Annotated in this window: 61 protein-coding genes (1 of these 61 only partly in view); 31 read left to right on the top strand and 30 right to left on the bottom strand. The window is 39.9% G+C overall.

From position 1 onward, the window contains the following. The 4 genes from FCU45_RS05700 to FCU45_RS05685 all read left to right on the top strand — a co-directional run. A protein-coding gene (locus FCU45_RS05700; protein ID WP_137013205.1) for an aspartate aminotransferase family protein crosses the window boundary here: on the top strand, window positions 1-107 show its final stretch. It extends 1,078 nt beyond the left edge of the window; only the last 107 of its 1,185 coding nucleotides appear in the window; its start codon lies off the left edge, out of view; the stop codon is at window positions 105-107. Beyond that, window positions 64-1,269, top strand: a complete 1,206-nt coding sequence (locus tag FCU45_RS05695; RefSeq protein ID WP_137013203.1) for a TolC family protein — start codon at window positions 64-66, stop codon at window positions 1,267-1,269. Before FCU45_RS05700 ends, FCU45_RS05695 begins: the two co-directional genes overlap by 44 nt. Further along, window positions 1,259-2,248 carry an SAM-dependent methyltransferase gene (locus FCU45_RS05690; RefSeq protein WP_137013201.1) on the top strand — a complete coding sequence of 330 codons (990 nt, stop codon included), beginning with the start codon at window positions 1,259-1,261 and terminating at the stop codon, window positions 2,246-2,248. The genes FCU45_RS05695 and FCU45_RS05690 overlap by 11 nt, the downstream gene beginning before the upstream one ends. A 224-nt stretch (window positions 2,249-2,472) precedes the next feature. Further along, a complete protein-coding gene (locus FCU45_RS05685; RefSeq protein WP_137013199.1) occupies window positions 2,473-3,933 on the top strand; it encodes an ATP-binding protein in 1,461 nt (486 codons plus the stop codon). 93 nt (window positions 3,934-4,026) lie between these two features. Here FCU45_RS05685 and FCU45_RS05680 read toward each other — a convergent pair whose 3' ends face one another. Both FCU45_RS05680 and gatC read right to left on the bottom strand, forming a co-directional pair. Then, complete coding sequence (locus FCU45_RS05680; RefSeq protein ID WP_137013197.1) at window positions 4,027-5,109, bottom strand: type IV pilus twitching motility protein PilT; 1,083 nt, start codon at window positions 5,107-5,109, stop codon at window positions 4,027-4,029. 54 nt (window positions 5,110-5,163) lie between these two features. Further along, entirely contained in the window at window positions 5,164-5,454 is a 291-nt protein-coding gene (gatC, locus tag FCU45_RS05675) for an Asp-tRNA(Asn)/Glu-tRNA(Gln) amidotransferase subunit GatC (RefSeq protein ID WP_137013195.1), read from the bottom strand. A gap of 146 nt (window positions 5,455-5,600) precedes the next feature. On the opposite strand from gatC, the gene FCU45_RS05670 reads away from it, so the two are divergent. The 10 genes from FCU45_RS05670 (at window position 5,601) to FCU45_RS05625 (ending at window position 15,257) form a co-directional block, all read left to right on the top strand. Then, window positions 5,601-6,188, top strand: coding sequence for a hypothetical protein (locus FCU45_RS05670; RefSeq protein WP_137013193.1), 588 nt, complete (start codon window positions 5,601-5,603; stop codon window positions 6,186-6,188). 4 nt (window positions 6,189-6,192) lie between these two features. Further along, entirely contained in the window at window positions 6,193-7,188 is a 996-nt protein-coding gene (locus tag FCU45_RS05665; protein WP_137013191.1) for a hypothetical protein, read from the top strand. Between the two features lie 3 nt (window positions 7,189-7,191). Continuing rightward, entirely contained in the window at window positions 7,192-8,019 is an 828-nt protein-coding gene (locus FCU45_RS05660; protein WP_137013189.1) for a tyrosine-type recombinase/integrase, read from the top strand. Continuing rightward, window positions 8,016-8,489, top strand: a complete 474-nt coding sequence (locus FCU45_RS05655; protein ID WP_137013187.1) for an HD domain-containing protein — start codon at window positions 8,016-8,018, stop codon at window positions 8,487-8,489. The genes FCU45_RS05660 and FCU45_RS05655 overlap by 4 nt, the downstream gene beginning before the upstream one ends. 74 nt (window positions 8,490-8,563) lie before the next feature. Next, entirely contained in the window at window positions 8,564-9,067 is a 504-nt protein-coding gene (locus FCU45_RS05650; RefSeq protein ID WP_188109206.1) for a hypothetical protein, read from the top strand. Window positions 9,068-9,076: 9 nt separating this feature from the next. Next, window positions 9,077-9,790, top strand: a complete 714-nt coding sequence (locus FCU45_RS05645; protein WP_137013183.1) for a sulfite exporter TauE/SafE family protein — start codon at window positions 9,077-9,079, stop codon at window positions 9,788-9,790. 49 nt (window positions 9,791-9,839) lie between these two features. Beyond that, entirely contained in the window at window positions 9,840-10,655 is an 816-nt protein-coding gene (locus tag FCU45_RS05640) for an HDOD domain-containing protein (protein ID WP_137013181.1), read from the top strand. Then, window positions 10,652-13,372, top strand: a complete 2,721-nt coding sequence (gene polA / locus FCU45_RS05635; protein ID WP_137013179.1) for a DNA polymerase I — start codon at window positions 10,652-10,654, stop codon at window positions 13,370-13,372. The genes FCU45_RS05640 and polA overlap by 4 nt, the downstream gene beginning before the upstream one ends. 6 nt (window positions 13,373-13,378) lie before the next feature. Continuing rightward, window positions 13,379-14,578 (top strand): PAS domain-containing sensor histidine kinase, encoded by a 1,200-nt coding sequence (locus FCU45_RS05630; protein WP_137013177.1) that lies wholly within the window; start codon window positions 13,379-13,381, stop codon window positions 14,576-14,578. Between the two features lies 1 nt (window position 14,579). After that, the gene (locus FCU45_RS05625; protein WP_137013175.1) at window positions 14,580-15,257 is read left to right on the top strand and encodes a response regulator transcription factor; all 678 of its coding nucleotides are present in this window, start codon (window positions 14,580-14,582) and stop codon (window positions 15,255-15,257) included. Here the strand turns inward: FCU45_RS05625 and FCU45_RS05620 are convergent. Continuing rightward, entirely contained in the window at window positions 15,244-16,947 is a 1,704-nt protein-coding gene (locus FCU45_RS05620) for a nitrite/sulfite reductase (protein WP_137013173.1), read from the bottom strand. The genes FCU45_RS05625 and FCU45_RS05620 overlap by 14 nt on opposite strands. A 121-nt stretch (window positions 16,948-17,068) precedes the next feature. On the opposite strand from FCU45_RS05620, the gene FCU45_RS05615 reads away from it, so the two are divergent. Continuing rightward, window positions 17,069-19,900 (top strand): ChaN family lipoprotein, encoded by a 2,832-nt coding sequence (locus tag FCU45_RS05615; protein ID WP_170175833.1) that lies wholly within the window; start codon window positions 17,069-17,071, stop codon window positions 19,898-19,900. 8 nt (window positions 19,901-19,908) lie between these two features. Here FCU45_RS05615 and FCU45_RS05610 read toward each other — a convergent pair whose 3' ends face one another. Genes FCU45_RS05610 through FCU45_RS05600 form a run of 3 tightly spaced genes read right to left on the bottom strand, consistent with a single transcriptional unit; the run spans window position 19,909 to window position 22,839 of the window. Then, window positions 19,909-20,610 (bottom strand): anaerobic ribonucleoside-triphosphate reductase activating protein, encoded by a 702-nt coding sequence (locus FCU45_RS05610; RefSeq protein ID WP_137013169.1) that lies wholly within the window; start codon window positions 20,608-20,610, stop codon window positions 19,909-19,911. After that, window positions 20,573-20,725, bottom strand: a complete 153-nt coding sequence (gene nrdD, locus FCU45_RS11810) for an anaerobic ribonucleoside-triphosphate reductase (protein ID WP_137013167.1) — start codon at window positions 20,723-20,725, stop codon at window positions 20,573-20,575. Before nrdD ends, FCU45_RS05610 begins: the two co-directional genes overlap by 38 nt. 17 nt (window positions 20,726-20,742) lie before the next feature. Continuing rightward, window positions 20,743-22,839 (bottom strand): ribonucleoside triphosphate reductase, encoded by a 2,097-nt coding sequence (locus FCU45_RS05600; RefSeq protein WP_137013165.1) that lies wholly within the window; start codon window positions 22,837-22,839, stop codon window positions 20,743-20,745. Window positions 22,840-23,016: 177 nt separating this feature from the next. On the opposite strand from FCU45_RS05600, the gene FCU45_RS05595 reads away from it, so the two are divergent. After that, window positions 23,017-23,568 (top strand): thiamine phosphate synthase, encoded by a 552-nt coding sequence (locus FCU45_RS05595; RefSeq protein WP_137013163.1) that lies wholly within the window; start codon window positions 23,017-23,019, stop codon window positions 23,566-23,568. Here FCU45_RS05595 and FCU45_RS05590 read toward each other — a convergent pair. Next, on the bottom strand, window positions 23,552-24,802 hold the full coding sequence (locus FCU45_RS05590; RefSeq protein WP_137013161.1) for a BaiN/RdsA family NAD(P)/FAD-dependent oxidoreductase: 1,251 nt from the start codon (window positions 24,800-24,802) through the stop codon (window positions 23,552-23,554). The genes FCU45_RS05595 and FCU45_RS05590 overlap by 17 nt on opposite strands. A gap of 113 nt (window positions 24,803-24,915) precedes the next feature. Between FCU45_RS05590 and FCU45_RS05585 the strand changes: the two genes are divergently transcribed. Next, on the top strand, window positions 24,916-25,674 hold the full coding sequence (locus tag FCU45_RS05585) for a carbonic anhydrase (protein WP_137013159.1): 759 nt from the start codon (window positions 24,916-24,918) through the stop codon (window positions 25,672-25,674). A 29-nt stretch (window positions 25,675-25,703) separates the two neighbouring features. On the opposite strand, the gene FCU45_RS05580 is transcribed toward FCU45_RS05585, so the two are convergent. From FCU45_RS05580 to pgsA, 3 genes are read right to left on the bottom strand one after another with little or no spacing between them, the layout of a single operon-like run. After that, window positions 25,704-26,378: a YggS family pyridoxal phosphate-dependent enzyme gene (locus tag FCU45_RS05580; protein ID WP_137013584.1), complete on the bottom strand. Its 675-nt coding sequence runs from the start codon at window positions 26,376-26,378 to the stop codon at window positions 25,704-25,706. A gap of 14 nt (window positions 26,379-26,392) precedes the next feature. After that, on the bottom strand, window positions 26,393-27,445 hold the full coding sequence (gene rseP, locus FCU45_RS05575; RefSeq protein ID WP_137013157.1) for an RIP metalloprotease RseP: 1,053 nt from the start codon (window positions 27,443-27,445) through the stop codon (window positions 26,393-26,395). After that, window positions 27,445-27,996, bottom strand: a complete 552-nt coding sequence (gene pgsA, locus FCU45_RS05570; RefSeq protein WP_137013155.1) for a CDP-diacylglycerol--glycerol-3-phosphate 3-phosphatidyltransferase — start codon at window positions 27,994-27,996, stop codon at window positions 27,445-27,447. Before pgsA ends, rseP begins: the two co-directional genes overlap by 1 nt. 112 nt (window positions 27,997-28,108) lie before the next feature. Here pgsA and FCU45_RS05565 point away from each other — a divergent pair, with 112 nt between their 5' ends. Continuing rightward, complete coding sequence (locus FCU45_RS05565; protein ID WP_137013153.1) at window positions 28,109-29,302, top strand: lysophospholipid acyltransferase family protein; 1,194 nt, start codon at window positions 28,109-28,111, stop codon at window positions 29,300-29,302. Here FCU45_RS05565 and FCU45_RS05560 read toward each other — a convergent pair. Both FCU45_RS05560 and FCU45_RS05555 read right to left on the bottom strand, forming a co-directional pair. After that, on the bottom strand, window positions 29,283-30,554 hold the full coding sequence (locus FCU45_RS05560; protein ID WP_137013151.1) for an MFS transporter: 1,272 nt from the start codon (window positions 30,552-30,554) through the stop codon (window positions 29,283-29,285). The two genes, FCU45_RS05565 and FCU45_RS05560, sit on opposite strands and share 20 nt — an antisense overlap. Window positions 30,555-30,729: 175 nt before the next feature. Then, window positions 30,730-31,131 carry a DUF350 domain-containing protein gene (locus FCU45_RS05555; RefSeq protein WP_137013149.1) on the bottom strand — a complete coding sequence of 134 codons (402 nt, stop codon included), beginning with the start codon at window positions 31,129-31,131 and terminating at the stop codon, window positions 30,730-30,732. Window positions 31,132-31,322: 191 nt separating this feature from the next. Here FCU45_RS05555 and FCU45_RS05550 point away from each other — a divergent pair, with 191 nt between their 5' ends. The 10 genes from FCU45_RS05550 (at window position 31,323) to FCU45_RS05505 (ending at window position 39,052) form a co-directional block, all read left to right on the top strand. Further along, on the top strand, window positions 31,323-32,111 hold the full coding sequence (locus FCU45_RS05550; protein WP_137013147.1) for a glycerophosphodiester phosphodiesterase: 789 nt from the start codon (window positions 31,323-31,325) through the stop codon (window positions 32,109-32,111). Next, window positions 32,108-32,380, top strand: coding sequence for a DnaJ domain-containing protein (locus FCU45_RS05545; protein ID WP_137013145.1), 273 nt, complete (start codon window positions 32,108-32,110; stop codon window positions 32,378-32,380). The genes FCU45_RS05550 and FCU45_RS05545 overlap by 4 nt, the downstream gene beginning before the upstream one ends. An 11-nt stretch (window positions 32,381-32,391) precedes the next feature. Continuing rightward, window positions 32,392-33,501: an alanine dehydrogenase gene (gene ald / locus FCU45_RS05540; RefSeq protein ID WP_137013143.1), complete on the top strand. Its 1,110-nt coding sequence runs from the start codon at window positions 32,392-32,394 to the stop codon at window positions 33,499-33,501. 12 nt (window positions 33,502-33,513) lie between these two features. Further along, entirely contained in the window at window positions 33,514-34,122 is a 609-nt protein-coding gene (locus FCU45_RS05535) for a protein-L-isoaspartate O-methyltransferase family protein (RefSeq protein WP_137013135.1), read from the top strand. 35 nt (window positions 34,123-34,157) lie between these two features. Then, window positions 34,158-35,183, top strand: coding sequence for an AmmeMemoRadiSam system radical SAM enzyme (gene amrS, locus FCU45_RS05530; protein WP_137013133.1), 1,026 nt, complete (start codon window positions 34,158-34,160; stop codon window positions 35,181-35,183). 81 nt (window positions 35,184-35,264) lie between these two features. Further along, window positions 35,265-36,563 (top strand): NfeD family protein, encoded by a 1,299-nt coding sequence (locus FCU45_RS05525; RefSeq protein WP_137013131.1) that lies wholly within the window; start codon window positions 35,265-35,267, stop codon window positions 36,561-36,563. A 3-nt stretch (window positions 36,564-36,566) separates the two neighbouring features. Next, a complete protein-coding gene (locus FCU45_RS05520; protein ID WP_137013129.1) occupies window positions 36,567-37,328 on the top strand; it encodes a slipin family protein in 762 nt (253 codons plus the stop codon). A gap of 98 nt (window positions 37,329-37,426) precedes the next feature. Further along, the gene (locus FCU45_RS05515; protein ID WP_246032254.1) at window positions 37,427-38,110 is read left to right on the top strand and encodes a Crp/Fnr family transcriptional regulator; all 684 of its coding nucleotides are present in this window, start codon (window positions 37,427-37,429) and stop codon (window positions 38,108-38,110) included. 57 nt (window positions 38,111-38,167) lie between these two features. Further along, window positions 38,168-38,614 (top strand): Hsp20/alpha crystallin family protein, encoded by a 447-nt coding sequence (locus tag FCU45_RS05510; protein ID WP_137013125.1) that lies wholly within the window; start codon window positions 38,168-38,170, stop codon window positions 38,612-38,614. A 12-nt stretch (window positions 38,615-38,626) separates the two neighbouring features. Next, window positions 38,627-39,052: an Hsp20/alpha crystallin family protein gene (locus FCU45_RS05505; protein ID WP_137013123.1), complete on the top strand. Its 426-nt coding sequence runs from the start codon at window positions 38,627-38,629 to the stop codon at window positions 39,050-39,052. 35 nt (window positions 39,053-39,087) lie between these two features. Here the strand turns inward: FCU45_RS05505 and FCU45_RS05500 are convergent, their stop codons facing one another. From FCU45_RS05500 to FCU45_RS05445, 12 genes are all read right to left on the bottom strand, one after another. Next, complete coding sequence (locus FCU45_RS05500) at window positions 39,088-39,621, bottom strand: hypothetical protein (protein ID WP_137013121.1); 534 nt, start codon at window positions 39,619-39,621, stop codon at window positions 39,088-39,090. Window positions 39,622-39,698: 77 nt separating this feature from the next. Continuing rightward, window positions 39,699-40,601 (bottom strand): uroporphyrinogen-III synthase, encoded by a 903-nt coding sequence (locus FCU45_RS05495; protein ID WP_137013119.1) that lies wholly within the window; start codon window positions 40,599-40,601, stop codon window positions 39,699-39,701. A 67-nt stretch (window positions 40,602-40,668) separates the two neighbouring features. After that, window positions 40,669-41,436: an enoyl-ACP reductase gene (locus FCU45_RS05490; RefSeq protein WP_137013117.1), complete on the bottom strand. Its 768-nt coding sequence runs from the start codon at window positions 41,434-41,436 to the stop codon at window positions 40,669-40,671. Between the two features lies 1 nt (window position 41,437). Continuing rightward, entirely contained in the window at window positions 41,438-42,331 is an 894-nt protein-coding gene (gene dapA / locus FCU45_RS05485) for a 4-hydroxy-tetrahydrodipicolinate synthase (RefSeq protein ID WP_137013115.1), read from the bottom strand. Next, window positions 42,332-43,588: a M16 family metallopeptidase gene (locus tag FCU45_RS05480; RefSeq protein WP_137013113.1), complete on the bottom strand. Its 1,257-nt coding sequence runs from the start codon at window positions 43,586-43,588 to the stop codon at window positions 42,332-42,334. Window positions 43,589-43,631: 43 nt separating this feature from the next. Further along, window positions 43,632-44,690 (bottom strand): quinone-dependent dihydroorotate dehydrogenase, encoded by a 1,059-nt coding sequence (locus FCU45_RS05475; protein WP_137013111.1) that lies wholly within the window; start codon window positions 44,688-44,690, stop codon window positions 43,632-43,634. An 89-nt stretch (window positions 44,691-44,779) separates the two neighbouring features. Next, window positions 44,780-45,358 (bottom strand): HAD family hydrolase, encoded by a 579-nt coding sequence (locus tag FCU45_RS05470; RefSeq protein ID WP_137013109.1) that lies wholly within the window; start codon window positions 45,356-45,358, stop codon window positions 44,780-44,782. Then, window positions 45,355-46,830 (bottom strand): glycosyltransferase family 39 protein, encoded by a 1,476-nt coding sequence (locus FCU45_RS05465; protein WP_137013107.1) that lies wholly within the window; start codon window positions 46,828-46,830, stop codon window positions 45,355-45,357. Before FCU45_RS05465 ends, FCU45_RS05470 begins: the two co-directional genes overlap by 4 nt. Then, window positions 46,827-47,558, bottom strand: coding sequence for an SDR family oxidoreductase (locus FCU45_RS05460; protein WP_137013105.1), 732 nt, complete (start codon window positions 47,556-47,558; stop codon window positions 46,827-46,829). The genes FCU45_RS05465 and FCU45_RS05460 overlap by 4 nt, the downstream gene beginning before the upstream one ends. Further along, window positions 47,555-48,847, bottom strand: a complete 1,293-nt coding sequence (locus FCU45_RS05455) for an FAD-binding oxidoreductase (protein ID WP_246032253.1) — start codon at window positions 48,845-48,847, stop codon at window positions 47,555-47,557. The genes FCU45_RS05460 and FCU45_RS05455 overlap by 4 nt, the downstream gene beginning before the upstream one ends. Before the next feature lie 2 nt (window positions 48,848-48,849). Beyond that, window positions 48,850-49,239 (bottom strand): GtrA family protein, encoded by a 390-nt coding sequence (locus tag FCU45_RS05450; protein WP_137013103.1) that lies wholly within the window; start codon window positions 49,237-49,239, stop codon window positions 48,850-48,852. Continuing rightward, on the bottom strand, window positions 49,236-50,102 hold the full coding sequence (locus tag FCU45_RS05445) for a decaprenyl-phosphate phosphoribosyltransferase (protein ID WP_246032252.1): 867 nt from the start codon (window positions 50,100-50,102) through the stop codon (window positions 49,236-49,238). Before FCU45_RS05445 ends, FCU45_RS05450 begins: the two co-directional genes overlap by 4 nt. 79 nt (window positions 50,103-50,181) lie before the next feature. Here FCU45_RS05445 and FCU45_RS05440 point away from each other — a divergent pair, with 79 nt between their 5' ends. Further along, window positions 50,182-50,739, top strand: coding sequence for a DJ-1 family glyoxalase III (locus FCU45_RS05440; RefSeq protein ID WP_137013100.1), 558 nt, complete (start codon window positions 50,182-50,184; stop codon window positions 50,737-50,739). On the opposite strand, the gene FCU45_RS05435 is transcribed toward FCU45_RS05440, so the two are convergent. Continuing rightward, window positions 50,705-51,634, bottom strand: coding sequence for a class I SAM-dependent methyltransferase (locus FCU45_RS05435; RefSeq protein ID WP_137013098.1), 930 nt, complete (start codon window positions 51,632-51,634; stop codon window positions 50,705-50,707). The genes FCU45_RS05440 and FCU45_RS05435 overlap by 35 nt on opposite strands. Window positions 51,635-51,691: 57 nt before the next feature. Between FCU45_RS05435 and FCU45_RS05430 the strand changes: the two genes are divergently transcribed. Next, on the top strand, window positions 51,692-52,894 hold the full coding sequence (locus FCU45_RS05430; protein ID WP_137013096.1) for an NAD(P)/FAD-dependent oxidoreductase: 1,203 nt from the start codon (window positions 51,692-51,694) through the stop codon (window positions 52,892-52,894). 8 nt (window positions 52,895-52,902) lie between these two features. Here the strand turns inward: FCU45_RS05430 and cysS are convergent, their stop codons facing one another. From cysS to FCU45_RS05405, 5 genes are all read right to left on the bottom strand, one after another. Beyond that, on the bottom strand, window positions 52,903-54,303 hold the full coding sequence (gene cysS, locus FCU45_RS05425) for a cysteine--tRNA ligase (protein WP_137013094.1): 1,401 nt from the start codon (window positions 54,301-54,303) through the stop codon (window positions 52,903-52,905). A 13-nt stretch (window positions 54,304-54,316) separates the two neighbouring features. Then, window positions 54,317-54,616 (bottom strand): type II toxin-antitoxin system RelE/ParE family toxin, encoded by a 300-nt coding sequence (locus FCU45_RS05420; RefSeq protein WP_170175832.1) that lies wholly within the window; start codon window positions 54,614-54,616, stop codon window positions 54,317-54,319. Between the two features lie 2 nt (window positions 54,617-54,618). Then, window positions 54,619-54,861: a hypothetical protein gene (locus tag FCU45_RS05415; RefSeq protein ID WP_137013090.1), complete on the bottom strand. Its 243-nt coding sequence runs from the start codon at window positions 54,859-54,861 to the stop codon at window positions 54,619-54,621. A gap of 172 nt (window positions 54,862-55,033) precedes the next feature. Next, on the bottom strand, window positions 55,034-55,606 hold the full coding sequence (locus FCU45_RS05410) for a hypothetical protein (protein ID WP_137013088.1): 573 nt from the start codon (window positions 55,604-55,606) through the stop codon (window positions 55,034-55,036). 40 nt (window positions 55,607-55,646) lie between these two features. Further along, window positions 55,647-56,078, bottom strand: coding sequence for a hypothetical protein (locus FCU45_RS05405; RefSeq protein ID WP_137013086.1), 432 nt, complete (start codon window positions 56,076-56,078; stop codon window positions 55,647-55,649). Between the two features lie 252 nt (window positions 56,079-56,330). Here FCU45_RS05405 and FCU45_RS05400 point away from each other — a divergent pair. Beyond that, window positions 56,331-56,526 (top strand): IS110 family transposase (locus FCU45_RS05400; protein WP_137013084.1); only part of this gene is annotated, 196 nt, incomplete at its 3' end.

Genomic DNA, 56,526 nt, shown 5'->3' with positions numbered 1-56,526 from the left:
TAAAGGCGGGGCGTGATACCCTTAGACTTCTGCCTGCACTTACAATTACGAAAGAGGAAATAGATGAAGGCTTTAAAGCTCTCAATCGCGCTCTTAGCTCTTTGTAGTACGCTGCTTCTATCACAAGAGCAGCTAGATGGCTACATCTCGGAGGATAAAAAGGAGCTATTTGAGTATGACTATGAAAAAAATGAGGCAGAGAGTTCAAAGCTCCGTGATTCGTGGATCGCGCCTCTAAATCTTAACTATAGTTACTCAAAAAGCAACCCCTACGGAGATGAGCAGACAAACGAGAGTGCTTCGATCAAGATGGATCAGCCTATCTTTCAAAGCGGTGGCATCTACTACGGCATAAAGTTGGCAGAGGCCTCTAAGATCTACTCCGACTACTCTGTAGATGTGGCAAAAAGAAAGCTGGTAAAGGATGCTATCTCTCTTTTGATGCAGATAAAACAGATCGATATTAAAATAGAAAAACAGAAGCTCCAGATCGAGAACTCTGAGATAAACCTTGCGCAGAAAAAAGAGGAGTACTTAAACGGACAGCTTGATTCAGGCTTTTTAGACAGTGCAATAATCGATAGAAATATCGTAATACAGGCACTTTACGATTTAGAGACGAGCAAAGAGAGGTTGATATCAAAATTTAGCGCAATAAGCGATATGAAGCATGAAAATGCCTATGTTCCGAGCTTAGAGATGCTGAGTATTGAGCAGTTTTTGCAAAACAATATTGTCCTTGGCATGAGCGAGGGCGAGATAGAAAAAAACAGATATGCCAAAGATGTGACCGTTGCAAAATATCTTCCAAGTGTAAATTTAACTGCAAGTTATAATTGGGATAAAAGTGATGCTGTATATCAACTTGGTTCAAAAAACGAAAAAGATTACTACAATGTAGGCTTTAGAGCAAATCTGCCTATAGATATAAACACCTTTAGAGACGTAGAGTCTTCCAAGATCGATTATCTAAAAGCAAAACTTGCAGTTGATGATAAAAGAAGAGAGCTTAGAGCGATATATGAGCAGGTAATGCAAAATATTGACAACTTTGAGAAGAAAAAGAGCTTAAGCGTTGAGAACAGAGATATTTACGAGAGACTTTTAGAAGATACAAGAGACCTCTACTCTGCAGGGTATAAAACAAAGTATGATGTTGAACTGCTGCAAAACTCGGTTGAGATTCAAAAAAGTGACGTAGCAATATATGAGATAGACAAACAGCTTGAACTTCTGACCCTTTACGAGATGTATAAAGATGAGATTTAGCGACTATATGTCGGAGTGGCTCTATGGAAAAGATGGCTACTACGCGACATATAAAGATATAGGCAAGAGCGGGGATTTTTACACCTCCGTAAGTACGAGCAAGTTCTTCGGCGGAGCTGTTGCAAAACATATTATCTCTCTGGTCGATGAGGGCTTTTTGGCAGAGGATGCGACAATATGCGAGATAGGCGCACATCACGGCTATTTTTTGGCGGATGTCATAGAGTTTATCTACACGCTGCGTCCTAAACTTTTGGAGAGCTTTGAGTTTGTAATTATTGAGAGGTTTGAGACACTTCAGGAGTTTCAGGCAAACTACTTCAAAGAGAGTTTTGGAGACGTTGTTAAACTGACCCACTACAAATCACTAAGCGAGTTGAAGTGCAAAAACGCATTTTTTATAGCTAACGAGATATTTGACGCGTTTCCGTGTGAACTCTACTACAAAGGCAAAAGTGCCAGAGTAGATACTCATGAAGTCATCTTTGACGTGGATGATGAGTGGGTGGAGCAAAAAGCAAAAAAGTACCATAAAGACAGAGGCGAGATAGCCGTAGGTTACGAAGAGTTTGCTATTGAGATGGCAGGCGCGTGCGAGAAGTTTGAGTTTATGAGCTTTGACTACGGAGAGATGCAAGCACGTCCAGACTTTTCGCTAAGAGTCTACGCTAAGCATGACGTTACCCCTTTCTTCGATGAAAATATAAAAAAAGATGAACTCTTTGCAAAGTCAGACATAACTTACGATGTGACGTTCGAGCACGTAAAAGATGCTTATGAAGAAGCGGGAGTAGAGTTTATAGAGCTAAAGGCTCAGATGGTTGCACTTGTAAATATGGGCATCTTGGAGCTTTTGGAGATACTCAAAGAAAACGCCAAAGAAGAGATATACAAGCAAGAGCTTGAAAAAGTAAAGATACTTATAATGCCAAATTTTCTTGGCGAGCGCTTTAAGATGATAAGGTTTAGAAAGCAGTAGTTTTAAAGATTAAATAGATTTATGCTTATTTTAAAAGTTGTATAACAACAATATTTAGAATTACATTGATTATTTAACTAATTAATTTTGGAGTTAGTTTAACAAATAATAGCTAGATATATATGAAAGATTTGATTTAGTTTTAAAATAAGGTCAATAAGCTGATCTTAATTGTTTATTTTGTAAAATAAACTCAACTTATTGATCTTATTCAGGAAAAAACAATGTTTGAAATTTCAAAAAATGAAGTAAAAGAAAGACTCTATTTTGACAATCCTTGGTGGGAAAAAGGGTATAAAGAAAATAAACAAGTTTCAAAATATCCAAAAAGATCATATTTTGAATCATTTTACGATTTGATAATAGACAAAGATGTTAATAGAGCAGTGATACTTATGGGACCAAGACGAGTTGGTAAAACAGTACTTGTTTATCATGCAATTCAAGAACTTTTAAATAAAAATATTAATGGCAACAATATTTTGTATTTATCAATTGAAACACCAATTTATACAGGATTATCTCTTGAGAAAGCATTAAGACTTTTTGTAGAAGAATTTTCTCATAAGAGAGATGATGAAGAAATCTATGTTTTTTATGATGAGATACAATATTTGAAAGATTGGGAAATCCATTTAAAATCATTGGTCGATTCTTACCCTACTTACAAGTTTGTTGCAACAGGTTCAGCTGCTGCTGCGTTGAAGCTAAAAAGTCAAGAATCTGGAGCAGGACGATTTACTGACTTTATTTTGCCACCTTTGACATTCTCAGAATTTATCAGATTTATTAATAAGAAAGAGTTGATTAAGAAACCAACAGACGAAAATAATTTTTATTCAACAGATAATATTAAAGAATTAAATAAAGAATTTATAAACTATTTAAATTATGGCGGTTATCCAGAAGCGGTTTTTTCAGAAAAAATACAGTCAGATAGTTCTAGGTATATTAAAAGTGATATTATTGACAAAGTTTTACTTCGAGACTTACCTAGCTTGTATGGTATATCTGATATACAAGAACTTAATAGACTATTCGCTGTGTTAGCATACAATACAGGAAGAGAGATTAGCTATGACACCTTGGCAAAAAGTTCTGGTATTTCGAAAAATACATTAAGAAAATATTTAGAATACTTAGAAGCTGCTTTCTTGATAAAGCGTGTTTATAGAATAGATCAAAATGCTCAAAGATTAAAAAGAGTTACAACTTTTAAAATTTATTTGACAAATCCTTCCATGAGAGCAGCTTTATTTGGCAATATAGATACTAATTCTGATTTTATGGGAGAATTAACTGAAACAGCAATTTATAGTCAGTGGTTGCATAGTGAAAATATTGATAGACTTTTTTATGCTAGATGGAAAAAAGGAGAAATTGATTTAGTTTATTGTGGTGGAGAGCAATTTACTACACAATGGTTTGTAGAAATAAAATGGACAGATAGAGCTTTCAGTGACAACAGTTTATTAAACAATTGTGTAGAATTTTTTAATAATAATAGTGAATACTTGACCGATGAGGAAATTACCGTAACAACATTATCGGTAGAAAATAAAAAAAATTATCAAAATATTACTTTTCAGTTTGTTCCAAGTAGTTTGTATACATATACAGTAAGTACTAACTTGTTAAAATTAAAATCAAATCCAATAAAGCCTCGTAGCGAAGAAAAGCCTTAAATGGTCATATAGCTAAAAATAATAATCATAATTCTTAGAATTACATTGTTTAGAAAAAGTTAAAGAGAGAAGATGCCATGCATCTTCCGCTCTTTACATACTGTGAATTATTTTTATAAGCTCTTCCGGTCTGTTCGAGGCTGTGATAGCAGTCTCTTTGGTGATGATCTTCTTGCGAAGAAGAGTTAGAAGCTGGTCTGTTTGAGTCGTCATATTCGTCTCATTCTGGTTTAGCTGCATTTGAGAGTAGATCTGGTGAACCTTGTCCTCTCTGATAAGGTTTTGAATAGCAGGATTTGCTATAAGAACCTCTTGCGTAGCAACGATTCCGCCTCCGATCCTTGGCATAAGAGATTGCGAGATAACGGATATAAGAGATGATGCAAGCTGTGCTCTTACCTGTGCCTGCTCACCCGCGTCAAAAACGTCGATAATACGGTTGATAGTCGCAGGTGCAGAGTTTGTATGCAGAGTTCCAAAAACTATGTGACCCGTCTCAGCGGCAGTTAGAGCAGCGGAGATTGTCTCTTTATCCCTCATCTCACCGACGAGGATAACATCTGGATCTTGTCTGAGGGCAAATTTAAGTGCCGTAGCAAATGAGTTCGTGTCCGCACCGACCTCTCTTTGTGAAAAGAGTGATTTTATGTTCGTGTGAACAAACTCCACGGGATCTTCAATAGTGATAATGTGCTTATTTGCCGTAAGGTTTATCTCATGAAGCATAGAAGCCAGAGTAGTAGATTTACCGCTTCCCGTAGGTCCCGTTACGAGGATAAGCCCTTTTTCTCTTTTTACGAGTTCTTTAAAAATAGGGTTGTTGTTAAACTTCTCAAGCGGCGGAATGTCGATAGGGATCATACGAAACGCACAAGCGATACCGCCGATAGTTCTGTAGTAGTTCGCACGAAAACGACCGATATTTTCCAGCTCAAAAGAGAAGTCAAGTTCGTTTTTCTCTTCAAAGATCTTCTTCTGCTTATCCTCAATGAGAGCATAAGCCATCTCTTCGATCTCTTTCGCATTTAAAATAGGAAGGTTAAGCGGCTTTAGAGATTTGTCTATTCTTATCTGCGGTTCACTTCCGGGAACAAGGTGTAGATCCGAAGAGTCAAAGTGTAAAACACTCTTGAGCAGTTTTTTTATCTCTATGGGTTTTTTTGTTTCATCACTCATAACAGGTTTCCTTTAGTTTTATTAAATTAACTACAAAGCGCAAAAAAAGCGCTACTACTCGATTATCTTAGGGACAACAAAAAAGCCGTCATCACTAAGGGGTGAATTTTTAAGAATGCTCTCGTTTATCTCTGTATTGCAGTATGGAGTATCCTCTCTTAAAAATGTCGCATCATCGCTCATTGCAAATTTGTCATCTACGCTATCAGTGTTTAGCACGCTTAAATTGTCTACAAAGCTTACGATCTCTGAGAGTTGGTTTATGATCTCTTCTCTTTTATCATCTGAAACTTTTAAAAATGATAACTTCTCCAGTCTCTCTAACAGTTTGTCATCTACTTGCATCTACTATCCTCTACTCTTTTGGGGGCTTTGTATCTGCCCTTTTGTAAGATTGTAGCAAAAAAAATCTATCTATTTGATGAAACTTTAACAAACTATGCGATATTATTTTGAACTTTTGGTAAATTATTGATTAAAAAGGAATATTTTTGAGTCTAAAAGAGAATATAAACATGGTTAAAGAGGAGTTGAACTCCGAAGAGAAGTTTTTTGAAAAAGCGGTAATGACAGAGAAATTTGTAAAGAAATATAAAAACGTCATGATAGCTTCAGTTGTCGCTGTAGTTCTGGTTGTAGGTGCGAATTTCGCATATAATATGAATGAAGAGGGGAAGGTTTTAGCCGCAAATGAGGCTCTCTCAAAACTATACTCCAACCCAAGTGATAGTGCTGCTCTCTCTGAGCTTAAAAGATTGAGCCCCGATCTGCACGACGTGTGGCTCTATTCACAAGCAATTGCCAACAATGATACAGCAGCTCTAAATAGTCTAAAGAACTCAAATGCTATGATCGTAAGTGACCTTGCTAAGTATGAGCTAGCCGGAGACCCAGCTGCTTTAGAAGAGTACGCATCAAAACAAAATGCTATCTATAGAGACCTTGCACTTGTAAAAAGTGCTGTAATGCTCTTAAATGAGAATAAGGTAGACAAAGCAAAAGCGGTGCTTTCAAAAGTCTCGGCAGAGTCGTCTTTAAATGAGCTCGTGTCTGTTCTTAAACATTATGGAGTGAATTAATATTTTGAAAATTTTTTATATTGCGATAATAACATCTTTACTATTTGCATTTAGTGCGTGCAGCTCCAAAGAGGTCTTTAAACCGACAGATGTCAAAGATGATTGGGAGTTTTGCGGAGGCAGCGATGTAACTATCCAAGGAGTTGCGGCGGATGCGGCACTGGTTGAAGATAGAAAAGTCATGGTAAAGGGCAGAGTGGTTGATATAACTATTCCCGAAGATCAAAAGCTTTTAGGGTACAGCGACGGATGGGTTATGAGTGCGGACATCGACGGTAATCTGACTCTTGCTTATGCGACAGACAGCAAGATGGTTGAGAAGTTCAGTTTAAAGAGAACAATAGCCACAGCGGGAATAAAAGATGATCTCTTAGCCGTTCTTTTTGCAAACAACGAGATGGCACTCTACTCCATAGCCGACAAATCACTTCTTCTAAAAGAGCAGGGCAACGCTCCGATAGTGGTAAACTCAAAGATCATAAAGCCATTTATTAGAGATGATTTGGTCATTTTTTCAACACTCGACGGAAAAGTGGTAATCATAAACTCACAAGCTAAGAAAAAACTCAGAACGGTCATTGTAAGCTCCGAAGAGCACTTTAACAATGTAATATATTTCAATCTTCTAGATAACAAGATAATCGCAGCTACGGGAAATAAACTACTCTCTTTAGGACAAAAAGAGATAAGAGCCGATTTTGACATACGAGATGTTGTCTCAGATGATAGAAACATCTATATAGCTACGAAACAGGGCGAGATCGTATCTCTGAACTCCGACCTGCAGAAAAATGCATCTGCAAAGTTCCCTTTCGCTCACTTTTTGGGGATGATAGTACACAATGATAAACTGTACGCCTTAGAGAAAGAGGGTTACATAATTGAGCTTTCAAAAGATCTTTTGGAATATGCAGTTTATGACGCATGCATAGATGAAGGGTATGTATATATTGACGGAAAAATTTTCTTTGTGGATGATGAGTATATCTCGGTAGAGTAAGCGATGTCAAATGAGCTAGAGGCTTTTATAGAGTACGTAAGTGTTATAAAGGCTTTAAGTAAAAAGAGCGTTCAGGCTTATAGCAGTGATCTCTCGGCGTTAGAGGAGAGTCTGGGTAAGCCTCTAATAGAGCTTGACTCTGCATCGCTCTTTAGCGCTCTAGGCAAATATAAAAACAGAAGAACGCTCAACAGAAAACTCTCCTCAGTAAACGCCTTTTTTGACTTCTGTTACAAAAACAGATTTTCAGATGAAAAGACAAAACTAAAATTCTCAAAAATCCCAAAACTTCTTCCGAAGTTCCTCTCCTACAAAGAGATCCAAAACGGCTTGAATCTTATTGACAAAAGCACAATTACAGGACTTCGTGACTATGCGCTCATCCTTTTTTTATATGCATCAGGCACAAGAATAAGCGAATGTCTGGCTCTAAAAAGAGAGGATATTGAGGGCGAGTGGCTTCATGTCAGACACGCAAAGGGAGAGAAAGAGCGAATGGTTCCAATCGCAAAGGTCGCTATTAAAGCTCTGCAGAGTTACTTGGATGAGAAGAAGAGAGATGACGGAGTTGTTTGGTCAAACTACAAGGGTACAAGACTAAGCCGTATCTCCGCATATAAGATCACTCAAAAATACTTGGGAGTATCTCCGCACGTTCTGCGCCACTCCTATGCTACTTCGCTGATATCCGGCGGAGCAGATCTGCGTGTCGTTCAAGAGCTTTTAGGGCACGCTTCTCTTCTGACGACGCAGATATACACACACATTCAAAAGCAGGACCTCAAAGAGACTCTCGAGGTGTGTCACCCTATGGCAAAAGAGATTCTATGAAGAGAGTAAAGAACACTTTTTTCTCAAGAGAATTTTTAGAATCACTCTTTTTTGTGCAAAACAAGTGGCATCAGCATGGAGTTTTGGTGCATACTCTTCGGGTTTTATACCATATCTTAAAAGCGGGTGAGTTCAGATTTTTTGCAGCGGGAGTTCTTCACGATATAGGCAAGCCCTGCTGTGCATACAAAAAAGATGATGAGGATGTAGAGTTTGGCGAATACAGCTTTACGGACCATGAAGAGAGAAGTTACGAGATAATCAAAAATTGGCCGTTTATAAGCGATTATACAAAACAGATCGTACGTTACCACTACCTAATAAGAGATATTAAAAAGAGCAAAGAGGAAGATCCGCCCAGATATGAGATTAAAAAAAAGATATGGGATGGTCTTGATCTGGTTCTAAAAAAAGATCTGGAGAAATTTTTGATGTATGATGATTTGGGAAAAGGAAAAAAAAGAAGATGAGCCTCCATCCAAAATTAGCACAAATGTAACAAAAAGTGTATAAAATTTATATTTATTTAAGTTAAAGGTTTGTGATGAAAAAATTTACACCTATTTTTATTTTACTTCTCTTTGTTGGGATAATAACGTCAATATTTTTCTCTTTGGCATCAGGCAAAAGGATGATAGTAGTAAAGGATGGGAATCTTAAGCAGCTGCCGATTGAGATGGAAGTTGGCATCTACCAAGACAGCGATTGCGGAATGGTAATTGATGAGTTAAAAGACGCCTCTCAGGTTATTATAAAAAGCGGAAAAACTTGGTTTTTTCATGACCACGGCGGATTTGTCAAATGGCTTGAAGATAAAGAGTTTAGAGAGAGTGCGAAAATATGGGTTATGAGCAGAGACACGAAAAGATGGATAGATGCAAAAGAGGCTTTTTACTCGTTGCGAGATGAGACTCCGATGGGTTACGGTTTTGGCGCTTATGAAAAAAAAGCAGATGAGTTTGTTGATTTTGATACAATGCGTCTTAGAGTTTTAAGAGGTGAGACCTTGCAAAATCCTGCAATTAGAAAACAGCTTTTAGGAAGATAGAAAAAGAGAATGGAAACCGTAAATATTTTAAGCATTATCAGCATCGCTTTTTTGGGCTCGTTTGGGCACTGCATAGGGATGTGCGGCGGCATAGTATTGGCTTACTCGACCATAAAGATCGATCCTAAAAGTTCCAAAGTCTCACAATCAACCGCTCATCTGCTCTACTCTCTTGGCAGGGTTTTTACCTACTCTGTTTTGGGTGCGATTTTTGGAGCACTAGGCGGAGTTGTGACCTTTAGCAATACTGCAAACGGCATAATGCTCATTCTGGCGGGTATAGCTATGGTTTTAGCGGGTCTCTCTTTGATGGGCAAGATAAAGTTTCTCACACTTATAGAGCACTCCTTCTCTTCATCACCGCTCTATAAAGATATATTTAAAAGGGTTTTAAACTCAAGGTCAAACTTTAGCTTTTTTACTCTCGGTATGCTAAACGGTCTCTTGCCGTGCGGATTTGTATACTTTTTTGCAATAACTGCGGCAAGTACGGCAAGTCCATTTTATGGCGCTTTAGTTATGGCAATATTTGGTCTTAGCACTATTCCTGCAATGTTTTCGCTTGGGTTTTTAGCATCACTATCAAGCGCTATGAACTTTAGAAATATGATGATGAGCCTTTCTTCATTCGCGGTGATAATCTACGGTATATACACCCTTTACGACGGATATGACTATATAGTCAGAGCTGAAAAAACATTGACAGAGTGCCACACTAAGTAAATTTTATTTTTAAACTGCTATAATAGATGCTAAAAAAAAGGGTATAACTTTGAAAAGTTCAATTATTGATGGCATAAAATCACTCCCCCCTCTCTCTACTACTATCATAGAGATAAACAGAATTTATGCCGATGAGAATTCGACTATAAAAGATATGGCAAAAGCTATAGAACATGACCCTATGATCATTGCCAATATTCTAAAAATAGCAAACTCTCCGCTTTACGGATTTGGAAGAGAGATTAAAAATGCCGCTCAGGCGGTAAGCCTTTTTGGAATGAATATGACCCGTTCAATAGCGATAGGCAACTCGATCAAAAAACTTTTAAATGTTGATATGCAGCCATACTGTATCACGTCAGAAGAGTTTGCAAAGATATCTTCACTTCAAGCTGCATTGATGTTTAGCTGGTACAAAAAAGTAGATAGACGCAAAGCAGAAGAGCTCTACCTTGCTGCTTTTTTGCAAGAGACAGGAAAGATTCTCATTGCCAGTGAAGTGATTCAAAATGATGAGACGATCAGCTTCTCAAGTGAAATTGAAAATTCCAACAATATCGCAATGGTCGAGAAAGCCTACTCCAACGCAACGTGTGGAGAGGTTACGGCACTGGTGTTTAAACATTGGGGATTTGATTCTAATTTTATTGAGATGATAAAGTACTCAGATAATCCAGCTGCGGCACCTGATAGTATAAAAGAGTACTCAATGGCTCTAAATATAGTAAAAACGATAGTGCCCGTAAATAAACCATTCTCTGATATGTCTATTAATTTTGGTCTTAAAAAAGCTGCAGATGCAGGGTATGATGTTGCTCTTTTAGAAGATGCTATCTCTCATGTTGCGGACAAGTCAGAGGAATGAGCAAAACAGTTACAATAATTGACACGTTCGGTTTCTTTTTCCGCAGTTTTTACGCTCTTCCGCAGTATCTTAAAAACAGCCAAGGGTTTCCTACAGGACTCCTGACAGGCTTTACAAACTTTATCTCCACTCTTCAAAAACAGCATGACAGCGATTATCTTATATTTGCTATTGACTCAAAAGGTCCAACTTTTAGAAATGATATAGATTCAAACTATAAAGCACACAGAGTAGCTCCTCCAGAAGAGCTTATGATGCAGCTTCCGATCGCTATTGAGTGGATAGACAAGATGGGGTATAAGACCCTTGGACGCGTAGGTTACGAGGCGGATGATATAATCGCTACCGTTGTGCATTTTGCAAAAGATAAGGGTTATAACGTAAGGGTTGTCTCTCACGATAAGGACCTTTTTCAGCTGATAGATGACGGTAAAGTAGTACTGGTAGATGCCATAAAGAAAAAAGTGATGGATGAGGATGCCTGCTTGGAAAAGTACGGTATATCTCCAAAACAGTTCATAGATTATCAGGCTATTTTAGGCGACTCTGCAGATAATATCCCCGGCGTTAAAGGGATAGGAAAAGTAGGGGCCGAGAAGCTTTTGGTAGAGTATAAAACCCTCGATAACATCTACGCAAACATAGACGAAGTAAAACCTCCCGGTATTCAGAAAAAACTCATAGAGTTTAAAGCAGACGCTTATAGGTCTAGAGAGCTTGTAACTCTAAGAGAGGATGCGCTGGATAGTTTTGACTTTGAAGATTACAAGATGGATGTCGAGCACCCTTTTTTAAACATCTATGACGAACTTGTAAAGTATGAGCAAAATGCGATACTAAGAACTCTGCAGGCAAAAAAGATGGTTAGTGACGAGACGCACCAAAGAGCGGTCGAAAAAATAGAGACACAGATACAGAGCGATAAAAAAATCGACTTTAAAACAACTTTGATAACGGATGAGAAGGAACTTAATAGAGTCCTTGGCTCACTGGACAAAGAGAGTGTTGTCGCATTTGATACGGAGACAACAGGGCTTGATTATGAGAGTGACTCTCTGGTCGGTTTTAGCTTTAGTTTTGAGCATAATGAAGGGTTTTATGTTCCGATTGCCCACTTTTACCTTGGAGTGCCCGAGCAGATAAGCCGTGACGCGGCTGCAAAAGCGATAAAGAAGATATTTGAGTCACGCGTGGTAGGACACAACATAAAGTTCGATCTGCATTTTGTCTGCAGATTTTTACAAGAGAGCAAACTGGCTATTTTTGCAGACTCTATGATCCTTGCATGGCTTGTAGATCCTGAGGGAGGACTCTCTTTGGACAAACTCTCTGACAAGCTTTTAAATCATCAGATGCTCTCATATAAAGATACGGTAAAAAAAGGTGAGACATTTGCGGGCGTTGCTCTTGAAGATGCGTGTAAATATGCCGCAGAAGACGCAGTGATAACTCTGAAGCTTTATCATCTTCTCTTGGAAAAATTAGAGGCTCAGGGTGCAAAGCATCTTATAAAAGAGGCAGCAGAGGTCGAGTTTCCTTTTATTCAAACGCTTCTTACAATGGAGAGAGAGGGGATCGCTCTTGACAGTGCCTTTTTAGAGAAGTTTTTGGTTGAGGTCAAAGAGACTCTGGGCGACTTGACTGCCAAGATATATGCTTTGGCAGGCAGAGAGTTTAACATAAACTCAACGCAGCAGCTGGGCGTTGTACTTTTTGAGGATATGGGTCTTCCTACCGGCAAAAAAACAAAGACCGGATACTCGACAAATGAGCAGGTTCTAAGTTTGTTAAAAGATGAGCATGAGATAATTCCTCATCTTTTGGAGTACCGCGAGGTCTATAAACTCTTCTCTACATATATTGAGCCGCTTCTCAAACTTGCAAGCACAGATAAAGAGGGGCGTATCCATACATCTTTTGTCCATACTGGAACGGCTACGGGAAGACTTAGCTCAAAGAACCCTAACTTGCAGAATATTCCGACAAGAACAAAGCTTGGCACAAAAATAAGAGAAGCGTTCATCGCGCCAAAGGGTAAAAAACTTATCGGTATAGACTACTCTCAGATAGAGCTTAGACTTCTTGCGCACTTTACAAAAGATGAGGTGCTTGTAGATGCATTTAAGAGCGACAAAGATATACACCGCCAGACCGCGGTTGCTCTCTTTGGCGAGGATGCGGCGGATGCAAAAAGAAATATCGCCAAAACGGTAAACTTCGGACTTCTTTACGGAATGGGGCAGAAGAAACTCTCCGAGACTCTTGGCATAACAACAAAAGAGGCTAAAGAGATAATAGAGAAGTACTTTAACAGTTTTCCGAGTGTCAGAGCCTATTTCCGTCAAATAGTCGAAGATTCTAAGGAGATGGGATATGTAGAGACTCTTTTGGGGCGCAGAAGATACTTTGACTACAAGAACGCTGCGCCTATGTTTAAAGCGGCTTATGAGAGGGAGTCTGTAAATACAGTTTTTCAGGGAAGTGCAAGTGACCTTATAAAACTGAGTATGAACAAGATACATAGAGTAATAGAGGATGAAAAACTTGATGCCAAAATGCTTCTTCAGATCCACGATGAACTTATATTTGAGGTAGATGAAGAAAAAGCAGACTCTTTGGGAGAGAGATTTAAAGAGATCATGCAAAGCATTATGGAGCTAAATATCCCGCTAAAGGCCAGTATGAACATCGGAGACAACTGGAGCGAGTTAAAGTAGCCTCGGATGTTAAAGCAGTATAAAGAGGCCATTGAGAAGAGCAATATAATCTCAAAAACGGATGTAAACGGAATAATAACGTTCGTAAACGATGAGTTTTGCGCGATCAGCGGTTACTCAAAAGATGAACTGCTTGGCAAGAACCACAACATCGTAAGGCATCCTGATGTAGCTAAGGAGAAGTTTGCTCTTCTTTGGGAGACCATAAAAAACAGAAACATATACAAAGCTACCGTTAAAAACCTTGCAAAAGACGGCAGCACATTCTACGTAAACACCACGATAATCCCCATACTTGATGAGAGCCAAAATATAGCCGAGTATATAGCCATTAGATACGACGTGACAAAAGAGATGCTTCTAAGAGAGGAGCTTATAAAAAAAGAGGCGCAGTATGAGGAGCTAAACAGAAGTTTAGAGAAGAGGGTTGAGGAGCAGACCAGAGAGTTAAAGGAGCTGAATCAGACCCTCGAAGAGCGTGTGCAGGAGGAGATAGTAAAGAACGAAGAGCGGCAGCGTATGATGTTCTGGCAGTCACGCCACGCAAGTCTTGGTCAGATGCTCGCAAATATCGCCCATCAGTGGAGACAGCCGCTAACAGAGCTCTCTTTGGCTATGTTCAATATAAAAAAAGCGCTTCAAAACAGTAATGAAGAGGATGTTAACAAGTTCTATCTGGAGAGCAAACATATTATAAAAAACATGTCTGAGACCATAGATGATTTTACAAATTTTTTTTCTCCCGATAAGGAGAAGTATTATTTTAATATAAGTGAGAGCATCCAAGAGTCGATTGTACTTTTAGAGAACATGATAAATGATGAGATGATAATAATAAAGACGGATTTTGAAGATATTGAGGTATTGGGGATTACAAACGAACTTACACAGGTCATTATAAACCTTATAAACAACTCAAAAGATGCCTTTATCCATAACAGTATTCTTCTTAGAGAGATAGCTATAACTACAAAAAAAGAGAACTCTTTTGCCGTAATCGAAGTGCAGGACAATGCAGGCGGAATAGCTAAAGATAATCTGGAGAAGATATTTGAGCCATATTTTACGACAAAGCACAAAAGCCGTGGAACGGGCTTGGGGCTCTTTATGTCAAGAATGATCTGTGAGCAGGGACTTGGCGGAACTCTTGATGTTAAGAGTAAAAAAAACTCTACTACATTTAGCATAAAAATTCCATTGAGGTAATATGAAAAACAGAGCGTTAAAAGAGATTAAGGTTTTACTTGTAGAGGATGAAGAGAATCTTGCAAGGCTTTTAAAAGATGCTATAGGCGATAACTTTCACAGCTTTATAGTTGCTGTTGACGGGGTAGAGGGGTTGGAGCTCTTTAAAAAAACAAAACCTGATATTGTCATTACCGACATTATGATGCCGCGTCTCTCAGGGCTTGATATGGCAAAAGAGATAAAGCAGATAAGTCCAAAAACACCGATCATAATACTTAGCGCATTTAGCGAGAAAGAGAAGCTCTTTAGCGCCATAGACATCGGGATAACAAAATACTTTTTAAAACCTTTTGATCCTGATGAGGTTTTGGAGTATATAGGAGCTATAACGCCAAAGCTCGGTAAAAAATCTATAAAACTGGGCGATGGATTCATTTTTAACAAGGGTACAAGTTCTCTCTATAAAAACGATAGATATGTGCCGCTCTCTAAAAATGAGACAAAGTTTTTGGCTCTTTTGCTTGAGGGTAAAAACAGAGTCGTTGATGACAACGAAATAAAAGAGAGTTTATGGGGCGAAGAGGTAAGCGATGAGAGAGTAAGAACATTTATTAGAAGATTTAGAGCCAAAACCTCAAAAAAATTGATAAAAAATGTAAAAGGTGTCGGCTATCAGCTCTCTTTTAACGAAAGTTAGTTCTCTCTATTTTTGGTTTATAATGCGGGTCTTCACCCTCAATGGTCCATAGTTTTTTGCTAAGGTAACTCACCCCGTCATGAAAATTCTCATCCACATGCTCCCAGAAATCAAGCTCTGCAAACTCTTTTTTAAGCAACTCTTTTTCATACTCAAAACTTTGTATACTACCCAGTTTGGGCACGGCAATAGTACTGTTTGTCTCAAGATTTGCCAAAACCCACAAAGATAAAAACTCTTCGCTGCAGTGAATTAAAACATTGCTTGCATACTCTTCAAAATCTTTGTATCCGCTAAGTTCAAAGAGTTCTATGACAAGAGATACCGTCTCATGCAGATGAACAAAGGGAACCATTGAGAAGAGTTGTCGTCCAACCGATGCTCCGTTTGAGTGTAGAGCGCCGAGAAATATTCTAGCTCCCCCTTCGGTATCTCCGAAATTGTTCGTCTTAAGACCTATAAGACCTATGTCGGTATGTCTATGTCTGCCGCAACCCTTTGCGCAACCAGAAAAACCTACTTGTATGCGATGTTCATTTATCTTATCAAGCGGAAGGTAGGATGTCTCATCTTTGATGCTCCAAACGGCGTATGGGCAGAGATTTCCTGCGCATGCGACGATCGTCTCGCTGAGCGCTTGTGATCTTAGAGGAGAAGAGGGCTCTTTTAATCCTAAAAGATAGATGTTTTGGTCTATTCCAAATCTTATTTTGAGGCTGTTTTTCGTCGCAAAGTCGGCAATCTCTTTTATCTCGTCTGTCTTGAGTCTAGAAAAATCTGTTTGGTAGCAAAAAGCGTAGGTGCCGTCTTTGAGTTTGTGAAATTCACTAAACTCCTTTTTCTCAAGTATCAATTCGCCTTGGCTTTGAAAATCTTTTTTGTACTCTTTTTTAATGTAAGCTTTGAGTCCCTCCATCCCAATATCTTCGATCATATGAAAGATGCGTGTTTTAGCGCGTGAAAATCGTGAACCGTGAAGATAAAATGCCTCTACAAAAGCTTTAAAAAAATCAAATACTTCATCTTTGAGTAAAAATATATCTGCGCTCTTTGCGACTTCGGTGTTTTTGCCGCCCATATATACGTTAAATCCGAACACACCATCTTTTTTAGCAAGTGCAAAATATATGTCATTTGCAAAAAATGAGGTGACATTCGCGCGGTTACCCGATATACCGACCGAGACACGGCGGGGAAGCATTCCCACATAACGCGGATTTTTTATGATGTAGTCGTGCATCTGCACAACTATAGGGTAAGTCTCTATCTCGCTAAACTCTCCGCACCCGTCATAAGGGTCGGTAACTATGTTCCTAACGTTATCGCCGAAACTCTGCCAGGTTGTGACTCCAAGAGCGTTTATGCGTTTATGGATATCCAATACATCATCTACGTCTACGTCGTGAAGCTGTATGCCGGATCTTGCCGTTAGTATAATGGTCAAGTCATACTCATCTACGATGTCGGCTATCTCTTGAAACATCTGGGCACTTATCTCTCCGCCGGGGATGCGTATGCGTATGGTAAACTCATCCTCTAAAAAATTGGTGTTGAATATCCCAAAATCTTGAAGATAGAACCTGTCAGCTTCATTTAGACTCTCGAAATCTATATTATCGAAATCTTTGTAGTAGTCAATGGGTCTTAGTTGAGCCTTGTAACGCTCTCTTTTGTTCAGCTTATTTTCCATGCCTGTATTCTACCTAATAATTAAAATAAATTCTCTTGATATTGGTCATTTAATTCTATTTGGTATTAGTATTCTTTTTCTAGTTAAAATACATTTTCTTATATTAAAGGATTGGCAAATCATGAAAAAATTACTTCTACTATCCTCACTCTTTACATCTATTATTTACGCACATGAGTGCAGATATACACTTAATATCGATATAGATACGAGTAAGGGAGAGCTTGAGGGCAGAGCTCTCATCTCTAGCGACCATCCAACGATAACGCTGCTTGATACACAAGCAAATATATCAGAGATAAAAGGGGCATCTCTAAGTGTTCAAAACAATATTCCCACTCTTGTAAAAAAGAGTGAAGATGTGGATGTTGAGATACTGTTTACGCATAAGTTCAATCTGGTTAATTCAGATGTTGTACTGCTTGAGAACTGGTATCCAAAAGTTGATATGATGTGTAAATATGAAACAGTTGTCTCAAATCCTGAGATGATCTCAATAGTCGAGGCTACCCAAACTAAGAAAAAAGATGGCGTTACTACTTTTATCTTTGATTATCCGCTTGATAGAGTAAATATTGTAGCGTCTAAGGATTATAAAATTAACTCCGTAAATACAAAAAGCGGTTTAAAACTATCTACATACTTCTACTCTGACAACCAGCAATTGAGAGAGAATTACTTTAAAAAGAGCGAGGAGTACTTTGAGCTTTACAAAGAGCTCTTCGGCTTTTTACCATACAACAACTTCTCGATCGTAGAGACACAGTTTCCGGCAGGCTACTCTATGCCGACATACACTCTCATCGGCAAGCAGATAATAGACAAAGAGTATATTTTAGAGAGCTCACTCGGGCACGAGATAGCTCATCAGTGGTTTGGAAACTATGTTTATGCTCCATATAAAGGAAACTGGGTTGAGGGGATGACTACCTACTATGCCGACTATCTCTATGCCAAAAAAGCGAAAAAAGAGGTCGAATATAGAAAAGATATGCTTATAAAGTATGACTCTTACGTAAATGCACATAATGAAATAGCGCCTATTGATTTTGAGCATAAAACACAAAATTCAAAAAATGCCATAGGTTATGAGAAGGTGGCTTTTTTCTTCTATATGCTGGAGCAAAAGATAGGAGAGAAGGCATTTGATGAGGGAACAAAGACGCTGCTTCAAGAGTATGCTTTTAAAACCGCTGCCTATGAGAATTTAAAAGAGATATATGAGAAGAGCTCAAATCAAAAACTAGACAACATCTTTAAAAACCTGATCTATGAAAAAGGGGCGTTGGATTTCAGTATAAGCAACACAAGTCTGATGTTTGTAGAGGATAGATATGTTCTTGAGTTTGATATTGTAAGCAACAACAAGGCGGAGTTTATTCCAATCTCTATATGTTCAAACAAAGAGTGCCTGACCACTAAAATAGACCTAAGCAGTAAAAAACAGCGTTTTGAACTCGATATTGAACCTACAAAAATTGTCATAGATGAGAATTATGAGCTCTTTAGAAGGCTTAATCCTCTTGAAACACCTCCCGTTATCTCTAAAATTATCGAGGGCAATGCCCTTGTTGTTGTAGATAGAGCAGATGAGGAGAAGTTCTCAAAGTTCAAGATGATATTTAAAAATTTCAAATATGCCGATGAGGTGAAGTATGAGGAGCTTAAATCCAACAATATATTTATCTTAGGCGCGAAAAACTCTCTTTTAAATCAGATATCTATTCCGTTTGAGATGCAGGGGGATGCAAAGATAGAGATATTTAAAAATCCTCTAAACGGCGCCTATGTCGCTGCGGTATTTGAGATGGATAAACTATCAAGATCTATATTTTACAGATTGAGACATCTTGGTAAATACTCCACCGTTGTTTTTGAAGATGAAAAGATCGTGCACAAATCAACAAAAGAGTCTCAAAACGGGATAGTTTATAATATAAATGCCGACTCCTACGCAATAAAACCTGCCGTTGAAAACCTAAACGACATAATCGATGAGATGGCAAAAAAGAGGGTTGTATATATCGGAGAGCAGCATACAGAGTTCTCAAGCCATCTAAATCAGTTAAAGATAATTAAAGCTATGTATAGACAAAACCCGAAACTAGCAATCGGAATGGAGATGTTTCAGCAGCAGTTTCAAAAGCATCTTGATGATTTTATAGCAGGCAAGATCAGCGAAAAAGAGATGATAGTAAAGACAGAGTATTTCAAAAGATGGAAGTACGACTATGAGCTCTACCGTCCGATCATACTTTTTGCAAAGGAGAAGCGTATTCCTATCGTAGCTCTTAATATTGACAGAGAGATCACAAAAAAGGTTGTAAACGGAGGGTTTGATTCGCTCTCAAGCGAACAGCTTGAAGTGATCCCGGATTCTATTGATTTTGAAAACCCGAAGTATGTCGAGCAGTTAAGAGGGATATTTGGTATGCACCAATCAAAGAGCTTTAAAAATTTTGACGAGTTTTACCATGCACAGCTTCTTTGGGATGAGTCGATGGCTGAAAATATGGTAGAGTTTATGAATAAGAATCCCGACTACTCAATGGCAGTTTTAGCCGGCAACGGACATATTATGCACGGTCACGGAATTCCAAAAAGAGCTCACAGAAGAGGGATCGCGGATTATACAATAGTGCTAAACCACACAAACCCTGAGCCGGGAATAGCGGACTATCTTCTCTACCCATCAGCAGTAACGACACAAAAAGCAAAAAAACTGGGCATCTATTTTGAAGATAATGAGAAGTTAGAGGTGAAAAAACTGGTTGATGATTCACCCGCACAAAAAGCCAAAATAGAGCCGAAAGACAGAGTAGTTGCAATTGACGGAAATAAAGTACAGAGTATATATGAGGTTAAAACCGAGCTCGCTTTTGCCAAAGATTCACTGAACGTAACTCTGATGAGAGGCTCTGAAAAAATAGAGGTCAGTGTAGACTTGGAGTAAATTAGAAGTTATCTAAAGCTAACTTCTAAAGTGTCATGCAGAAGTGTTCTCTCAAACTTGCTCTTTGGAGCGTTGAGCCCTGCAATATTTTCTCCTGTGTCTAAAAACTCCTGAATATAAAAAAGGGTTTTATAGCCGCGCTCTTTTAGGTCAGCCATGATGTCATTCACGTCTGCCGCATCGAGCAGGTCTGCATGAAGGGTCGTCCTTGCTTCAAACTCTATATCTCTCTTTATTAGATAGTCAAGCGTTTTAGAAAATTCGTCAAACTTGTTTGAGTGCGTTATTTGAGTGAATTTTGCTTTTGGCGCTTTGTAGTCGAGTGCAACATAATCCAAAAGATCTTCTTCAATAAGCTCTTTAATATGCAAAAAGTTCGTACCGTTGGTATCTAGCTTTATCTTAAAGCCAAGCTCTTTTATCTTGCGGCAAAACGGCACTAAGTCATACGATGATGCCTCTCCGCCTGATAAAACAACCGCTTCGAGAAGATTTACTCTTGTTTTTAGAAAATCGAGAATGTCGTCGTAGCTATATTTGCCATCTTTGGCAAAAACTATATCTTTATTGTAGCAGTAATCGCAGCGCATATTGCACCCACTAAACCACACTATGCATGATAGATGGTCTGGATAATCCAAGTGGGTGAATGATGTCAAATCATAGATAACCTTAGCACTCAGCGAACTGTTTTCTCTGTTTGTGCTCACCGGTTTTACCTACGTTGAAACTCTCTACAGGTCTGTGATAACCCATAACTCTTGTGTAAACGATACATTTTTGTCTTCTCTCTTTCAACATAGCCAAAGCTTCGTTTTTACTCATCTTTTTTACCTCCTTTACTAAGATGCGATCGTGACTTCGCTTAAAAGCTCTTCGTCACATTTTGGACAAAATTCATGCTCACCCGCTATATATCCATGTTTTGGACAAACTGAAAATAGAGGTGTCACCGTAATATACGGCAGCCTGAAGTTTGTTATTACATTTTTAACCAGTTTTCTGCACGCCTCAGTTGAGCTTATCTTCTCCTGCATATAGAGGTGAAGAACAGTTCCTCCCGTATATTTGCACTGAAGATCATCTTGGAGCTCTAGTGCTTTGAACGGATCGTCTGTGAGATCAACAGGGATCTGAGAGGAGTTCGTATAGTAGATATTCTCTCCCATTCCCGCTTGAAGGATAGAGTCGCCGTAGCGTTTCTTATCCTCTTTTGCAAATCTGTACGTAGTCCCTTCTGCAGGAGTAGCTTCGAGATTATAAAGATTCCCCGTTGCTTCTTGAAACTCTACCATTCTGTCTCTCATGTAGTTTAGAATATCCGTTGCAAACTCGATGCCTCTGTTGTCTGCAATATCGTAGCTGTCACTTGTAAAGTTTCTTATCATCTCGTTTATGCCGTTTACCCCGATAGTAGAGAAGTGGTTCTTAAATCCAGGAAGATATCTTTTTGTATAAGGGAAAAGCCCTCTGTCATACATCTCCTGAATAAATACGCGCTTCTTCTCCAGAGTCGATTTTGCATGCTCCATAAGTTCATCAAGACGCTTGTAAAGAGCCTCTTTATTGCCTTTGTAAAGAAAGCCCAAACGAGCCATGTTAATCGTTACAACGCCTATCGAGCCTGTCATCTCAGCTGAACCGAACAGTCCGCCTCCGCGCTTTAGAAGCTCACGCAAGTCTAACTGCAGACGACAGCACATAGAGCGAACATGTCCCGGTTTATACGCTTCTGGATTCTCTACCAGATTTCCTCTCTCGTCTCTTTTGAACTGCGAGCCGATAAAGTTTTGAAAATATGATGAACCGACCTTAGCCGTATTTTCAAAAAGGATGTCTGTATTTTCGCCGTACCAGTCGAAATCTTCAGTAATATTGACGGTAGGGATAGGGAACGTAAAAGGCTGACCCGTTAGATCACCCTCTGTCATGATCTCATAGTACGCTTTGTTTATAAGGTTCATCTCCGGCTGAAAGTGCTTGTAAGTCATATCCTCAAGAGAGTTAGCCCCTCTATGTTTTGCCATCTCTTCAAGTTCGCTGTCCAAAATATTTTTAAATAGATGAGTCTGCATAGATGTAGGAGTCTGATCTTTTAGATCTTCAGGAACAGTCCAGTCGATCGTGATGTTCGTAAAAGGAGACTGACCCCAGCGTGCAGGTACGTTAAGGTTGTAGACAAAACTTCTTATCGCTTTTTTTATCTCATAAAACGGCAGTTTGTCTTTAAATACATACGGTGCCAAGTAGGTATCAAACGAGCTGAATGCTTGAGCGCCTGCCCACTCAGACTGCAAAATACCCAAAAAGTTTGCCATCTGCCCTAAAGCTTCACGGAAGTGTCTAGGAGCGCTGCTCTCAACCCTTCCTCTAACACCGTTAAAACCCTCATCAAGCAGGACTCTAAGGCTCCAACCAGCACAGTAACCCGTCAGACAATCCAGATCATGAATATGGTAGTCACCGTTGCGGTGTGCATAACCTTCCTCTTTTGAGTAGATCTTATCAAGCCAGTAGTTTGCGATAACCTTACCCGCTGTATTGTTTACAAGGCCTGCGTTTGAGTAGCCTGTATTTGAGTTGGCTTTAATGCGCCAGTCGGTTCCTCCGATATACTCTTCGATCGTCTGAGTTGAGTTGATGTAAGTTGTATCTTCATCAAGCTCGTGCTCTCTTTGCATCTTGTGAGTGTGGCGGTATACCATGAAAGAGCGCATAACGTCAAAATATCTCGCTTTGTAGAGCTCTTTTTCTATGAGGTCTTGAATATCTTCTACGGCAACGATCCTTTTGTTTTTGATCTTTTCTAGGACGTTGAAGAATACTGTACTATCATAAGTTACATTTTGAGATCTGAAAGCTTTTTTAATAGCGTCTTCTATCTTAAAAGATAAAAACTCTTTATATGTGCCATCTCTTTTTAGTATGTTTTCAACCATGATAGCTCCCCTGCTTTTTTAAATTATTTAACGCAGTTTATAGGATAAGAAGTTAAAAACTTCTAATAAAAAGTGTCACACATGCGTCACTAAAAGCTCTATTAATTGCTATAAGGTATAATTCACCATTCGTAAAAAATTTTTAAAAAATCAATCTTTAAAAGATAAGTATAATTAATGCAAAAATATCTAATAACATCAGAGGAGTTCTACGGCACTACTCCTGAACTTTTTCGCTCAAAACTGCACTCACAGCTTAAAAAGCACAAACCTTCCTATATTCTTTACAGAGATAAAACAAACCCAAACTACAATGAACTTGCCGCTGTTTTTGCTGGTGTTTGCAGAGACTACAAGGGCTTAAAGTGCTTTTTACACCAAGATGCAGAGCTTGCATATAAGCTCGGAGTAAGCGGGGTTCATCTTACTTCCACTCAATTTGAAGAGATCGCAAAAGCGAAGAGGATGGGACTCTTCGTAATTATAAGCACTCATACTAAAGAAGAAGTTTTAAGAGCTCAGAAGCTCGGAGCAGATGCAGTTACATACAGTCCCATTTTTGCTTCCCCAAATAAAGGTGAGCCAAAAGGTGTTGAAGAGTTAAAGAGGATATTGGATATTTCAGATGTTAAAGTTTTTGCACTCGGCGGGATTGTCACTCAAGAGCAAGTAGAGATGATAGAGCGTAGCAAAGCGTATGGTTTTGCTTCTATTAGGTATTTTTTCTAAGTAATCCAGCCAAATGCCCGCCTGCAAAGCTCCACTGGAGGTTATAGCCTCCGCAAGGGCCGTCAAGGTTCATAACTTCACCGCAGAAATATAGCCCCTTAATAACTCTGCTCTGCATTGTTTTTGGCTCTATCTCTTTTAGATCTACTCCTCCGCTCGTTATCATCGCCATCTTAAAACCCTCATGTCCTGTAACCGTAAGAGGCGTGTAAGCAAGCAGCTGAATCAGTTTTGCTCTTTGCGCACCGCTTATTTTGCTGTTGGTTAAAAGCGGGTCTATTTCGGCAAGAGTGCAGAGCTCTTTGGATAGAGAAGAGGGCAGAAGTGTAGTTAAAAGTTCAAGCATTGTCGCATTTGGATCTTTTGCGGCTTCTTTCTTTAGATGCTTTAATATCTGCTCCTCATTCATCCCCTTTGTAAGGTTTACCAAAATAGGAACTTCGCCGTATCTCTCCAAAAGAGGGGTCAGCTCTCTTGCAGCATCTAGAACTACGGGTCCTCTTATACCGCTTTTTGTAAAGATGAGATCGCCGTGTGCCTTTAGTTTGCTATGTTTTTTAATGGCAACTCTGAGCTCTACTTTAGCAATTGTATCGGCGCGGCAATTTGCAACCCAGCTCTCTTTGACAAAAAGCGGCATCATAGCGGGATAGAGCTCTGTTACTTTGTGTCCAAGCTCTCTTGCCATCTCATGCCCGTCTCCTTCGGCTCCTAAAGTCGGATATCCAAGACCGCCGGTCGCAATGAGTACATTTTTTGCATAAAAGGTTTTCTCAGTAGTTTTAACGCCGCATATTTGATTGTCTGCTTGAAGAATATTTTGGACTTTTTGCGATGTCAAAATCTCTACGCCGACTCTATGCATCTCATCTAAAAGGGCATTAATGATAGTTTGTGAACTGTGAGATGTCGGAAAGACTCTAAAGCCGTCAGGTGCGTGAGTTTCGACACCGATCTCTTTAAAGAAGTGCATAAGATCTTTGTGGTCGAACTCTTTTAAGGCATCTTGCATAAATCTGCCGTTACGACCGAATTTTGCCATGAACTCTTCACTGCTTAGAGTATTTGTAAGATTGCATCGTCCTCCGCCGGTAGCTTTTAGTTTTGCACCGATCTGGGAGAGCTTTTCAAGAAGAAGAACGCTTTTTTTCTCTCTTGCGGCAGTAATAGCCGCCATCATCCCCGAAGCTCCTCCGCCGATAACAATAAGGTCATACTCTTTTTTTAAATTCATGCGCTATTTTAGTCAATTTTTATTATTTTATTTGTTAAAAACTTCATTTTATCTGTTTCAAGATAAATTTTGTGATACAATTCACAGATAAAAATTTCTTATAAAGGTTACAGATGAGATTAGGCAAAATTTTAGTAAGCAGTATAGCGATCGCACTGCTAAGTACGGCTCTTTTAGGTGCAGGAGGTAAAACTCACTGGGGATATACCGGACACGAAGGTCCTGAGAACTGGGGCACACTTTCTGCAGATTACAGCATGTGTAAAGATGGTAAAAGTCAATCTCCTATCAATATTACTTCAGAAGTAACTGTTGAAGCACAAGATTTGGAGAAGATCGGTTTTGATTACAACACCGGAATTTCATCGGTAATAAACAACGGGCATACTATTCAGGTCAATTTTGATGCGGGAAGCAGTATAACTGTAGACGGTATTAAGTTTCCGCTTATTCAGTTCCACTTTCACACACCAAGCGAGAATCAGATAGACGGTAAAGAGTTCCCTCTTGAAGGTCACTTTGTTCATGCAACAAAAGATGGCTCTTTGGCAGTTGTAGGGTTGATGTTTGAAGATGGCGCAAAAAATGCTTTTTTAGCAAAAGTATGGGCTAAAATGCCTAAGAAAGCTGGTGGCAAAGAGTCTTTAAGCATCTCTGCTGATGAAGTAAATGCGCTTTTACCAGAAGATAAGGATTACTACAGATTTAACGGCTCATTAACGACTCCGCCGTGCAGCGAAGGTGTAAGATGGCTTGTTCTTAAAAACTACTCTACAATCTCTAAAGAGCAGACAAAAGAGTTTTTAGACATTTTTCACCATGAAAATAACAGACCAATCCAGCCTATAAACGCTAGAAAAGTAATAGAGTAGAAGTGATAACTCTCCATTTAAGGGGAGAGTTATTTATCAAACATTATTGAGCCAAGGCGAACCATATTTGAACCGCACTCGATAGCCAGCTCAAAATCTCCGCTCATACCCATAGAACAGATTGTCGCACCATTTAACTGCTTATAGATGCTATAAGTTGTCTCAAAACTCTTTTTTATTACCGCTTTATCATCCGTGTGTGCGCCGATGCTCATAACGCCTCTTAAGTGGATATTCGGACACTCTTTTTTTATCTGGTTGTAAATCGCAACTGCATCTTGGGGCATTACGCCGTGTTTGGACTCCTCTTTTGCAGAGTTTATCTGAAGAAGCGCTTCAAGTGTCATATCTCTTGCTTCAAGCTTCTTTTGCAGCTCATGTGCAAGGTCTAGCGAATCAAGCCCGTGAAAAAGAGACGGGTTGATGTCAAGCAGGTTGTTTATCTTGTTTTTTTGCAGGTTTCCTACAAAGTGCCACTCAAGTGGCAGATCTTCAAGTTCGGCACTTTTTGCTCTTAGGTCCTGCACCTTGTTCTCTCCAAAGGCACGCTGACCTATACGGTAGAGCTTTGCTATCTCATCAGCAGTCGAGTATTTGCTGATCGCTACTATTTTTACTATATGTTTTTCATCAAATCTTACTCTTGCAAACTCTACTCTTCTTATAATGTTGTCAATATAGATTTTGTACTCTTCGTCATTCATTTCGGTTTTCATTTTTACCCCACAAGTCTATTTATATCGTTATACAGTCCAAGCCCCATCAGTGAAAAGAGTATCACCCAGCCCGCAATTGTTAATTTTACCATAATCTCTTCGTTTACTTCACGTCTGAAGATAAGCTCATAGAGATTAAACATTATGTGCCCGCCGTCAAGTGCAGGGATAGGGAGCAGGTTTAAAACCCCCAGGTTTACGGAGATTAGTGCCGCAAAAAAGAGTACGCTCATCCAGCCTGCATCGGTTGCGTCTGATGTCAGTTTTACTATGGAGATTATTCCGCCAAGCTCTTTGGCTGGAACTTCTCCGACTATGAGTTTTTTAAGCCCCGTAAATATCAGAGTTGAGGCGAAAGCGGTCTGCTCGGTCGCGTAGGAGAGTGTCTCGCCTACACCAAGTTCGAGCTTATGAGAAACCCCCGCACTCCCAATCCCGATCATCTTTTTCTCTATCACTTCATTAAACATATTCGTAGTCTGGGTTATTTTTGGGCTCAGAGTTATAAAGTGGATATATCCGCCTCTTTCAACCTCAAGACTGAGCTGACCATCAGAAGCCTCAATGATCTCTGCCATCTCTTTCCATTCAGTAATAGGAGTTCCGTTAATAGAGCGGACGGTGTCGTTTGTCTCTAGCCCTGCAAGAAAAGCAGGAGACTCTTTTACGACATTACCGATGACGGGAGAGAGAACATTTGGTCCGCCAAGAGCTATGACAAAATAGAGAACAAATGCCAAAACAAAGTTTGCAAGCGGTCCAGCTAGGAGAATGAAGATCTTTTGCGAAGGTGTCTTTACATTGTAGCTGTCGTTGTCATAGCTCTTTTTTGTAGGGTCAGAGTCATCCTGACCCTTCATCTTTACATATCCGCCAAGCGGGATTATCGCCAATTTCCACTCGGTTCCCCATCTCTTAAAAGAGGCGATCCTGCGCCCAAACCCAATGCTAAAAACCTCTACATAAACGCCCATTGCACGAGCTGCAAAGTAGTGCCCGAGCTCGTGAAAAAATATAAGAGCGGAGATTACTATTAAAGATACTAAAAAACTCATTACTTCTTAACTCCCAAAAGTGCGGCTCTAAATCCCCAGAGGTACTCAAAGCCCGAGTAGAGCGTAACTGCAACTGCAAGCCATAAAAGTTCAGTGCCAAGCGGCCAGTGCATAAGCAAAAATCCGATGGCAAACATCTGCACAACAGTCTTTACTTTACCAGACCATGATGCTTTTACGCTTAACCCCTCACTTACCGCAACGGTACGGATGCCCGTTATAAAAAGCTCACGGATGATGATGATGTAGACAGCCCAAGCACTTGCTTCTCCTACCATCATAAGTCCCATAAATGCGGCAATTGTCAGCATCTTGTCTGCAAGCGGGTCGATGATGGCGCCAAGCAGTGTCATCTGGTTCCACTCCCTTGCAATGTAGCCGTCAAAAAAGTCCGTAACGCTTGCTAAAACAAAAAGAAGTGAGGCAAAGTAGTAGTTCCAAGTGACATGAAAACCCGCATCCGTAAAGTAGTCTGGATTAAGGATGACCCAAAACATGATAGGAGCTAAAATAATGCGCGAAGATGCCAAAATATTAGGTAGATTTAACAAAAAAAGCCTTGTGAATTTATTGCGTATTTTAGCCTTTTGGCTCTTAATCTAGGCTTGACAATCTCTTTATCTCTAGGGTATTATAGGGCTAATATTGGAGTGTATCTGTAAAATGGATTTAGAAAAAATAAAAAAGAGAGTTCTCTCGCTTACAAGCTATATTAAAGAGATAGAAATAATAGAGCACGACCATTACCATTTCGCACTAATCTACCCGGATTTTGAGGCTCTAAAAGAGGCAAAAATCATCAATATAAAAGAGGAATTGCGATGGTACGCCGTCGAACTCTACAACATAAAAGCAAAAGAGAGCGAAAAGATACGCGGGTTTAAGATCTTTACCACTCCGCTTGGGAAAAATATAGAAGAGATTTTAACAAAAGGTGATGAGCCAGACGATGAAATCTACAAGGTTTTAAACTCATTTTTAGCGACCATGACCGACAAAGAGATATTGCCGACTTCGCATCTTGAACTAGACCTTGAACTCGACTCGCTTAACTATGTGGAGCTTTTTGTCTTTATTGAGGAGAGTTTCGGGGTAAAAATGGATGAAGCCATCTTCTCAAATATGATGAGAGTGGAGCCACTCTACAGTTATATAAAAGCAAATGCAAAAAAGATAGGTGTACTAAAGCCGGAGTGGGATGAAATCTTAAGAGAGCAAAGCAGCGAGAAGCTAGTCTACTCACCTTTTATTATGTCTCTATACAAGACTATTCTTTACCCCATTTTCAGGCTCTATTTTCGTCTTGAGGTAAAAGGAGTCGAAAATCTTCCCGCTTCAACTTGCATCATAACGCCCTCTCACCAGAGTATGCTTGACGGCTTTTTGATAGAGTCCGCATTGCCGTATAAAATCTTAAAAAAGACCTTTTTTCTGGCATATAAACAGGTCTTTGGCACAAAACTCTTAAGACCCATTGCAAAGCACGGACAGAGTATCTTGATAGATGCAAACGAAAACCTTAAAGAGACGATGATCTACTGCGCACTGCCAATAAGAAGCGGGAACAATCTCGTTATTTTTCCCGAAGGAGCAAGAACAAGAGACAGAGAACTTTTGGAGTTTAGACCATACTTTGCGATGCTCTCTAAAACGTTTAACACGCCTATCGTTCCAGTTGTGATAGACGGCAGCTACGAGGCGCTTGGAACAGGGATGCTGTTTCCAAGACCAAGAAAAATAAGAGTGACCTTTTTAAAGCCTATTGAGCCGCACTCTATGGAGCAGGGCGAGATAGTAGAGAGAGTAAGAGGAGCAATACAGAGCGAGCTTGAAAAGTCTAAGTCAGAGCATCTTTGAGCTCTTTTTCTCCCTTTTTCTCATCTACGAAGTAGAGCAGGATCGCGCCTATAATAAACAAAATAGAGATAGAGGCGATAGATACTCTTGAGTTTTGGGATACAAGTGCCACAAGAGCGATAAGAAGAGGCCCGAAAATCGCCGCAAATTTTCCTATAAAGTTGTAAAAACCGAAAAACTCGGCGGAGTACCCCTCTGGGATCATCCTTGAGTAGTATGAGCGGCTAAGGGATTGAATACCGCCTTGAACAAGAGCTATCATAATTGCGAGCATATAAAACTCCCAAACCTCCATCATCGTAGCTGCCCACATAATAATAAAGAGATAGATGGCGATGGCTAGGTATATTGCCCCTTTTGTGCCCATGATCTCGGATATTTTAGTAAAGAGAAGCGTTGCGGGAAATCCTACGAACTGAACGAGCAGAAGAGCCAAAATAAGGTTTGATGAGTCAAATCCAAGCGCCATCCCGTAATCGACCGCCATTCTGATGATGGTATCTACGCCGTCTATATAGAGCCAGTAGGCTACCAAGAAGAGCGATAGATGTCTTAGCTGTCTTATTTTTGAGAAGGTTTTTTTGAGCCTTAAATATCCATCTTTAAGTTTTGTGGTTGTGCTTATATGGGTGCTTTTGTCCTCTTTTACAAACAGAAGCAGGGGAATAGAGAAGAGCGCCCACCAGAGCGCGACACTTATAAACGATGCTTTTATGGCGGTGGCTTGATCCTCAAAGCCAAAAAATTCAAAATCCTGAAACATCCAGACATTGATGCTAAAGAGAACGCCTCCGCCGAGATAGCCGAGCGAAAAACCAAGTCCCGAGACAAAATCGACACTTTTTTTGGTTGAGACGGATTGTAAAAGTCCGTCATAAAATATGTTTGAGCCCATAAAACCGATATTGCCAAGAATATATATAAAAAGTGCCGCCTGCCACTCTCCGGCTCCAACAAGCGAGAGCATTGCGCTCATCAAGATGCCTAGATATGAGAAGAGGAAAAGGTATCTTTTTTTAAGAGAGTAAACATCCGCAATTGAGCCCAAAAGCGGAGCGATAAGCACTATGACAAGGCTAGAGATGGAGCTGGCAAATCCAAGATGGGCAGTACTTGTGGTAGCCGCTACATCTGCGCTGTAGTATGATTTGAAAAAGAGCGGGAAAAAGCCAGCAATGACGGTTGTGGCGTATGCAGAGTTTGCCCAGTCGTAAAGTGCCCACGAGTAGATAGTTTTTTTGTTCTCCTGCATAGATGCCGCCTATTTTAATTTCGCACCAATTTTACCACAAAAGTGGAGATTCATTCCATTTAGCGGGGTATTATTTGGCTCGCTCCCATGCTCCTGCGTGGGAGTGTATATGTCAGGCTGTTTTACAGTAAGCATTCCCATCGAGGATGATGGGAACGAGAATACTTTCTAGCTTTTAGTAACTCATAGAGCCTGCGTTTAGAAGCCCGATAGAGACAGATAAAAATGCCATAAGCAAGCCAACAGGGACAACACCTTCGCTTATCTGCTCTTGGAGAGAAAACTTGTTGGGGATTCTTGTAAATACCAAAGCGAAAGTAAGCTGAATGAACATAGCAATGCTTCCCCAGATTAAAAAATCTCCATAAGAAACTGAACTTACCAACGCACTGTAAAGCGGAATTGAAAAGCCTATAATAGCACCGCTAAACGTTAAAGATGCAGCCATATTGTTCTCATGGAAAATGAGCTTATAGTCATCATACGGGGTGACTATGGCGTAAAGATACAAAAATACACCAACCAAAGCAACAGCTGTTATAAAAAACAGACCAAAAGCTAAAAACGATTCTACCATGCGAACTCCGGTTCATTAAATTTTAAAAATGAATAATAGCGAAACAAAGCCAATTGAAATAACAATTGACATTATACATTCCCACGTAGATCGTTGGAACTAGAGAAACGTACATTTAATCGTTCTACCTAAAAGAGAACTCGTTTCCTATAAAATGCAGTCGGCTTATGTAATAAATGATAGAATAGTGCATGAAATTTTTAGAACTATTAAAGAGAAACAGACTTGTTGCCGCGCACAGAGGTGCACGCTCTATTGCTCCAGAAAACACGCTTTCATCACTTCAAAAGAGCATTGGCAGGTGTGACTTTGTAGAGATAGACGCTGGGCTAAGCAAAGACGGAGTGGTTGTTGTTATGCATGACGATACGCTTCAAAGAACTACCGATGTTGCAAAGATGGAGATCTTTAAAGGCAGGGCTCCGTACAGAGTTTGCGATTTTACGTATGATGAACTTCTTAAGCTTGATTACGGAAGCTGGTTTGAGCAAAACAGCGCTCATAAAGAGCCGCTTCTCACGCTCAAGATCGCGCTGGAGTTTATAAAAAAGAATGGTATGTTCATAAATGTAGAGATTAAAGATATATCTAACTTTTTTGAAGATAAAATTGTCGTAGATGCAGTTATAAAAGAGATAGAAGATGCGGAAATGCAAGAGAGTGTTTTGCTCTCTTCCTTTAGGCATGAGTATCTCAAAGAGACAAAAAGTATTCTCCCAGATCTGCCTACAGCTGCTCTTTTTGAGGGTAATTTTCGTGATGATCTTTTAGAGTATCTTGGAGATTTGCAGGTTGAGGCGTGTAATCTGGATGATGGGTCGGTAGATGAAAAAAGGGTTAAAATGCTAAGAGAGGCAGGTTTTTTGGTCGGAGTCTATACCGTCAATGACCCAAAACGAGCGGAGGAGCTGTTTGAGATGGGTGTTAATTATATATTTAGCGATTCGCTTGATAGGAGTCTGAAAAGGTATGCAAAATGACGTATGAAAAACTGCAAAAGGCTCTTGAGACATTGGATATTGTGACGCGCATAACGCAAGCTGAGCTAAAAGACAAATACCTCAAACTATCAAAGATACACCATCCTGATATGCCAGAGGGTGACGCAAAAAAGTTCAAAGAGATAAACGAGGCGTATAAACTGGTAAATGAGTATATACAAAACTACAGATTCTCATTTGATGAAGATGAGTTTTACGCGCAAAATCCATTCTCGAGAAAATCAAAGGATTGGTTTTATAATTTTTAAGGAGCAAAAGTATGGTTATCGGAGTTCCAAAAGAGGTAAAGAGTGACGAGTTTCGCATCGCTCTAACGCCTTCAAACATTGCTTTGTTAGTAGGTGACGGGCATGAGGTGTTCATTGAGACTGCGGCGGGAGAGGGAAGCGGTTTTAGCGATAGTCAATATGCGGATGTCGGCGCAAAAATAGTTTTTTCGGCAAAAGAGCTTTATGAAAAAGCTGCCTTGATAGTAAAGGTCAAAGAGCCGCAGTCATCAGAGTATGAGCTGTTAAATGAGAAGCATACGCTCTTTTGTTATCTTCATCTAGCCCCCGCAAAAGAGCTTACCGCAGTTTTAATGCAAAAGAGAGTTTGCGCTATAGCCTATGAGACTGTTGCTCTTGGCAGAGAGCTTCCGCTTTTAAAGCCGATGAGCGAGATAGCAGGGAGTATGGCGCCGATTGTCGGAGCTTATCATCTAAGCCGCTACAGAGGAGGCGAGGGAGTTTTGATATGTGGTTCTGATGGAGTGCCGAGTGCAAAGGTTTTAGTAGTAGGAGCGGGTAATGCCGGATTTAACGCTGCTAAGATAGCTTACGGAATGGGTGCAGATGTGACGGTCATCAATAGAACCTCGCCAAAGCTTGAAGAGTTGAAAAAAGAGCTCCCTCATGTCAAAACTCTTTTATACTCCCAAGATGCCTTTTTAGAGGCTATAAAAGAGTCTGATATGGTCGTAGGTGCCGTACTTGTTCACGGAGGCGCGGCAACGCCGAAGTTTATAACGCGTGAGATATTAAAAGAGATGAAAAGAGGCTGCGTGGTTGTAGATATCACTATAGATCAGGGTGGTATATCCGAGGTTTCAAGACCTACAACACACAGTGATCCGACCTTTATAGAGGAGGGAGTAGTGCACTACTGCGTGGCAAATATGCCCGGAGCTTACCCCAAAACATCAAGCGTAGCGCTCTCGAACGCAACAATATCTTATGTTAGAAAGCTCTCAGATAAGGGAGCGATAGATGCCATAAAAAATGATCCCGCCCTAGCACTTGGAGTCAATGTTTTTAAGGGAGCTCTTACAAACCGCGCCGTTGCAGAGGTTCACGATTTTGAGTTCAGGGCTCTTGAGTCACTTTTGTAAGGAGAGACGGATATGTATTCAAACAGTGTGATGGTAGATTATCTTGTAGATATCGGCGCGCTTCGCACTAAAAAGATCATAGAAGCCTTTAGAAGTGTCGATAGAGCCGATTTTGTGGCTGATAGTAGAGCTTTTGACATCTACGAGGATCATCCTCTTGGCATAGGTCGTGGACAGACGATATCTCAGCCGAGAACTGTGGCAATGATGCTTGAGATGCTCTCGCCAAGAGAGGGAGACAAGATCTTAGATATAGGAAGCGGCTCAGGCTGGACGACCGCGCTTTTGGCGTATATTGCAGGGAGTAGTGGCTCTGTGACCGGTGTTGAGAGAGTAAGCGAGCTCGTAGAGTTTGGAAGAGAAAATCTAAAAAAGTATGATTTTAAAAATGAAAAGATAGTTCACTCAGGAGATAAGCTAGGCATTGAGGGGGAGAAGTTTGACCGAATATTGGTATCGGCTGCGGCGGATGAGCTTCCCCATGAGCTTGTAAAACAGTTAAAGGTCGGAGGAAAACTTGTTATCCCGATCCAAAATTCCGTTTTTGAAATCGTTAAAAAAGAGGAGGGTTTTGACGTAAAAGAGCACTACGGATTTACGTTTGTTCCGCTGATCTACTAAGGCGTTTTTTATGAAATAAAATTGAGGAGTCAAAAATGTCACATATAGCATGGTTAAGTAAAAAACTCGATAGCGGAAAAGTGTTGTGTCAAGCGTGCGCGCAGGCGTGCAAGCTTGATGAGGGTGAATACGGTATATGCGGAGTCAGACGTGTAGAAGATGGTGAGCTTAGGCTTCTTGTTTACGGGCTTGCAGCGGCTGTCAATATTGATCCCGTCGAGAAAAAACCGATGTTTCATTTTCTGCCAAAAACAAGAGTATTCTCTATCGGAACGGTAGGATGCAACTTCTCCTGCAAGTTTTGTCAAAACTATGATATATCGCAATACCCAAAAGAGCATGAACACAAGATAGTCGGCCGTGAATTTCCGCCCCAGAGCATCGTCGAGGCGGCAGTAGATAATGTCTGCAAATCCATAGCCTATACCTACAATGAGCCGATAGTCTTCTTTGAGTACACCTACGATACGGCAAAACTCGCACATGAGCGGGGATTGAAAAATATATATGTAACAAGCGGTTATGAGACGCGAAAGGCAATAGACCTGCTAGCACCATATATAGACGGTATGAATATAGATATCAAGAGCTTTTCTGATGAGTTTTACAAAGAGATCTGCGGTGCAAGACTAAAGCCTGTTCTTGAAGCCGTTAAGTATGCCCACGAAAAGGGGATATGGATAGAGATAACAACGCTTCTGATTCCGGGCAAGAATGATTCTGATGAAGAGATAAGAGGCATAGCAAAGTTTATAGCGGAGCTTGACACCTCCATCCCGTGGCATCTCTCGGCATTTCATCCTACATACAAGATGCTTGATGTTGCCCGTACTCCTGAATCTACGCTTCTGCGCGCTTATAAAATAGGGCAGGAGGAGGGTCTGAAATACATCTACGTCGGCAATATAGATAATGAAGATCATGAATCGACATACTGTCCAAACTGCAAAAACAGAGTGATCGATAGAAGCGGTAATATAGGGCAGTTCGTGACAAACGATCTTGATGAAGAGGGCAGATGCCCGCATTGCGGCTATATGCTTGAAGGTGTATGGAGCTAAGGTGATCTATTGACTTGATAACGCTTCTTAGTTATCATTGATTATACTTTAGCGTTATTTTAAACCAGTAAGGCGGTTAATATGATACGTTTATTTTTTCTTCTGCTTTTGACATTTTTGCCTCTTTTCGCGGACAACTCGCTTGTAGTTAAGCTTGAGATAAAGGGTGCCATTGGACCTGCCAGCAGCGAGTATCTAAAAGAGGGCATGATATTTGCAAAAGAGAAAAATGCTCAGATTCTACTCATTGAGTTGGATACTCCAGGAGGCTTGTCAAGCTCGATGCGGGAGATGATACAAAGCATTACGAACAGCCCCATTCCTGTAGTTACATACGTTTATCCAAAAGGTGCTCACGCGGCAAGTGCAGGTACTTATCTTCTTTACGCTTCGCATATTGCGGCTATGTCGCCGGGAACAAATCTTGGTGCGGCAACTCCAGTAAGTCTTATGCCCACACCAAATGCGGACGCAAACGGCAGTGCCGTGAGTACTCTGGAGAAGAAAGTGACAAATGATGCTGTTGCTTACATCAAGAGTTTGGCTGAGTTAAATGACCGTAATATCTCATGGGCACTCTCGGCTGTTGAGGAGGCTAAAAGTATCTCCGCAAGCGATGCTGTTGCGTTCGGCGTAATTGATCTCATCGCCCAAAATAGAGAAGAGCTATTAGAAAAACTTGATGCCAGAAGCGTTGTTATATCGGGTAAAAGCGTAACTCTAAATACTAAAAATGCAACCTTGCAGAGTTTTGAGCCAAGCTGGAAAAGCCGATTTTTATCTACGATCACAAATCCAAATATAGCTTACATCTTACTTCTTTTGGCAATATACGGCATCTTTTTTGAGTTGATGAATCCTGGTTCAATATTTCCTGGAGTTACAGGAGTTATTTCCGGGGTAATAGCCATGTATGCGCTCAATATGATACCTTTTGATTATGCGGGACTGCTGCTTATTTTGCTTGGTATCGCTTTAATGGTTGCCGAGGTTTTTGTTGCTGGGTTCGGCATCTTGGGCGTAGGAGGAGTTATAGCTTTTGCTTTTGGCTCACTTTTGCTCTTTGATGCCGACACTCTTGGGCAAAGCGTTTCCATCCCTCTGATCATCGCTTTTACTCTGAGCAGTCTCGTTTTTTTTCTATTGGTGATAAAATTATTTTTGAGTTCAAGGTCTGCTAAGGTCGTCTCGGGCGCAGATGAGATGATAGGAGCAGCGGCTAAAGTCGTTGATGTCAGGGAAGATGGGTATCTGGTGCACTGCCACGGAGAGACTTGGAGTGCGGTAAGCGATAGTAAACTCTCTATAGGTCAAGATGTCGAAGTTGTCGAGCTCTCTGGGCTCGTCTTAAAAGTTATACCAAAACCAATTAAGGAGTAGAAAATGTTTTTCGATATAAATATAACCATACTGTACGTGGTGATCTTTTTAGTCATATTTTTAGCTGCGGCTATACGCATACTGCGAGAGTATCAAAGAGCGGTCGTCTTTACGCTGGGTAGATTTACGGGCATAAAAGGACCGGGACTTATTATTTTGATCCCTTTTATCCAGCAGATGGTAAGGGTAGATCTTCGTACTATCGTTTTGGACGTGCCGACACAGGATGTTATATCTCACGATAATGTCTCCGTTCATGTAAACGCCGTCGTCTATTTTCGCGTTATAGACCCGCAAAAAGCGATTATTCAGGTTGAAGATTTTTACGATGCGACAAGCCAGCTTGCACAGACTACTCTGCGTTCGGTTTTAGGCGGACATGAGCTAGATGAGATGCTTGCCGAGAGAGAAAGACTCAACCACGATATTCAAGAGATCTTGGATAAGCAGACGGATGCATGGGGTATTAAAATATCAAATGTAGAGATCAAGCATATCGACCTTGATGAGAGTATGGTTCGTGCCATCGCAAAACAGGCGGAGGCAGAGCGTGAACGCCGTGCAAAGGTAATCAATGCTAAGGGAGAGGTCGAAGCGAGTGAAAACCTGCTTTTAGCGGCTCAGAAGCTAAGTGAAAATGATCTTGGTATTCAGCTGCGTTACCTTCAAACTATGAGTGACATCTCAAGTGATAAGACAAATACAATTGTTTTTCCATTTCCGACTGACTTTAGCAAGCTTTTTAAAGGGAATTTGAAAGAGTAGGCTGAAACAGCTTCTTTGCATTTTATCCTCTGAAAAATGCATGGTATTATGAAATAAGTCTATGAGGAATAATTTATTTAAAAGTAATGGATGGAAATGTGAAAACAAGAGCTTATGATATAGAGATGCTTCATGATGTTGACAAAGAGTTTGAAGCAGAGTTTTATCACTACTCTAAGACGCTTAGTTACGCAAAAGGGGCATCTCCGTTCTCTGTCGATGATTTCTTAAAGCACTTCTATATAGTTATTGAGGGCAGAGTAAAGACATACCAGATAAATCTTGACAACGCCAAAGAGCAGACTATTTTTGTCTACAAAAGAGGTGATATGTTCGATGTTATATCTCTTTTGGATGAGAAGCCGCACGAGGTCGTATATGAGGTACTCGAAGATTGCAGATTGCTTCAGCTCCCCATTGAAAAAGTTAGGTACTGGATAGAGAACAACTCTACATTTAAAGAGCTTTTTTTCCCATATCTGGCTGCCAAAATGAGGCACGTAGAGACTTTGGCAAGCGAGCTTTCGCTTTATGACGTAAAAGAGAGACTTATGCATCTGCTGCTAGAAAATATAAACCCACATAGCACTTTTAAATACAAACTTCTTCAAAACCTCTCAAACAGCGAAATATCCAAACTTTTAGGCACCGTAAGACATGTAGTAGAGAGAGCCATAAAACAGCTAAAACAGGAGAAGATCATTCAGACGGAGAGAAAAAACATAAAAGTTATAAATCTGCAAAAACTTCTTGAAAAAACTGACAAAATGCTACCTAAGTAGCAAAAGCGTTTTAAATATTTTTATACCATTTTGCTAATTTTAAAAAAGGAGTTTATTATGTTAATTTCAAGATATTTAAGTCCCGCAGAGGCATATAAAAGAAAAAGAGGCATTGATTTTTTCAATGATTTTTTAAGCTCTTTGGACGAGAATGTGAATGACGGTGCGTTGGCAGATTTCAAGCCTGCCGTAAACACAAGAGAAGGCAAGGACGCTTACCATGTGGATGTTGATCTGCCGGGTGTCAAAAAAGAGGATATTGAGATAAACGTACAGAACAATGTTCTTACGGTTTCGGGTAAAAGAGAGACAAAGAGTGAGGTCAAAGAGGAGGAGTACTACAGAGTGGAGAGCAGTTACGGAAAGTTTCAAAGAAGTTTTACTCTGCCTGATAAAGTAGATACCGAAAATATAAGAGCGGCGTGTGAAGACGGCGTTTTAGAAGTCGTTATCCCGAAGCTTCAGATAGAGAAGAGCTCTGCTAAAAAGATCGAGATAAAGTAACAGGATGCTATGATGGATATTGTAAAAACATCTAAGAAACTGGCTGATAAAGTCGAAGAAAAAGTAGAAAAAGGTTTAGAGGTCGTAAAAGATACGTTTGACAACGTGGCGCGTCATCTCCCTTTCGCAAACTTGGCAAAACATCCTGATGATACCTTTAGTATTGAGATAGACCTTCCGGGCATTAAAAAAGAGGATATAGATATCAAGATGGAAGACGATCACTTAACTATTAATGCACAAAGAAGATATAAGAACGAGACAAAAGCGGATGACTACTATCTTTGCGAGTCGAGTTTTGGTATGTTTAGCAGAAGTTTTGCACTCTCAGACAATATTAACAGAGAGAGTATAGATGCAAAATATGAGAACGGAAGATTGTATATCACGCTTGAGAAAGCTGAGTCTAAAAAGGCTAAAAAGATTTCTATAAAATAGCAGTTTTAGAGCTTCTCGCCAAGAGGCGAGTAGCTTTAGAACATATTTACTACTCCGTAGTCGAGCATCTCTTCAAACTGCTCAGGTGTGAGCACCGCTTTTACCTTCTCGATACAACCCAGATGTATTTTAGTAAGCTCGGCTCTTAGTTTAGCTATCTCATCGACACTCGGATATAACTCGCTCATCGGCGGAGTTTTGTGCTTAAAAGAGACCTTTTGCATAAGTTCAAGTTCAAGCTTTTTAATAACCAGAGCTTTTTGTGCAGCATCCGCCATCAGCTCAGTCTTTATCTTAAGTATGGCATCGATCTGCTCTTGTGAGAGCTCTAGGTTTGAACTGGATGGATCATAAAGCGTCATTCCTACCAGAAACGGAAGATTTTTAGTGACTAAAAAGTAATCCTTTGGAAAGTTCTCTTTTGCTACGAACGCTCCCGCAGGACCTGCAAGTTTTTCCATTTTAATAGCGTCTTGTATCGGCAGAGGTAGATTCGGCTCTGCAGATAGCGTAGTGTTAAGCACCAAAGAGAGTAGTGAGACCTTTGTTACGTTGATAATTGAATTCATATAAATTCCCCTTTAAATTAAGTAGGCGTTCATTATACAGCTCTATATCCAATGAAAACCAAATGCTTAGAAGAGTTTTAGCGGCTAAGTTCGATCGCTTTTTTGACACATGAGTCTAGGGATGTTGTCTCAGACACATAGGGAGTTATATAGGGTGGAAAGTATTTTTCTGTAGTGTGACCTATTGAGACAGCTCTGTAGCTATCATCCCACTGTGAATTTTTTAAAAAACACTCTATAGTAGAGGGTGAAGAGAAGATAATTACGGAGTTTTTTGGAAGCTTTATCTTCTTTTTAAACTCTACGCATACCGTTTCGTACACAATAGTTTCATCACAGATCGCTCCGTTTGAGTTCAGGGTCTCTACAAGGTTTGTAACGACCTTTGAGCCTCTGATATAGAGCACTTTTTTGTTTTTTAATAGAGGAACCAGCTCTTTTGCAAACTCATCTCCATGCTTCTCTTTACTTACAAACTTTATCTTTGCTCCAAGATTACTTGCTACTTTTGCGGTCTGCGGCGCTATCGCGTAGATGGGCTTTTTTATCCACTCTTGATTGTATGAGTTTAAGGAGTAGATCGCATTTTTAGATGTAAAGATAATGGCATCATATTTTGAAAAGTCAAAGTCAACTTTTGTGGTCTCTATCTTGATTACGGGCAGATTTTTTGCCCATTTGACATTTTTGTCGTTTAGTACGTAGATATTTAAAGAGCTGTTTTTGATATTTTCAAAAAATGATGCTATATATCTTTTTATTTTTAAAAAAATTGAGTCTTTTGCATTTAATACAAGTGATTTTTTTTCATCGACAAAAAAATTGATGTTATTTTTGCTCAGCAGATAGGTTATCTTTATCAGCTCCTCAAAAATATGCTCATTTGAGTAGTTTCTATCAAGTATAAAAGAGTTTGAACTTTTTTCATACTCATAGTAGATAAGATTTAGCGGCTCGATCAGTTTTTCTATGTTTTTCATAGAGTGGATGATAACATCATCTGAGTAAATATTTTTTTCAAAAACATCTACTCATAAAGGGTATAGGTTACTGAAAAGTAGTTCCACCGTCAACAACGATCGTCTGCCCTGTAAGCCATGAAGATTCATTGCCGCACAGGAAAAGACAAGCGCCCGTTAGATCCTCAGCTTCTCCCATGCGAGATAACGGAGAGCGTTTAACGACCTCGCTCTTTACCTCTTCATAGTTAGGAAAAGCCTTAAGCGCATCTGTGTCAATAGGTCCGCCGCTTACTGCATTTACTCTGATATTTTTCTCGCCAAGTTCAGCTGCCGCATAACGAACCATCGCCTCTACAGCGGCTTTGTTCGTACCGTGACCGGCATAGTTTGGTGTGTAGACCAGATTTCCTGTTGAGCTCATGCTGATGATGCTTCCGCCGCCCGTTTTCTCCATTCTCTTAGCCGCTTCTTGAGCGCCTACGACAAAAGCGTCAACTGTTGCAATATAGATGTTGTTAAGGCCCTTTGGCTTTAGTCTCATAAACGGACCAAATCCGCCTACAACCGCACGGCCTGAGATAATAGCGTTTGATATAAAAAAGTCGAGTCTATCAAAATCTTTGTCAAATTCCGCGTAGACATCTTTATAGGTATCCGGTTCAAGAATATTAAGTAAATAGGCACGAGCTTTTACGCCGTATTTTGACTCAACGTCTGCAATTATCTCGCTTGCGGTATCCCCTTTTGTCGCATATGTAAATGCCACATCACACCCTTTTGCGGCAAAAGCATATACGATAGCTTTGCCTATTCCGCGAGTTCCGCCGCTTACAAATAGAGTTTTCCCCTTCATTTTACAGTCCCTTTATTTCGTAATTTTTCATAACTTCTTCGAGTATCTTCATATTTTGTGCACTCGGTGCAACAAGAGGAAGTCTGTACTCCAGTGTCTTTATAAGTCCTGCAATATACATCGCCGCTTTTATCATGATCGGGTTTGACTCTAAAAATAGCGCTTTATTAATAGGGAAAAGTTTGTCATTTATAGCTTTTGAACCTTTGTAGTCTCCGCTAAGAGCTAGGCGTACAAGCTCGCTCTTTAGATCAGGAAGCAGGTTTGCCGTAACGGATGTTATGCCCGCTCCGCCGTTTGCAAGGATAGGGTAGTCTATAGCATCATCTCCGCTAAATACTTTAAGCTCGGGTCTGCGTGAGAGCAGTTCAACGCTTCTCTCAAGACTTCCGGTAGCCTCTTTTATGCCGTAGATATTTTTAACGTCGTCAAAGAGTCTTATAACAGTGTCGGCAGTTATATCTACCACCGTGCGACCAGGAACGTTATAGAGCATAAACGGCAGTTCAGGAACAGCTTCGGCAATGCTTTTATAGTGCTGGTATAGTCCTTCTTGAGACGGTTTTACATAGTACGGAGCAACTGAGAATATCGCGTCAACACCGCATTTTTGAGCTGTTTTTGCTGCTTCTATGGCCTCTGCTGTAGAGTTGCTACCCGCACCTGCAAGAACTTTTGTATCGGTTCCGCGGCATACTTCTACAGCTATCTCCATGCATCTTTTATCCTCTTCGTATGTAAGAGTAGCGCTCTCTCCTGTCGTTCCCACAGGGCATACCGCATTTATGCCGTTTTTGATCTGTCTTTTTATCAGGTCTGCATATGTTTGCTCATCGAGCTTTCCATTTTTAAACGGAGTGATGAGTGCAGTTGTTGAACCTGTAACTATATTCATTTAGTTCCCTTTCTTTAAAATTAGCGTTGTTGATCTGTCAAAATCGAAGTACTTTTTTGCGACTTCTTGTACTTTTTCCTGACTGATCTTTTCAATATTTTCCTCATAGGTCAAAAGCGGTGTAAGGTCTCCGCGCACAAGGTAGCTTCCAAATAGGTTTGCTACAGAAGTGGAGCTCTCAAGAGAGTAGATGAAGTCCGCTTTGGAGTTGATCTTTACCTTCTCAAGCTCTTTTTGAGTTACAGGCTTGTTCTTTATGAGTTCAATCTGTTTTATAAGCTCACGTTCAACATCTTCGGCTTTTACTCCGGGGTTGCAGGTCGCTAAAAATATAAATAGACCCGGGTCGATATTTTCCATATTGTATGCGTAAACGCTGTTTACAAGATGCTTTTTGTCCATCAGCTCTTTGTATAGTCTTGAGCTTTTACCTGAGTATAATATCTCGGATATCGCACTTAAGGTTACTTGGTCTTCATGCTTAAAGTCGGGTATGTGAAAGGCTATGGCGATCATCTCCACCTCACTATCTCTTTTTAGAAGCACTCTTTTTGGACCGTCTTGCTCAGGCTCTACAAATTTAAACTCAGGAATCTCAGCTTTGTTTTTAATATGCCCAAATCTTTTTTTAGCCTTTTTAAAGACCTCTTTTGGATCAACGTCGCCTGTTACCATCAAAATGGCATTGTTTGGCTGATAGTACGTTTTGTGAAAATCCTTGATGTCTTTGAGCGTCCAAGTCTGAATGTCATTCATAAACCCGATAGGCGTCCAGTGGTAAGGGTGGTAAACATAAGCATTGTTAAAGAGTGCAAAGTAGAGATACCCAAGCGGAGAGTTCTCCGTTCTCCAGCGTCTCTCTTCGGCTACTACGTCGCGCTCAGGCTGAAACTCTTTATCTTTTAGATTTAGGTTTTGCATAAGTTCAGCGTAGAGTTCAATTGATTTATCAAGATTTAGCGTGCTTGATTTGATGTAGTAGTGAGTATAGTCAAAACTTGTAGAGGCGTTGTTTACCCCTCCAACGCTTTTTACCTCTTTGTCAAACTCTCCCGCATCTAGGTTTTTTGTAGATTTGAAGTTCATATGTTCGAGCATATGGGCGATCCCTGTTTTACCCATGACCTCGTTTCTGCTTCCTACTTTGTAGAAAATGTCGGTGCTAATGACGTTTGTGTTGTTTTTTAGGGGGATGACAACGATCTGCAGACCGTTTTTAAGTGTTTTTGTTTCATATTTTGGTAGTGATGATGCCATTAATGCTCCTGTGATGAGTGCGAGTGCTAAGAAAAATTTCATGCTATTTTCTATCCGCACCTATCGCTTGGGTTATGTTTGTGTAGCCGTCTGCACGGATGAGCTCTGTAAGCTCCAAGTTTATCTCTTTTATCATATCGGGTCCGCCGAAGATGAGACCGCTATATATCTGAACAAGAGAAGCTCCCGCTTTTATGCGTCTGTATGCTTCTTTAGCAGAGTCGATGCCGCCGACCGAGATAAGTGTCGTTTTGCCGTAAAGCTCTTTTGCAACCGCTTCAAATATCTCAAAGCTCTTCTCACAAAGAACCGCACCGCTAAGCCCGCCTATATCTTTTGGCTCTTTTACAAGCGAGTAGTCAATGGTAGTATTTGTCGCAATAATGCCATCAGCCCCTTTTTCTACCGCAAGTGTTGTGAGTGCTACCGCATCCTCTTTGCTCATGTCGGGCGCAATTTTTAACAAAATCGGCTTTGTGGTTATCGCCTTAGCTTCTTCAAAAAGTCTCGTTATAAATTCTTCGTTTTGCAGATCACGAAGCCCAGGAGTGTTTGGAGATGAGATGTTGATAACCATATAATCACCCAGCTCATGAAGCGCTTTTATAAGAGTCGTGTAGTCGTTGATAGCTTCGGCTTCAGGTGTGACCTTGTTTTTGCCTATGTTTATCCCTATAGGTGTTGTAAAAGGGTAGCGCTCTTTTAGTCTTCGCTGAACTTTGAGCAGTCCGTCATTGTTGAAGCCCATCGCATTTTGAATGCTGCGCTCCTCAATATGGCGAAACATTCTAGGCTTTGGATTTCCCTCTTGAGGCTTAGGAGTAACGGTTCCGATCTCTGTAAAGCCAAATCCCAATATCTGCATACCGCGGATCATGGTCGCATTTTTATCAAAACCCGCACCAAGACCGATCGGGTTTAAAAAAGTACGCCCAAAGAGCTCCTGTTTTAAAATCTCGTTTGTAACAAAGTGAGACTCCAGAAACGGATTGAAAGGTATTTGGCAGATATTTGGCAATCTAAGTGCAAACTCTGCAAGATGGTGAGCGCTCTCAGGTTGGAGCTTAAACAGCCAAGGTTTAATGGTTTGATAATCTATCATGAGGTTCTCTTTTACCTTTAAAATGGAGTGATTATACTAAAAAAAAGTAAAGAGCAGTTTATATACAAGGCAATAGAGCTGAAACAAATTTAATATAATGTGCTTTTATGCGCAAGAGCGAGCATCTCTTTGTCTCCTGAGCTGTCTCCGTATGCGTGCACTGTTTCATACTCCTCTATATTCAGGTGTGCTTTTATGCGATTTGCTTTTTCTATGCCGTGGCAGTTCGGGGTTAAAAACTTGCCGCTGAAACTGCCATCTTCAAATTTTAAATGCGTGCATAGAAGCTCGACACCTTCCTTGTCACACCAAGGCTGAAGCCAGCACTGCATCGAGGCTGAGACGATGATAACTCTGTCACCGTTTTTCTGATGTTCTCTTAATATTTTTATTCTCTCTTCATTGATTATTGAGTCAAGTTTTGTGAGAGAGAACTCTTTTGCTTTGTTTTTAAAAAGCTCCTCATCCATCCCCTTGAAAAATATTCTAAAGAGATGCTCTTTTGCAACACCGTTATTCATCAGTTTTGTCTGCCAGAGTATAAAGTAGGGGAGAAAGCGAAACATATTGAGAAGATATTTTTTTATGCCGACACTCTGCTTTAAAAACTCATCAAGCGAATCTTTTGTAGTGAGCGTGCCGTCAAAATCAAAAAGTGCTAGATTCATTGATAATACCTCTCTTTAAAATAGCAAGCTACTACGGGAAGCCAAGACGGGATATTGTAAAAATTCTCATTTTGAAAGTCAAGATAGCGTTTTTTATACTCACCGTAATCAAAACCGATGCATTTTGCACTGTAAAAAGTCGCACCGTCCACTTCAAATGAGTCTAATTCAAAGGATGAACAAACATTTTGCAGCTCTTTGGAGTTTACCTCTCTTTTGTTAAAGAGCGTAATGTCTTTGCCTGCTATATCTCTTACGTCAAAGAGCTTGTCATCTAAGCGGCCGTACTTTGAGTTGTTAAAGAGAACCGTAATATCTCTTTGACAGTAGTGGGAGAGAAGTGAGGCAGTTGAGTAGCTGTAGGTAAAGATCCTCTCATCATCAAATTTCTCAAGTTCACCGCAGAGTGCTTTTGGCTGAGTATACATAACAATGTCCGAGTACTTTTTGTGCTCCTTTAAAATAGAGGTCGGAAGCAGTAAAATAGTGATAAGAATAGCCGCATGAACAAATGTAAAAATAGCGTTGTATCTAAATAGTTTGAGCTGTTTTTCGTTTTGTAAAAAAGCAAAGAGTAGAAAAATATATGGAATAAATATCAAAAACCAGTGAAGTCCGATCTTGTTTTTAAGCGAGACTATTAAAAAGATAAAAAAAGCTACGCCTAAAATTGAGAGCAGAAGTTTAAAGAGTGTTATTTTTTCAAACTCTGTTTTAAAGAGATAGTAGGCTCCCCACGGAGTTAAAATGTAGAGAATCAGCCCAAAATAGCCAAGAACACTTCCTATGTTATAGCTGCTGTCTTGTGTTCTTGCAAAAAAGTTAAAGAGTATGTTGTTCCAGCAGCTGTTGTAGTTAAAATAGAGATTTTGAGCGATAAAGAGGGATACAATAACACTCACAACCAAAACACTCTTTATCGCTTTTGTTTTGTAGATGAGAAGAGTAAAAACAAGAAGAGAGAAGAGCAAAAAGATGGCAAAATATTTACTTAAAAATGCAGAACCAAGAAACACACCTGCTAAAAGCGCATAGCCAAACCACTCTCTCTTCTCAAGCGAATAGAGCAGAAACAGGGTTCCGAGTGAGCTAAAAAAGAGCAGGGCAACATCGTTGGTCATCAGTGAGAGCAGAACGTCTACCGGAGAAGCCAGAAAAATAAACGATGTAAAGAGAGCTTTTTTCTCATCCACGTTATAAAGCAGGGCAATCTTATAGATGACAAAAGCCGCCACAAATGTGGTCACAACCGCAAAGAGCCTAAAAAAGATGTGAGAGTCTGCAATATGGCTCATAAGGTATATTACCCAGCCCACCATTGGCGGATGGTCATAGTAACCCATACTTAGATTGTCAGCCCACTTTATGAAGTAGGCTTCATCTCCCGTTAGCGGAAGTAGCGTTAAAATAAGAAGTTTAAGGGCAAAAATAGCCCCAAGAAGCGTTACCTCTTTTTTGTAGTTCTGTATCATATGCTCATTTTTTTAAATATAAATTCTGGAATATGCTTGATGATAAGCATGATAAAAAACCAGATCGGTTTTGTATAAAGAGTATTTCTGCCCTTTTGCTGAGCACTAAAAATATCTTCGGCGACATTGCACGGCTCTGCGGTTAAGTTCTCAGGTAGATCTAGGTTTTCGGTCATTTTAGTAGCGACAAATCCCGGTTTTACGGTAAGAACCTCCACACCGCTCTCATAAAGCCTGTTTCTAAGACCGCTCAAGTAGGCGCTAAAAGCAGCCTTTGAGCTTCCGTAGATATAGTTTGCTTTTCTGCCTCTGTCTCCTGCAACAGAGCTTACACCTACGATAAAACCGCGTCTCTCTTTCTCAAAATCGTTCGCGACAATGTTTAGTATGCTGACCGCACCGGTATAGTTTACATTTATGGCTCTTAGAGTCTCATCCCAGCTCTTTTGCGCACTCTTTTGCTCTGGCATATAACCAGAGACCACGATTACACCTAGCGGTTTCTCTTCAAGCGAAGCGTAAAAATCCTCATGCGTTTCGTAAGCCGTTATGTCAAACTCTTTTAGCTTTACGTCAACTCCGCTTCTTGTCTCAATATCTTGTTTTAAATCCTCCAAAGAGTCACTCTCTCTGGCTGCAAGATAGATGTTGTAGCCGTTTTTTGCATAGATGCGTGCCACCTCTTTGGCGATATCGCTTTTTGCGCCTATTATTAGTACGTAACTCATATTTGAACCCTTTTTGACTGCAGTGAATTTAATTTTTTATCCATACCGTTTTCTCTTCTAAACTCTCTAAATTTATCTATTTTCTCATACCCTTTCTCAAAGGTCTCACGACTTACACGGACATCTTTTGTAAGGTAGATCCTGCCGCCATATTTAACGACCACTTCATCAAGAGCCTCTAAAAGCTCAAAAAGCCCGTCCTCTATCTTAAAGTCAAGCGCGAGCGAATAGCCTTCAAGAGGAAAAGAGAGATAGTTCTCATTTGCTTTGCCGTAGAGTTTCAAGACCGCCAAAAATGACCCTTTTCCTGAGTCTGAGATTTTTGTCAGTATCTCTTTTAACCCCTCGTAACTATGCTCTTTTGGAAGGATGAACTGGTACTGCGTAAAACCGCCCTTGCCGTAGATCCTGTTCCAGTTGCTAATAGCGTCAAGTGGATAAAAAAATGTGTCGATGTCCACTTTCTGTTTTGAGGTGCCATCTTTTGCTTTTGCGTAGTAGAGCCAGTTAAAAGCCTTTACGCTCAGGTTGTTGAGTGCGAATGAGGGGAAGTTAAAAGGGATGGAGAGCTTTTTTTTGCTTCTGTAATCCAAGTCGCCGTCATCCGCAAAATCGCCTACCATAAGCAGACACTTTCCAAGCTCCTCATCTTTTGCCAAGCAGTCTATCCATGCGACGGAGTAGGGCATATCTTGATATTTTTCAAAGGCTTCAAAGGTCTCTTGGAGGTTTTTTGTCTTGATGGTTGTCTGACGTATATTTTTGGAGTTGATCTTTTTAAGGCTGATTGTCGCACTCAAAATAACGCCCGTAAGCCCCATCCCTCCGCAAGTTGCATAAAAAAGCTCGTCCCCTTTTTTACAAATTTCTGTCTCGCCGCTTGGCAGCATGATGCTAAACTCTTCGACACACTCGCTAAAACACCCCTCTACATGGTGGTTTTTGCCGTGAACGTCGCTTGCGATCGCTCCGCCAACTGTAATGAGTTTTGTTCCGGGAGTTACCTTTAAAAACCAGCCGCGCTTTACAACCGAGTCTAAAATCTCGCTCAAAAGAACGCCCGCTTGACATGTAAGAAGTCCGTTTTCTTCATCAAAAGCCAAAAAGTTGTTATAGGGTTTTACATGTAGGATGTTTTCATTTAGTGCGCCATCACCGTAGCTTCTGCCGTTTCCGTAAGGGATGAACTCGTCCGTTTCTTCTATATAGCTCTTTAAAGCAGCTCTATCTCTTAGAGAGAATTTTTTAGTGATGATTTTTGGAAACATTCCCCAGCTGAGCAGACCCACGGCTAATCCTTAAAGACAAATCTTTTATCGAGATAGTATTTTACTATATATCCTATACTAAGTCCAATAACGGCACCAAGATATTTTGCGCCCTCATCTTCAAAGGCGAGATCAAACCCTATCTCAAAACCCCAAAAGATAAATGTAGTAAAAATACCCATAAGCGAGTAGAGAAAAAACTTTTTGCCGTCATCCTTTTTGCTCTTAGGCGTGTGAAAAAAGATATATTTTTTATCAAGAACATATTTAAGCACCAAACCCGCAACCGTTCCGACGAACATAGCTACGTAAAGTGCCAAAAACCCGCTGTATATTAAAAAACTTATATACTGAAAGGCTATATTTACGGCTGTCGATAAAACAGCAAAAAGCGTATATCTAAGTGCTATCATGTAAGCTTTGCGATCGCTATAAAACTAATGAGCCAAAAGAGGATGGTAAGTTTTAAGAACTTGTCTCTAATGACCACTTTTGTAGGGCTTCCGCTCTCCTCTTCCACAAATGTTATCTGCATATAGCGCAAAATTCCCAAGATGACGAAAAACGAGGTAAGATAGAGATGCTCGGTGCCGAGTCTGCTCTCAACTTCGGGCGAGATGGTATACATTAGGTAGCTGACAATCACGACTCCCGCCATCAAGACCATAGAAGCGTTTACGAACTCAAGGTTGTAGCCGTCTATGTTTTTGCGCGTCTCCTGCCCCTCAAGCGAGAGAAGGACATCGTCTCTTCTTTTTGCAAGTGCCAAAAATAGCGCCAAAAGAAATGTCATAAGTATGATCCACATAGAGAGTGGGATCTCCGTCACACTTGAGCCTGCAAAGAGGCGAAGAACAAAGCCTGTAGCGATGATGAAAATATCCAAAATGGCAATATGTTTCAGTTTTAGCGTATAGGCGATATTTAAAAGAAAATAGATAAGCAAAACAGTAAAAAGTTCTGTGTTAAAGAGCAGCGAGATGCCGAGTGAAGTCGTTGAGAGGATCAGCATAAGAGAGATCGCGCTGTTCTTGGAGACGCTTCCGCTTGCAAGTGGGCGGTTTCTCTTTGTAGGATGGGCTCTGTCTTCGTTAATATCCAAAAGGTCGTTGAAGATGTAGATACTGCTTGCCAAAAGGCTAAAGAGCAAAAAAGCGACTAGTACGTTTAGATTGTCTTGGCTGTCACTGAATGAAAACGAGAAGAGCAGGGGCAGAAATATAAAGAGGTTTTTTATATATTGATGTATGCGAAAGAGCTTAAGTGTTTCAGTCAAAAAGATAACCTTAATTTTTTAAATGATAGTATACCATTTATATGAATAAGATAGAAATCATGCAAAGGAGAACAGTATTATGAGCAGAGTTTTAGTGCCCTTGGCTGAGGGATTTGAAGAGATAGAAGCTATAAATATCATAGATGTACTAAGAAGAGGAGATATCGAGGTGCTTATCGCATCTTTGAACGCCAAAAGAGAGGTCAAGGGAGCGCACAATATCACTGTTATGGCAGAGATGAGCATAAACGATGTCGATGTATCTTCGCTGGATATGATAGTACTGCCGGGCGGTTGGGGCGGAACTGTTGCCTTACGCGATGATGCTAATGTGCAGAGGATATTAAAAGAGATGGACGCGGAGGGCAAAAATATCGGAGCTATCTGTGCGGCACCTCTGGCTCTGCATACGGCAGGAGTTCTAAAGCATAACTATACTTGTTATCCGACTACGGAAGAGCAGATAAGAGAGGACGGTTTTAGCGATAGTGACATGGTGGTTACAGATGGCAACGTGATGACTTCAAGAGGACCCGCAACTGCCATCTGTTTTGCTCTGCAGATAGTCAAAAAGTTAAAAGGCGAGCAGAAGTACAGCGAGGTTAAATCTGCTCTTCTTGCTTCTTACTGCGACTAAACACCAGATTTTTAAGGCTTCTTTGCTCATCTAGGCTTACAAACTCTTTTGGGTTTTCAAGCCGCCCTACAAACTCAAAGTCGGGGGTGAGCTCTTTGATGAGCTCTGTCAAAAAATCACAATCAAGTTCAGGTGAGTTCAGACATGCAAGAAGCGTGCACTCGTCCGCTGCTATCTCAGGCAGCTTTTTGATGATCTTTTGGTAATCTTTTGTAGCCTCAAAACTCCCTTTTTGAAAGGTTGGCGGGTCTATGATGATTAGATCATACGGTCCTCTTTTTTTGATGCGTGAGAAGGACTTTAAAATATTGTAGGGTAAAAAACTGACCCCTTTTGTGTCGATGCCGTTTAGATGGTGGTTTGAGCGTCCCACCGAGAGCGCGCCTTTGCTCATATCTATGTTTGAGACACTTAGCGCGCCGCCCAGTTTTGCCGCAACACTAAAAGCGCAGGTGTAACTAAAGAGATTTAGCACGTTTTTATCTTTTGCATTCTCTCTCACGAACGCTCTGCCGTTTTTCATATCTGGGAAGTAGAAGCTGTTTTGGTTGGAGAGCAGGTTTAATTTTAGCTTCATACCGTTCTCTATTGCAAAAGTGTCTTGCTCTAACTCTCCTACAATGACCTCACTTGGATAGCCTTTTATATAGCGTCTCTGGATTACAAGAGTCTTATATCTGCTTGAAGATACAAACCGCTTTAGCATCTCTATAAGCTCACTCTCAGACTCCTCTTCAAAGTAGAATCCTACGCTGAGTATGGTGTCAATGGAGTCTATGGTGAGGTGCTTGTACTCCTCATAAAGACCGCCGCGCCCGTGAAAAAGTCTCTTAAATTCTTCGGTTGCATCTTTTGTGTTCTCTTCTAAAAGTTCTTCTAGTTGTTCAACTCTCATTTTTTGCCTAATAATTTTTGTATAATTTTAACCACTTTAAAGAGCAAAAGGCAAAATTTGAATAAAAAAGTAGTGGTTATCGGAGGCGGTTACGGCGGACTGCGGGCAGTGGAGCATCTCTCTAAAAGCAGTGACATAGATATAACGCTTATAGATAAAAATCCATACCACTATCTACAGACCGAAGCATACGGCTATATAGCGGGCAGATTTGATATGCACGATGTCGCCGTGGATCTCAAAGAGTGGTGCAGTGGGTTTGAAAAAAAGGTAGAGTATATAAACGATAGGGTAACTTCGATAGAGTTTGATGAACAGCAGGTAAAGAGACTCGGGGGTTCAATACCTTACGACTACTTAATAATCGCAACGGGAGCGCAAACAAACTTTTTCTCTTTTATAAAGGGGCTAAGAGAACATAGCTACGGTGTGAAAAAGCTCCAAAGAGCTTATAACTTCAGAATCGAGTTTGAAAACCTTATCTATAAAAAGCTCTTAAACGAAAAAAACGGCGAAGATATTAATCTGGTCATCGGCGGAGCAGGTCTTAGCGGTGTAGAGGTTGCCGCGGAGATGGCTCATGTCATAGAAGTGTATAAAAAGACGATAGGTGCCAGAGTAGAGAGTATAAAGATATATCTCATAGACGCAAGCAAGACCATTTTGCCTGGAGTGAGCGAGTTTCTAATCAAGAGCACGCAAAAAAGGCTCGATTCATTGGGAGTAAAGACGCTAAGAGAGACGTTTATAGATAGCATGGATGATTCATATATCTACTTTAGAGATTCAAAAAAGCTCAAATACCACTTTATGGTCTTTACGGGAGGCATAAAAGCAGCCGAACTAAACGACTCTTTGGATGTAGAGAAAAACAAGATATCCCAGTTCATTCCAAACAGCAGGCTTAACATTGGCAACAGAGAGAACGTCTTTGCAATCGGCGACTGTGTAGAGATAAAAAACGCTGCAAAAGAAGTGCTCCCTCCGACCGCGCAGACTGCGGAGAGAAGTGCAGAGTATGTGGCGGATGCCATCAGAAAAAAGATGGACAAACAAGATATAAAACCGTTTAACTCCAGCGTTCTTGGCGTATTTATCGCTCTTGGCGGAAAGTACTCTGCAGGCGAGATTTTTGGTTTTATAAAAGTTAGCGGATACAGTGCGTATCTTCTAAAAAAAGCTATAACCAAAGCCTACTATCTCGGACTACGTTTGCGCATCAACGCAGGCTATAAGAACAGAATAAAAAGGGATATATAACTAAAGAGTTATACCCTCTCCCAAAACGTACCTTGAGGCGTGTCCATAAGACTTACGCCAAAGGAGAGTATCTCATCGCGGATATTGTCTGAGGTTGCAAAATCTTTAGCTTTTTTTGCTTCATCTCTCTGCTTTATGAGCGTCTCTATCTTTGCCTTTGTCTCTTCGTTGACTCCCCACTGAAAATACTCGTAAGGGTTTTTTACGCCAAACCCCAAAACCTCTTCTATGTATGCAAGGTTTGATAATGTATCACGCTTAAGCTCTTTGTGTTTTCCCGCCGCATCAAGCGTCTCGTTGGCGTGAGATAGCATCTCATCTATGAGAGCCAAAGCAGCGGATATGTTGAGGTCATCGTTTAGGGCTTTTAAAAGATTTTCCTGAAACTCAGTCTTCTCGTTGTTGTGCGTGAGCCCAAATAGGCGTTTTTTGAGTCTGTAAATCTTGTCTAGTCTCTTCTTGGAAGCGAGCAGATCATCTTCGTTGAAGTTGAAGTTGCTTCTGTAGTGCGTACTTAGAAGATAAAAACGCAGAACCTCTCCGTCGTAAACTTTTAGAGCATCTTTCAAAAAAAAGCTGTTTCCCAAGCTTTTAGACATCTTCTCGCCGTCTATATTTACAAAACCGTTGTGCATCCAGTAGTTTGCGAGTGCGTGGTCTGTCGCACATCTTGTCTGCGCCGCTTCGTTTTCATGGTGAGGAAAGAGCAGGTCAGCCCCGCCGCCGTGAATATCTACGGCAAACTTTCTGCCTTTATGCGCCAAATGCTTCTCTATCATGGCAGAACACTCCAAGTGCCATCCCGGACGACCTCTGCCAAAAGGGGAATCAAATGTTACACTGTCGTCTTTTACGCTTTTCCATAGAGCAAAATCTGCACTGTTCTTTTTCTGTGAGGAGCTCTCAACACGCTGTTTTTTGTCATCTTCATCTTGAATTCTGCAAGAGAGCTTGAGGTACTCACTGTCGCTTGAGGTGTCAAAATAGACATCGCCGTCTTCTGTTTTGTAGGCATGGTTGCTATCGATAAGCTTTTGTATCAGCTCAAACATCGCTTCAAGCGATTCGGTTGCTTTTGGCTCAAGATCTGGCCGTTTTACGCCAAGCTTCTCCATCTCTTTGTGGTAGGCTTCGGTATAAAAATCTGTTATCTCTTTTATCTCTTTGCCGTTTTGGCTCGCTTTGTTGATGATCTTATCGTCGATATCCGTTATGTTTCTTGCATAGGTAACATCGTAGCCCTCAGCCTTTAAAACTCTAGTTAAAAGGTCAAAAACAAGAGCGCTTTTTGCATGTCCCAAGTGGGCATCGTCATAAACAGTAGGACCGCACACATAAAGGCTCACTTTGTCGCTCTCTTGAGGGATAAACTCCCTCTTTGTTTTTTGCACTGAATCGTAAATTGTCATTAAACTGTTTCCTCTAGGTATTGTTATTTCTTTGCATTAGTTTTTTTGGATTTTGTTTTGTATGAAAGATAGCCAATATCATTATAATATCTTCATATTTTTCATATATTATGATGTATGGAAACTTCTTCATTACAACTTTTTGAGATGTTTCAGTCTCATATTGATATAAATTTGGAGAACTTAGGATATCGTTGAATTGTTTGTCAATATGAGATAAAAATTTTTTTTCTAGTTTTGGGCTTATTTCAAAGTAATAGTTGAGTGCAATTACTAACTCATTTTCCGCAAGAGGATGTAGTTTTAAAGTCAAAACTATCTTTCTAAATCACTTTTTATGTCATTCCAATTTCGACCAATAGAGCAATCTTTATGAAAAGAGTTTATTCTAGAACCAAGCTCTTTTTTTTGTTCTTCACTAAGCTCGGAAGTATTGTTTATTTGAGAGAAATCATGTATGTCATTGTCAACAATAAACTTCAATGCTTTCATTATTTCATCTTTTGAGCTATTAAAAAACTTTTCAATCTTTGGCTCTTCTATTGATAGCTGTATCATAAATATCTCCCAAATTTTTAATATAACGCCAATTTTAGCAAAAAAATGTTAAATAAACTTTCTATTGTATGCTTTTCTAGTTCCCAAGTTTTACTTGGGAATTCACATATCGCTTTGTGTTGTTATTTCAGTATGCATTCCCAACTACAAGTTGGGAACGAGTGAAAAATACTTATTCAACAATAGAACCTTTTTCATCAATTTTAATATTTGGTTTTTCGGCTCTAAAGGACTCGATAGATAATTCATTTCCTTTAATCTTAGCAAAAACATATGACTTATCAATTGTCTCACTGTTCAACATAATAGTGTCTTCTTTGTTGATGGATTCAATGTTATACCCTAGTGGTTTAAATTGTTCAATAATTTTATTTTTTATTTTTATAAAATCTTCTTGATTTACTAAAATTGCTGTCAACAAATACTTGTCTGGAGTTATATTCTCTTTTTGAGTTATGTCTTTTAAAATATTTCCACAAGTTTTACATTTGAAATCATCTTCACTTACAATACTATTACACTTTTTACAAGTATGATTTTTAGTTTTCTTTGGAAAAACAATCATCAAAATAAGACTTATTATAAATATTATTTCAATAACTGTACTTAAGCCCTTACTTTCCATATTTAATTCTACCATTAAAATTTGCGCTACAAACAATAATACTAGAGCAACAATTGCACCTATAACCCAACCTCTTACAATAGCTCCAACAAATAAAGCTAATTCAAATATTAATAACATGTTTCTCCTTGTATTTAATGGTTAAACTCACCAAGCCTTGTTAGGCTTCTGGTATCTGTGGAGCTTGTAAGCTTGAAAAGTATTTTTTTGTCATTGCAAAGAAAATTGCAAAGACAATTCCGAAAAATACTGTGTTGTAAACAATACCGATGATATTAAAACCATTGAGGATGCTGAGTATCCACATACATGTAGCTAACACACCAAAAATAATAATCGAAATTTTTGAGCTTTTTTCTGGATTAGCAACGGAGTATTTTTTGTTGATGTACGAAAGTGAATACTTCACACCAAGAAAAACAAAACCAACGCTTACCAAATCTTTTAAAATTCTCAATGTTGTAACATCAAGGGAATTCCCTAAAAACTTGAGTATAAGGTATCCTGCCAGTAATCCAAAGAATGGAAATATAATTGTTGTATTTAATATATGATGTGTAACAACACTTGCAGCAGGTTTTTCTTTTTTCACTTTGACTCCTTCATATAATATATTTATCAACCAAATAGTTAAAATATGGTTGTGTGTTCTTAAAGACTCATAGTTTTCACAAAAGCTAATAATAAACAGGTTTTTTTCCTTTTTGGACTTAAGTACTAGCACATAAAACGTCTTGTGTTAGCTTTATAAAATCATCTATAGGATGCTAAGGGGAGATTGACACTCTTTACCTTTTATAACACGAAGCTATGAGATCTACAAACTAACTACAAGAGGTGTAAAATGTATTATGTTGGAATTGATGTTGCGAAAGAGAAACATTATGTTTGTATCTTAGATGATACTAATGAATTTGCTGTTAAACCGTTTTGGATATATTCAGATATTTTAGGTCTTAGAGAACTACTCAAACGATTAGCTGAGTTATCTTTAGATAGTGATGATTTTATCATAGGAGTAGAATCTACGGGTGCATTTA

The organism is Sulfurimonas crateris (assembly GCF_005217605.1).
Classification (GTDB): Bacteria; Campylobacterota; Campylobacteria; order Campylobacterales; family Sulfurimonadaceae; genus Sulfurimonas; species Sulfurimonas crateris.
Note: the sequence above shows the minus strand (reverse complement) of the source record. Positions and strands in the feature narration are given on the sequence as shown.

What these genes read in the sequence shown, in the direction of transcription:
- FCU45_RS05565 (WP_137013153.1), top strand. Translation starts at nt 28,109, where the DNA reads ATGGATTTAGAAAAAATAAAAAAGAGAGTTCTCTCGCTTACAAGCTAT.
- FCU45_RS05415 (WP_137013090.1), bottom strand. Translation starts at nt 54,861, where the DNA reads ATGATACAGCTATCAATAGAAGAGCCAAAGATTGAAAAGTTTTTTAAT.
- FCU45_RS05630 (WP_137013177.1), top strand. Translation starts at nt 13,379, where the DNA reads ATGTTAAAGCAGTATAAAGAGGCCATTGAGAAGAGCAATATAATCTCA.
- FCU45_RS05440 (WP_137013100.1), top strand. Translation starts at nt 50,182, where the DNA reads ATGAGCAGAGTTTTAGTGCCCTTGGCTGAGGGATTTGAAGAGATAGAA.
- amrS (WP_137013133.1), top strand. Translation starts at nt 34,158, where the DNA reads ATGTCACATATAGCATGGTTAAGTAAAAAACTCGATAGCGGAAAAGTG.
- cysS (WP_137013094.1), bottom strand. Translation starts at nt 54,303, where the DNA reads ATGACAATTTACGATTCAGTGCAAAAAACAAAGAGGGAGTTTATCCCT.
- FCU45_RS05560 (WP_137013151.1), bottom strand. Translation starts at nt 30,554, where the DNA reads ATGCAGGAGAACAAAAAAACTATCTACTCGTGGGCACTTTACGACTGG.
- FCU45_RS05590 (WP_137013161.1), bottom strand. Translation starts at nt 24,802, where the DNA reads ATGAATTTAAAAAAAGAGTATGACCTTATTGTTATCGGCGGAGGAGCT.
- FCU45_RS05695 (WP_137013203.1), top strand. Translation starts at nt 64, where the DNA reads ATGAAGGCTTTAAAGCTCTCAATCGCGCTCTTAGCTCTTTGTAGTACG.
- dapA (WP_137013115.1), bottom strand. Translation starts at nt 42,331, where the DNA reads ATGAATATAGTTACAGGTTCAACAACTGCACTCATCACTCCGTTTAAA.
- polA (WP_137013179.1), top strand. Translation starts at nt 10,652, where the DNA reads ATGAGCAAAACAGTTACAATAATTGACACGTTCGGTTTCTTTTTCCGC.
- rseP (WP_137013157.1), bottom strand. Translation starts at nt 27,445, where the DNA reads ATGAGTTTTTTAGTATCTTTAATAGTAATCTCCGCTCTTATATTTTTT.
- FCU45_RS05435 (WP_137013098.1), bottom strand. Translation starts at nt 51,634, where the DNA reads ATGAGAGTTGAACAACTAGAAGAACTTTTAGAAGAGAACACAAAAGAT.
- FCU45_RS05450 (WP_137013103.1), bottom strand. Translation starts at nt 49,239, where the DNA reads ATGATAGCACTTAGATATACGCTTTTTGCTGTTTTATCGACAGCCGTA.
- FCU45_RS05655 (WP_137013187.1), top strand. Translation starts at nt 8,016, where the DNA reads ATGAAGAGAGTAAAGAACACTTTTTTCTCAAGAGAATTTTTAGAATCA.
- FCU45_RS05495 (WP_137013119.1), bottom strand. Translation starts at nt 40,601, where the DNA reads ATGAAAAACATAGAAAAACTGATCGAGCCGCTAAATCTTATCTACTAT.
- FCU45_RS05690 (WP_137013201.1), top strand. Translation starts at nt 1,259, where the DNA reads ATGAGATTTAGCGACTATATGTCGGAGTGGCTCTATGGAAAAGATGGC.
- FCU45_RS05470 (WP_137013109.1), bottom strand. Translation starts at nt 45,358, where the DNA reads ATGAATCTAGCACTTTTTGATTTTGACGGCACGCTCACTACAAAAGAT.
- FCU45_RS05615 (WP_170175833.1), top strand. Translation starts at nt 17,069, where the DNA reads ATGAAAAAATTACTTCTACTATCCTCACTCTTTACATCTATTATTTAC.
- FCU45_RS05510 (WP_137013125.1), top strand. Translation starts at nt 38,168, where the DNA reads ATGTTAATTTCAAGATATTTAAGTCCCGCAGAGGCATATAAAAGAAAA.
- FCU45_RS05645 (WP_137013183.1), top strand. Translation starts at nt 9,077, where the DNA reads ATGGAAACCGTAAATATTTTAAGCATTATCAGCATCGCTTTTTTGGGC.
- FCU45_RS05600 (WP_137013165.1), bottom strand. Translation starts at nt 22,839, where the DNA reads ATGGTTGAAAACATACTAAAAAGAGATGGCACATATAAAGAGTTTTTA.
- FCU45_RS05555 (WP_137013149.1), bottom strand. Translation starts at nt 31,131, where the DNA reads ATGGTAGAATCGTTTTTAGCTTTTGGTCTGTTTTTTATAACAGCTGTT.
- gatC (WP_137013195.1), bottom strand. Translation starts at nt 5,454, where the DNA reads ATGCAAGTAGATGACAAACTGTTAGAGAGACTGGAGAAGTTATCATTT.
- FCU45_RS05525 (WP_137013131.1), top strand. Translation starts at nt 35,265, where the DNA reads ATGATACGTTTATTTTTTCTTCTGCTTTTGACATTTTTGCCTCTTTTC.
- FCU45_RS05520 (WP_137013129.1), top strand. Translation starts at nt 36,567, where the DNA reads ATGTTTTTCGATATAAATATAACCATACTGTACGTGGTGATCTTTTTA.
- FCU45_RS05625 (WP_137013175.1), top strand. Translation starts at nt 14,580, where the DNA reads ATGAAAAACAGAGCGTTAAAAGAGATTAAGGTTTTACTTGTAGAGGAT.
- ald (WP_137013143.1), top strand. Translation starts at nt 32,392, where the DNA reads ATGGTTATCGGAGTTCCAAAAGAGGTAAAGAGTGACGAGTTTCGCATC.
- FCU45_RS05685 (WP_137013199.1), top strand. Translation starts at nt 2,473, where the DNA reads ATGTTTGAAATTTCAAAAAATGAAGTAAAAGAAAGACTCTATTTTGAC.
- nrdD (WP_137013167.1), bottom strand. Translation starts at nt 20,725, where the DNA reads ATGAGTAAAAACGAAGCTTTGGCTATGTTGAAAGAGAGAAGACAAAAA.
- FCU45_RS05595 (WP_137013163.1), top strand. Translation starts at nt 23,017, where the DNA reads ATGCAAAAATATCTAATAACATCAGAGGAGTTCTACGGCACTACTCCT.
- FCU45_RS05480 (WP_137013113.1), bottom strand. Translation starts at nt 43,588, where the DNA reads ATGGCATCATCACTACCAAAATATGAAACAAAAACACTTAAAAACGGT.
- FCU45_RS05465 (WP_137013107.1), bottom strand. Translation starts at nt 46,830, where the DNA reads ATGATACAGAACTACAAAAAAGAGGTAACGCTTCTTGGGGCTATTTTT.
- FCU45_RS05585 (WP_137013159.1), top strand. Translation starts at nt 24,916, where the DNA reads ATGAGATTAGGCAAAATTTTAGTAAGCAGTATAGCGATCGCACTGCTA.
- FCU45_RS05500 (WP_137013121.1), bottom strand. Translation starts at nt 39,621, where the DNA reads ATGAATTCAATTATCAACGTAACAAAGGTCTCACTACTCTCTTTGGTG.
- FCU45_RS05660 (WP_137013189.1), top strand. Translation starts at nt 7,192, where the DNA reads ATGTCAAATGAGCTAGAGGCTTTTATAGAGTACGTAAGTGTTATAAAG.
- FCU45_RS05580 (WP_137013584.1), bottom strand. Translation starts at nt 26,378, where the DNA reads ATGAATGACGAAGAGTACAAAATCTATATTGACAACATTATAAGAAGA.
- FCU45_RS05680 (WP_137013197.1), bottom strand. Translation starts at nt 5,109, where the DNA reads ATGAGTGATGAAACAAAAAAACCCATAGAGATAAAAAAACTGCTCAAG.
- FCU45_RS05650 (WP_188109206.1), top strand. Translation starts at nt 8,564, where the DNA reads ATGAAAAAATTTACACCTATTTTTATTTTACTTCTCTTTGTTGGGATA.
- FCU45_RS05490 (WP_137013117.1), bottom strand. Translation starts at nt 41,436, where the DNA reads ATGAAGGGGAAAACTCTATTTGTAAGCGGCGGAACTCGCGGAATAGGC.
- FCU45_RS05620 (WP_137013173.1), bottom strand. Translation starts at nt 16,947, where the DNA reads ATGGAAAATAAGCTGAACAAAAGAGAGCGTTACAAGGCTCAACTAAGA.
- FCU45_RS05550 (WP_137013147.1), top strand. Translation starts at nt 31,323, where the DNA reads ATGAAATTTTTAGAACTATTAAAGAGAAACAGACTTGTTGCCGCGCAC.
- FCU45_RS05535 (WP_137013135.1), top strand. Translation starts at nt 33,514, where the DNA reads ATGTATTCAAACAGTGTGATGGTAGATTATCTTGTAGATATCGGCGCG.
- FCU45_RS05545 (WP_137013145.1), top strand. Translation starts at nt 32,108, where the DNA reads ATGACGTATGAAAAACTGCAAAAGGCTCTTGAGACATTGGATATTGTG.
- FCU45_RS05475 (WP_137013111.1), bottom strand. Translation starts at nt 44,690, where the DNA reads ATGATAGATTATCAAACCATTAAACCTTGGCTGTTTAAGCTCCAACCT.
- FCU45_RS05505 (WP_137013123.1), top strand. Translation starts at nt 38,627, where the DNA reads ATGGATATTGTAAAAACATCTAAGAAACTGGCTGATAAAGTCGAAGAA.
- FCU45_RS05410 (WP_137013088.1), bottom strand. Translation starts at nt 55,606, where the DNA reads ATGTTATTAATATTTGAATTAGCTTTATTTGTTGGAGCTATTGTAAGA.
- FCU45_RS05460 (WP_137013105.1), bottom strand. Translation starts at nt 47,558, where the DNA reads ATGAGTTACGTACTAATAATAGGCGCAAAAAGCGATATCGCCAAAGAG.